The sequence below is a fragment of the Flavobacterium erciyesense genome, assembly GCF_018069925.1.
Lineage (GTDB): Bacteria > Bacteroidota > Bacteroidia > Flavobacteriales > Flavobacteriaceae > Flavobacterium > Flavobacterium erciyesense.
The window spans coordinates 1-57,671 of record NZ_JAGPXB010000013.1 but is presented as its reverse complement, the minus strand read 5'-3'; the positions used below and the strand labels follow the sequence as shown (position 1 = coordinate 57,671).

52 protein-coding genes and 1 tRNA gene (1 of these 53 running past the window's edge) are annotated in these 57,671 nt (G+C 35.9%); 36 read left to right on the top strand and 17 right to left on the bottom strand.

What is annotated here, in order from left to right; genetic code table 11:
• The 17 genes from porW to KBJ98_RS12345 form a co-directional block, all read left to right on the top strand.
• Nucleotides 1-221, top strand: the 3' end of a protein-coding gene (gene porW / locus KBJ98_RS12425) for a type IX secretion system periplasmic lipoprotein PorW/SprE (RefSeq protein ID WP_210791108.1). 2,407 nt of this gene lie to the left of the window's left edge; only the last 221 of its 2,628 coding nucleotides appear in the window; the start codon falls outside the window, past its left edge; the stop codon is at nt 219-221.
• Nucleotides 222-223: 2 nt separating this feature from the next.
• Nucleotides 224-619 (top strand): bactofilin family protein, encoded by a 396-nt coding sequence (locus KBJ98_RS12420; RefSeq protein WP_166132659.1) that lies wholly within the window; start codon nt 224-226, stop codon nt 617-619.
• Complete coding sequence (locus KBJ98_RS12415; RefSeq protein WP_166132660.1) at nt 597-827, top strand: AtpZ/AtpI family protein; 231 nt, start codon at nt 597-599, stop codon at nt 825-827. Before KBJ98_RS12420 ends, KBJ98_RS12415 begins: the two co-directional genes overlap by 23 nt.
• Entirely contained in the window at nt 820-1,203 is a 384-nt protein-coding gene (locus tag KBJ98_RS12410; protein WP_166132661.1) for a hypothetical protein, read from the top strand. Before KBJ98_RS12415 ends, KBJ98_RS12410 begins: the two co-directional genes overlap by 8 nt.
• A gap of 130 nt (nt 1,204-1,333) precedes the next feature.
• Complete coding sequence (atpB, locus tag KBJ98_RS12405) at nt 1,334-2,485, top strand: F0F1 ATP synthase subunit A (RefSeq protein ID WP_210791106.1); 1,152 nt, start codon at nt 1,334-1,336, stop codon at nt 2,483-2,485.
• Between the two features lie 41 nt (nt 2,486-2,526).
• Nucleotides 2,527-2,727 carry an ATP synthase F0 subunit C gene (atpE, locus tag KBJ98_RS12400; RefSeq protein WP_026708812.1) on the top strand — a complete coding sequence of 67 codons (201 nt, stop codon included), beginning with the start codon at nt 2,527-2,529 and terminating at the stop codon, nt 2,725-2,727.
• Nucleotides 2,728-2,804: 77 nt separating this feature from the next.
• Nucleotides 2,805-3,296 carry a F0F1 ATP synthase subunit B gene (locus KBJ98_RS12395; protein ID WP_166132663.1) on the top strand — a complete coding sequence of 164 codons (492 nt, stop codon included), beginning with the start codon at nt 2,805-2,807 and terminating at the stop codon, nt 3,294-3,296.
• Between the two features lie 2 nt (nt 3,297-3,298).
• A complete protein-coding gene (gene atpH, locus KBJ98_RS12390; protein WP_210791104.1) occupies nt 3,299-3,832 on the top strand; it encodes an ATP synthase F1 subunit delta in 534 nt (177 codons plus the stop codon).
• Nucleotides 3,833-3,869: 37 nt separating this feature from the next.
• Nucleotides 3,870-5,447, top strand: coding sequence for a F0F1 ATP synthase subunit alpha (atpA, locus tag KBJ98_RS12385; protein WP_166132665.1), 1,578 nt, complete (start codon nt 3,870-3,872; stop codon nt 5,445-5,447).
• A 70-nt stretch (nt 5,448-5,517) separates the two neighbouring features.
• Complete coding sequence (gene atpG / locus KBJ98_RS12380; RefSeq protein ID WP_210791103.1) at nt 5,518-6,378, top strand: ATP synthase F1 subunit gamma; 861 nt, start codon at nt 5,518-5,520, stop codon at nt 6,376-6,378.
• Nucleotides 6,379-6,601: 223 nt separating this feature from the next.
• A complete protein-coding gene (locus tag KBJ98_RS12375) occupies nt 6,602-7,045 on the top strand; it encodes a GNAT family N-acetyltransferase (protein WP_210791102.1) in 444 nt (147 codons plus the stop codon).
• Between the two features lie 124 nt (nt 7,046-7,169).
• A complete protein-coding gene (locus KBJ98_RS12370; RefSeq protein WP_210791101.1) occupies nt 7,170-8,636 on the top strand; it encodes a lipopolysaccharide biosynthesis protein in 1,467 nt (488 codons plus the stop codon).
• Nucleotides 8,637-8,855: 219 nt separating this feature from the next.
• Nucleotides 8,856-9,290 (top strand): dUTP diphosphatase, encoded by a 435-nt coding sequence (dut, locus tag KBJ98_RS12365; RefSeq protein WP_210791100.1) that lies wholly within the window; start codon nt 8,856-8,858, stop codon nt 9,288-9,290.
• Between the two features lie 273 nt (nt 9,291-9,563).
• Nucleotides 9,564-10,574 (top strand): sugar phosphate nucleotidyltransferase, encoded by a 1,011-nt coding sequence (locus tag KBJ98_RS12360; RefSeq protein ID WP_210791099.1) that lies wholly within the window; start codon nt 9,564-9,566, stop codon nt 10,572-10,574.
• Nucleotides 10,575-11,105: 531 nt separating this feature from the next.
• Entirely contained in the window at nt 11,106-12,455 is a 1,350-nt protein-coding gene (locus KBJ98_RS12355) for a tetratricopeptide repeat protein (protein WP_210791098.1), read from the top strand.
• A 62-nt stretch (nt 12,456-12,517) separates the two neighbouring features.
• Nucleotides 12,518-13,252, top strand: coding sequence for a DUF4292 domain-containing protein (locus KBJ98_RS12350; protein ID WP_317192498.1), 735 nt, complete (start codon nt 12,518-12,520; stop codon nt 13,250-13,252).
• A gap of 59 nt (nt 13,253-13,311) precedes the next feature.
• Nucleotides 13,312-14,529, top strand: a complete 1,218-nt coding sequence (locus KBJ98_RS12345) for a murein hydrolase activator EnvC family protein (protein WP_225899133.1) — start codon at nt 13,312-13,314, stop codon at nt 14,527-14,529.
• A gap of 103 nt (nt 14,530-14,632) precedes the next feature.
• Here the strand turns inward: KBJ98_RS12345 and KBJ98_RS12340 are convergent, their stop codons facing one another.
• A complete protein-coding gene (locus tag KBJ98_RS12340; protein WP_210791092.1) occupies nt 14,633-15,640 on the bottom strand; it encodes a hypothetical protein in 1,008 nt (335 codons plus the stop codon).
• Between the two features lie 189 nt (nt 15,641-15,829).
• Here KBJ98_RS12340 and KBJ98_RS12335 point away from each other — a divergent pair, with 189 nt between their 5' ends.
• Nucleotides 15,830-17,893 (top strand): TonB-dependent receptor family protein, encoded by a 2,064-nt coding sequence (locus KBJ98_RS12335; RefSeq protein WP_210791091.1) that lies wholly within the window; start codon nt 15,830-15,832, stop codon nt 17,891-17,893.
• Between the two features lie 20 nt (nt 17,894-17,913).
• On the opposite strand, the gene KBJ98_RS12330 is transcribed toward KBJ98_RS12335, so the two are convergent.
• The 3 genes from KBJ98_RS12330 to KBJ98_RS12320 all read right to left on the bottom strand — a co-directional run bounded on the left by KBJ98_RS12330 (nt 17,914) and on the right by KBJ98_RS12320 (nt 22,007).
• Nucleotides 17,914-18,354, bottom strand: a complete 441-nt coding sequence (locus KBJ98_RS12330; RefSeq protein WP_210791090.1) for a c-type cytochrome — start codon at nt 18,352-18,354, stop codon at nt 17,914-17,916.
• A 3-nt stretch (nt 18,355-18,357) separates the two neighbouring features.
• Nucleotides 18,358-19,482: a PQQ-dependent sugar dehydrogenase gene (locus KBJ98_RS12325; protein WP_210791089.1), complete on the bottom strand. Its 1,125-nt coding sequence runs from the start codon at nt 19,480-19,482 to the stop codon at nt 18,358-18,360.
• Between the two features lie 194 nt (nt 19,483-19,676).
• Nucleotides 19,677-22,007: a glycoside hydrolase family 3 protein gene (locus KBJ98_RS12320; protein WP_210791088.1), complete on the bottom strand. Its 2,331-nt coding sequence runs from the start codon at nt 22,005-22,007 to the stop codon at nt 19,677-19,679.
• A 203-nt stretch (nt 22,008-22,210) separates the two neighbouring features.
• On the opposite strand from KBJ98_RS12320, the gene KBJ98_RS12315 reads away from it, so the two are divergent.
• Nucleotides 22,211-22,624, top strand: a complete 414-nt coding sequence (locus KBJ98_RS12315; RefSeq protein ID WP_210791086.1) for a DUF2452 domain-containing protein — start codon at nt 22,211-22,213, stop codon at nt 22,622-22,624.
• 106 nt (nt 22,625-22,730) lie between these two features.
• Here the strand turns inward: KBJ98_RS12315 and KBJ98_RS12310 are convergent, their stop codons facing one another.
• The 3 genes from KBJ98_RS12310 to KBJ98_RS12300 all read right to left on the bottom strand — a co-directional run bounded on the left by KBJ98_RS12310 (nt 22,731) and on the right by KBJ98_RS12300 (nt 27,101).
• The gene (locus KBJ98_RS12310; protein WP_210791084.1) at nt 22,731-25,952 is read right to left on the bottom strand and encodes a WD40/YVTN/BNR-like repeat-containing protein; all 3,222 of its coding nucleotides are present in this window, start codon (nt 25,950-25,952) and stop codon (nt 22,731-22,733) included.
• Nucleotides 25,953-26,074: 122 nt separating this feature from the next.
• The gene (locus KBJ98_RS12305) at nt 26,075-26,551 is read right to left on the bottom strand and encodes a cupin domain-containing protein (protein ID WP_210791082.1); all 477 of its coding nucleotides are present in this window, start codon (nt 26,549-26,551) and stop codon (nt 26,075-26,077) included.
• 160 nt (nt 26,552-26,711) lie between these two features.
• Complete coding sequence (locus KBJ98_RS12300; RefSeq protein WP_210791080.1) at nt 26,712-27,101, bottom strand: Dabb family protein; 390 nt, start codon at nt 27,099-27,101, stop codon at nt 26,712-26,714.
• 318 nt (nt 27,102-27,419) lie between these two features.
• Here KBJ98_RS12300 and KBJ98_RS15345 point away from each other — a divergent pair, with 318 nt between their 5' ends.
• Genes KBJ98_RS15345 through KBJ98_RS12285 form a run of 3 tightly spaced genes read left to right on the top strand, consistent with a single transcriptional unit; the run spans nt 27,420 to nt 29,618 of the window.
• Nucleotides 27,420-27,695, top strand: coding sequence for an ATP-dependent helicase (locus KBJ98_RS15345; RefSeq protein ID WP_210791183.1), 276 nt, complete (start codon nt 27,420-27,422; stop codon nt 27,693-27,695).
• A 29-nt stretch (nt 27,696-27,724) separates the two neighbouring features.
• Nucleotides 27,725-28,765: an HNH endonuclease domain-containing protein gene (locus KBJ98_RS12290; protein WP_210791078.1), complete on the top strand. Its 1,041-nt coding sequence runs from the start codon at nt 27,725-27,727 to the stop codon at nt 28,763-28,765.
• Complete coding sequence (locus tag KBJ98_RS12285; protein ID WP_210791076.1) at nt 28,758-29,618, top strand: HIT family protein; 861 nt, start codon at nt 28,758-28,760, stop codon at nt 29,616-29,618. The genes KBJ98_RS12290 and KBJ98_RS12285 overlap by 8 nt, the downstream gene beginning before the upstream one ends.
• Before the next feature lie 364 nt (nt 29,619-29,982).
• On the opposite strand, the gene KBJ98_RS12280 is transcribed toward KBJ98_RS12285, so the two are convergent.
• The gene (locus KBJ98_RS12280) at nt 29,983-30,744 is read right to left on the bottom strand and encodes a LamG domain-containing protein (RefSeq protein WP_166132685.1); all 762 of its coding nucleotides are present in this window, start codon (nt 30,742-30,744) and stop codon (nt 29,983-29,985) included.
• A gap of 86 nt (nt 30,745-30,830) precedes the next feature.
• On the opposite strand from KBJ98_RS12280, the gene KBJ98_RS12275 reads away from it, so the two are divergent.
• Entirely contained in the window at nt 30,831-31,178 is a 348-nt protein-coding gene (locus KBJ98_RS12275; RefSeq protein WP_166132686.1) for a winged helix-turn-helix transcriptional regulator, read from the top strand.
• Nucleotides 31,179-31,338: 160 nt separating this feature from the next.
• On the opposite strand, the gene KBJ98_RS12270 is transcribed toward KBJ98_RS12275, so the two are convergent.
• Both KBJ98_RS12270 and rseP read right to left on the bottom strand, forming a co-directional pair.
• Nucleotides 31,339-31,412, bottom strand: a tRNA-Asn gene (locus tag KBJ98_RS12270).
• Nucleotides 31,413-31,550: 138 nt separating this feature from the next.
• The gene (gene rseP / locus KBJ98_RS12265; protein WP_210791074.1) at nt 31,551-32,894 is read right to left on the bottom strand and encodes an RIP metalloprotease RseP; all 1,344 of its coding nucleotides are present in this window, start codon (nt 32,892-32,894) and stop codon (nt 31,551-31,553) included.
• Nucleotides 32,895-33,086: 192 nt separating this feature from the next.
• Between rseP and KBJ98_RS12260 the strand changes: the two genes are divergently transcribed.
• The 6 genes from KBJ98_RS12260 to KBJ98_RS12235 all read left to right on the top strand — a co-directional run bounded on the left by KBJ98_RS12260 (nt 33,087) and on the right by KBJ98_RS12235 (nt 41,911).
• Nucleotides 33,087-34,154 (top strand): NADH:flavin oxidoreductase/NADH oxidase, encoded by a 1,068-nt coding sequence (locus KBJ98_RS12260; RefSeq protein WP_210791072.1) that lies wholly within the window; start codon nt 33,087-33,089, stop codon nt 34,152-34,154.
• A 152-nt stretch (nt 34,155-34,306) separates the two neighbouring features.
• The gene (locus tag KBJ98_RS12255; RefSeq protein WP_210791070.1) at nt 34,307-35,347 is read left to right on the top strand and encodes a Gfo/Idh/MocA family oxidoreductase; all 1,041 of its coding nucleotides are present in this window, start codon (nt 34,307-34,309) and stop codon (nt 35,345-35,347) included.
• A 136-nt stretch (nt 35,348-35,483) separates the two neighbouring features.
• A complete protein-coding gene (locus tag KBJ98_RS12250) occupies nt 35,484-36,695 on the top strand; it encodes an MFS transporter (RefSeq protein WP_225899131.1) in 1,212 nt (403 codons plus the stop codon).
• Nucleotides 36,696-37,189: 494 nt separating this feature from the next.
• On the top strand, nt 37,190-40,027 hold the full coding sequence (locus KBJ98_RS12245) for a carboxypeptidase-like regulatory domain-containing protein (protein ID WP_210791179.1): 2,838 nt from the start codon (nt 37,190-37,192) through the stop codon (nt 40,025-40,027).
• A 10-nt stretch (nt 40,028-40,037) separates the two neighbouring features.
• Entirely contained in the window at nt 40,038-41,393 is a 1,356-nt protein-coding gene (locus KBJ98_RS12240; RefSeq protein ID WP_210791068.1) for a DUF5689 domain-containing protein, read from the top strand.
• A 59-nt stretch (nt 41,394-41,452) separates the two neighbouring features.
• Nucleotides 41,453-41,911 (top strand): FKBP-type peptidyl-prolyl cis-trans isomerase, encoded by a 459-nt coding sequence (locus KBJ98_RS12235; RefSeq protein WP_210791066.1) that lies wholly within the window; start codon nt 41,453-41,455, stop codon nt 41,909-41,911.
• A gap of 60 nt (nt 41,912-41,971) precedes the next feature.
• On the opposite strand, the gene KBJ98_RS12230 is transcribed toward KBJ98_RS12235, so the two are convergent.
• Nucleotides 41,972-44,086 (bottom strand): glycoside hydrolase family 97 protein, encoded by a 2,115-nt coding sequence (locus tag KBJ98_RS12230; RefSeq protein ID WP_210791063.1) that lies wholly within the window; start codon nt 44,084-44,086, stop codon nt 41,972-41,974.
• A gap of 313 nt (nt 44,087-44,399) precedes the next feature.
• Nucleotides 44,400-46,040 carry a DUF6377 domain-containing protein gene (locus KBJ98_RS12225; protein WP_210791061.1) on the bottom strand — a complete coding sequence of 547 codons (1,641 nt, stop codon included), beginning with the start codon at nt 46,038-46,040 and terminating at the stop codon, nt 44,400-44,402.
• A gap of 299 nt (nt 46,041-46,339) precedes the next feature.
• Between KBJ98_RS12225 and hflX the strand changes: the two genes are divergently transcribed.
• From hflX to omp85, 6 genes are all read left to right on the top strand, one after another.
• Nucleotides 46,340-47,596: a GTPase HflX gene (gene hflX, locus KBJ98_RS12220; protein ID WP_210791059.1), complete on the top strand. Its 1,257-nt coding sequence runs from the start codon at nt 46,340-46,342 to the stop codon at nt 47,594-47,596.
• A gap of 350 nt (nt 47,597-47,946) precedes the next feature.
• Entirely contained in the window at nt 47,947-48,528 is a 582-nt protein-coding gene (locus KBJ98_RS12215; protein ID WP_210791057.1) for a PepSY-associated TM helix domain-containing protein, read from the top strand.
• Between the two features lie 69 nt (nt 48,529-48,597).
• Nucleotides 48,598-49,029: a hypothetical protein gene (locus tag KBJ98_RS12210; protein ID WP_210791055.1), complete on the top strand. Its 432-nt coding sequence runs from the start codon at nt 48,598-48,600 to the stop codon at nt 49,027-49,029.
• 54 nt (nt 49,030-49,083) lie between these two features.
• Entirely contained in the window at nt 49,084-49,686 is a 603-nt protein-coding gene (locus KBJ98_RS12205) for a hypothetical protein (RefSeq protein WP_210791054.1), read from the top strand.
• An 886-nt stretch (nt 49,687-50,572) separates the two neighbouring features.
• Nucleotides 50,573-51,079, top strand: a complete 507-nt coding sequence (locus KBJ98_RS15290; protein ID WP_225899130.1) for a helix-turn-helix domain-containing protein — start codon at nt 50,573-50,575, stop codon at nt 51,077-51,079.
• A 99-nt stretch (nt 51,080-51,178) separates the two neighbouring features.
• Complete coding sequence (omp85, locus tag KBJ98_RS12195) at nt 51,179-52,585, top strand: Omp85 family outer membrane protein (protein ID WP_210791052.1); 1,407 nt, start codon at nt 51,179-51,181, stop codon at nt 52,583-52,585.
• Between the two features lie 701 nt (nt 52,586-53,286).
• On the opposite strand, the gene KBJ98_RS12190 is transcribed toward omp85, so the two are convergent.
• The 5 genes from KBJ98_RS12190 to KBJ98_RS12170 form a co-directional block, all read right to left on the bottom strand.
• A complete protein-coding gene (locus KBJ98_RS12190) occupies nt 53,287-53,793 on the bottom strand; it encodes a DUF2480 family protein (RefSeq protein WP_210791050.1) in 507 nt (168 codons plus the stop codon).
• A 67-nt stretch (nt 53,794-53,860) separates the two neighbouring features.
• Nucleotides 53,861-54,184, bottom strand: a complete 324-nt coding sequence (locus KBJ98_RS12185) for an SUF system Fe-S cluster assembly protein (RefSeq protein WP_086455167.1) — start codon at nt 54,182-54,184, stop codon at nt 53,861-53,863.
• A gap of 124 nt (nt 54,185-54,308) precedes the next feature.
• Nucleotides 54,309-54,728 carry a SufE family protein gene (locus tag KBJ98_RS12180; RefSeq protein WP_210791048.1) on the bottom strand — a complete coding sequence of 140 codons (420 nt, stop codon included), beginning with the start codon at nt 54,726-54,728 and terminating at the stop codon, nt 54,309-54,311.
• A 12-nt stretch (nt 54,729-54,740) separates the two neighbouring features.
• A complete protein-coding gene (locus KBJ98_RS12175) occupies nt 54,741-55,175 on the bottom strand; it encodes a hypothetical protein (protein ID WP_210791046.1) in 435 nt (144 codons plus the stop codon).
• A 17-nt stretch (nt 55,176-55,192) separates the two neighbouring features.
• Nucleotides 55,193-56,407: an aminotransferase class V-fold PLP-dependent enzyme gene (locus KBJ98_RS12170; RefSeq protein ID WP_210791044.1), complete on the bottom strand. Its 1,215-nt coding sequence runs from the start codon at nt 56,405-56,407 to the stop codon at nt 55,193-55,195.
• 181 nt (nt 56,408-56,588) lie between these two features.
• On the opposite strand from KBJ98_RS12170, the gene KBJ98_RS12165 reads away from it, so the two are divergent.
• On the top strand, nt 56,589-57,671 hold a 1,083-nt coding region (locus KBJ98_RS12165), incomplete at its 3' end, for a serine hydrolase domain-containing protein (RefSeq protein WP_210791042.1).

Below are 57,671 nucleotides of genomic sequence, written 5' to 3'. Positions count from 1 at the left end.
AAAAGCTATACCTATCTTATGACTTATATACCGATAACAATGCGTTTATAACAATTCACGGCATACCTACACAAAACTACGCTGCAGATATTTTAACAGTTTTAGCAGAAAATAAAAAATACAATCTCACAACACCTGCTATAATTATCGCATCAGAGAATTATAGGATTGTGCAAATCAAGAAAAATTTAGAGAGTTACCTAGCCCTCGAAAAAAAATAACTATGTTCGATAAAAAACAAAAATCATACACCGATCTTTTGGGTAAAACCAATAGGATTGTTGAAGGGACCACTATTAAAGGAGATATTATTTCGCAAGCTGATTTTAGATTAGACGGTCACTTGGTGGGTAATTTTCAAACTGCTGGTAAAATTGTAATTGGCCCCGCCGGAAGTGTTACCGGAGATATTATTTGTAAAAACGCAGATATTGAGGGGAAATTTGAAGGCAACATCAAAGTTCAGGAACTTTTGAGTGTAAAAGCAAAGGCGAGTATTCAAGGGCAAGTAACTGTTGGAAAATTAGCAGTAGAGCCAGGTGCAACTTTCTCTGCGGCTTGTTCGATGCAAATTCAATCTAAAAATCCAGAGGTACATGAAAAAGAAAGCAGAAAATAATGCCAAATGGTTGGTCTTTCTAGCAATACCTTTTCAAATGGGTACTATTATTTTTGCATTTACCTATCTTGGAATCTGGCTAGATGATAATTACAGCCAAGCTGATTCTTCTGTTTATACTATCGTACTTTCACTAATTTCTGTTTTTATTGCCTTGTATAATGTAATACGGCAAGTAAAAAATTTAAACAATTCTAAAAATGAATAAAATTTTACCTTTTCTTAAGGCTTTAATTCCTTTTACCTTATTACTTTTTGTCGTACAGTATTATGCAGTACAAACTTTTGGTTATCAAAAAGACCTGTTTTACAGCACAGAGAGCGTTTATGGATTTTTACTAATCACCACTATACTTATATATGTATTACTGCTTTTTGTGAATCAAAATTTTCCTGATTTTACTGGCTTTGCATTTTTAGGAACAACATTTATAAAGATGATGGCAGCGGTGGTTTTTTTGTGGCCATTAATTAAAGCCGAAAACGTTGCAACTAATCTTAATATCGGAGCTTTTTTCATTCCATATTTCCTATTTTTACTTTTTGAAACCGTTTTTGCGGTTCGATTGATAAATAAAAGATAGGTTGACTGCAAATAATGCAATAGCACTCAAAATTGATTTTTTAAAAACATGATTATAATTTTCAATTTTGAATTAAATATGTACCTTTGCAAAAAATTTTAAAAACGTAAAATCAGATACACAATTAATAATGGTAATTTCAAAAAAATCACTTCAATTCCTGTTAGTTACTTTTGTAGCGTGTATGCCGTTGGTAAATTTCGCAAACCCAGCCGCGGATAGTCTTCAAAATCATACCGAAAGCGTGGCAACTGTTGCTGATGCGCATGCTGAAGCGGGTCATTCTGCTGAAAAAGAATTCAATGCTACGGAATTGATCAATGAGCACATTGGTGATTCGCATGAGTTCCATATTGCTGATTGGGCGGGTCACCCGATTTCGTTTTACTTACCTGTTATTTTATGGACAAACTCTGGTTTAGAAATTTTTTCAGCAGAGCAATTTCACCACGATAACGAAGGACATCATGTTGTAGATGTAAACGGTCAAAAATTGGTTCGTTTTAATGAAGTTATTTTTTATGCAGATAAATTTGAAACATTAACTGAAGATCAAAAAAAGGATGCTGCATTTCAATTTCAAGCAAGACCTCTTGATTTTTCTATAACTAAGAATGTATTCTCTATGTTAATGTCGGCTTTAGTGTTGTTCTTCTTGTTTTTTGCAGTAGCAAGATCGTACAAGAAAAACCCAAAAGCACCAAAAGGAATCGCTGGTTTCTTAGAGCCATTGGTTATTTTTGTTAGAGACGAAATTGCTATCCCAAATATCGGAATCAAAAAATACGCGAAATACATGCCGTATTTGTTAACGATCTTTTTCTTTATCTGGATCAACAACCTTATTGGTTTAATTCCGTTTTTCCCATTTAGTGCCAACCTTACTGGTAACATCTTCTTTACATTTGTATTGGCTTTGTTTACTTTTATCGTAACTACTTTCAGCGGAAGCAAAGATTACTGGAAACACATTTTGTTGCCACCAGTTCCAAAAGCATTATATCCTATTATGATACCAGTAGAAATTATTGGTATGTTGACAAAACCTTTCGCATTGATGATTCGTTTATTCGCTAACATCACTGCAGGGCATATTATCATCTTGAGTTTAGTCTCATTGATTTTTATATTCAAAACAGTAGCGGTTGCGCCAATTTCTGGAGCGTTCGTATTGTTCATGAGTGTACTTGAAATGTTGGTTGCTGCGTTGCAAGCTTATGTGTTTACGTTGTTAACTGCATTATTTATTGGTCAGGCTGTTGAAGAGCACGACCACCATTAATTTGTGTTTTATTAATTATTAACTATATTAAATTTAGTATTATGGTATTAGCTGGAATCGGAGCTGGATTAGCTGTTATTGGTGCAGGTCTAGGTATTGGAAAAATTGGTGGTTCTGCAATGGACGCTATTGCTCGTCAACCTGAGGCTGCTGGAAAAATCCAGACTGCTATGATTATTGCTGCTGCACTTATTGAAGGTGTTGCACTTTTCGCAGTAGTTGTTGCGTTAATCGCACAATAATTAAAGCTTAAAACTTCTTGATACGGTTGGTATCAAGAAGTTTTTATTTCTAAAACAAACTTTTTAAATATAAAAATATGAATTTAACAGCACCAGAGAGTTTAATATTTTGGACCTCTATCATCTTTATAGTTTTCTTTATCTTGCTTGGTAAATTTGCTTGGAAACCAATTTTAAGCGCCGTAAAAGGAAGAGAAGACTCTATCAACTCTGCTTTGGCTGCAGCCGAAACAGCACGTTTAGAAATGCAAAATTTAACTGCAGAAAATGAGCGTATTTTACAAGAAGCACGTTTAGAGCGTGATGCTTTGTTGAAAGAAGCTCGTGATATGAGAGAAAAAATGATCGCTGATTCAAAAGCGGATGCGCAAGCAGAAGGAGCACGTATGATCGAGCAAGCTAAAACAGCTATTGCTGCTGAGAAAAATGCTGCTATGGCTGAATTGAAATCACAAGTATCTACTTTGTCTTTGAGTATTGCTGAAAAAGTATTAAGAGAAGAACTATCTAACAAAGAGTCTCAAACTAAATTGATTGAGAACATGTTGGGTGACGTTAAATTGAACTAATTATGGCAAGTACTAGAGCAGCAAGTCGTTATGCAAAAGCAATTTTAGACCTAGCTAATGCTAAAGGTGTGGCTACTGAAGTGAATAGTGATATGAATAGTATTGCTACAGCTATCAATGGCAACCTAGAATTGAGTACTTTTATTCAAAACCCAACTATCAAAGTTACGGTAAAACAAAATGCTTTATTAGAAGTTTTTGCTGATAGCAATGCGGTTACTAAAGGTTTGTTTCAATTGTTATTTGAAAACAAGAGATTCGAAATCTTAGAATCTATTGCAGTTGAGTACGGGAAATTATTTGACTTTGCTAACGGAATGGAGCAAGCGCAAGTAACTACTGCTGTGCCAATGGATGCTGCATTAGAAGAAAAAGTTTTGGCTAAAATAGCATTGTTATCTGATAAAAAGGTAAGCATACAAAATATAGTAGATCCAGCAATTATTGGAGGATTTATTTTAAGAATAGGTGACAAGCAGTACAATGCTTCTGTTGCTAACAGATTACAAGTATTAAAAAGAGAGTTAAGTAATTAGTTTATTGCACATTTAAGTGTTTAAATCATAAAGTAAGATGGCGGAAATTAAACCTGCTGAAATTTCAGCAATATTAAGAAAGCAAGTAGAAGGTTTTGAATCTGGTGCTACACTAGAAGAAGTAGGAACCGTACTTCAAGTTGGAGATGGTATTGCTCGTATCTACGGGCTTTCTAATGTTCAATATGGAGAGTTAGTGGAGTTTGACAATGGTTTAGAGGCTATTGTATTGAACCTTGAAGAAGATAACGTGGGTGTGGTACTTTTAGGACCATCTACTGGTATCAAAGAAGGTTCTACTGCAAAAAGAACACAACGTATTGCTTCTCTTAAAGTAGGAGAACAAATGGTAGGACGTGTAGTAAACACACTTGGTTTTCCAATTGATGGAAAAGGACCAATTGGTGGAGACTTATATGAAATGCCATTAGAAAGAAAAGCTCCTGGAGTTATCTTCCGTCAGCCAGTTACTGAGCCATTACAAACAGGTATCAAAGCAGTTGATGCAATGATTCCAGTAGGTCGTGGACAACGTGAGCTAGTTATTGGTGACCGTCAAACAGGTAAATCAACTGTTTGTATCGATACTATCTTAAATCAAAAAGAATTTTACGATGCTGGAAAACCAGTATTTTGTATCTACGTAGCTATTGGACAAAAAGCTTCTACTGTAGCAGGAATTGCTAAAATGTTAGAAGAAAAAGGTGCTATGGCGTATACTGTGATTGTTGCAGCTAATGCATCTGATCCAGCTCCAATGCAAGTTTATGCTCCTTTTGCAGGTGCTGCAATTGGTGAATATTTTAGAGATTCAGGTCGTCCTGCTTTAATTGTTTATGATGATTTATCTAAACAAGCGGTTGCTTACCGTGAGGTTTCTCTTTTATTAAGAAGACCACCGGGACGTGAGGCTTATCCTGGAGACGTTTTTTACTTACACAGCCGTTTATTAGAGCGTGCTTGTAAAGTAATTGCTGATGACGGAATTGCTAAAAACATGAACGATTTACCAGATTCATTGAAATCTATTGTAAAAGGTGGTGGTTCATTAACAGCTTTGCCAATCATTGAAACACAAGCTGGTGACGTTTCTGCATACATCCCAACTAACGTAATTTCGATCACTGATGGTCAGATTTTCTTAGATGGTGATTTGTTTAATTCAGGAGTTCGTCCAGCGATCAACGTAGGTATTTCGGTATCACGTGTTGGAGGTAACGCTCAAATTAAATCAATGAAAAAAGTATCAGGAACTTTAAAACTAGATCAAGCACAATTCCGTGAATTGGAAGCGTTTGCTAAATTTGGTTCTGATTTGGACGCTGTTACTTTAAACGTTATTGAAAAAGGAAAAAGAAACGTTGAAATCTTGAAACAAGGTTTGAATGATCCTTATACTGTTGAAGATCAAGTAGCAATTATTTACGCAGGTTCTAAAAACTTGTTGAAAAATGTTCCTGTGAACAAAGTAAGAGAGTTCGAGAAAGATTTCTTAGAATTCTTAAATGCTAAGCACAGACCTACACTTGATGCTTTGAAAGCAGGAAAGTTAACAGATGAAATTACAGATGTAATTGAAACTGTAGCTAAAGAATTATCAGCAAAATATAACTAATTTAGTGAAAAGTGAAAAGTGAATAGTATAATTGTTCACTTTTTACGATTCACATTTCACTATACAAAAAATGGCAAACTTAAAGGAAATCCGTAATAGAATTACTTCCGTTTCATCGACGATGCAAATTACATCGGCTATGAAAATGGTTTCTGCAGCAAAGCTAAAGAAAGCACAAGATGCAATCACAGCAATGCGCCCTTATGCCGAAAAATTAACGGAATTATTGCAAAATCTTTCTGCTACTTTAGAAGGTGATGCCGGTGGTGAGTACACTACACAACGCGAAGTTAAAAAAGTGTTGTTGGTGGTTATTACTTCTAACAGAGGTTTAGCAGGTGCGTTTAACACCAATGCGATCAAAGAAGCAAAAAACCGTGCCGATTATTACACAGGAAAACAAGTTGATGTTTTTGCCATTGGTAAAAAAGGAAACGACGTATTGAGCAAAACTTTGAACGTTGTTGGTAATCAAAGTACTGTTTTTGATGATTTGACTTTTGATAATGTTGCTAAAATAGCGGATACTTTAATGGAGAAATTCGTTGGAGGTGAGTATGACAAAATTGAGTTGATTTACAACCAATTTAAAAATGCTGCTACGCAAATTGTTCAAACAGAGCAATTTTTACCTTTAGCATCTTTAAAAGCTAATGCTGCTGAAACTGCTGGTGATTATATTTTTGAACCATCAAAAGAAGAAATCGTGTTGACTTTGATTCCTAAATCATTGAAAACACAATTGTATAAAGGTATTCATGATTCTTTTGCCTCTGAGCACGGAGCACGTATGACAGCAATGCACAAAGCAACTGATAATGCAACTGAATTGAGAAATCAATTGAAATTAACTTATAACAAGGCGCGTCAAGCTGCAATTACTAACGAAATCTTAGAGATTGTTGGTGGAGCAGAGGCTTTGAAAGGATAAGAAAAACGTAGTTTTTCAAATCTTCAAAACGTTAGGATTTGAAAGTATAAAAATATTATTGTTTTATAATACAAAGAGTCAACTTCGGTTGGCTCTTTTTTTTATACTTTGGTTTGCGATAAATTAAATATCATCGTTAAGCTCATGAACTTAATCCTTTTCCTTGTTTTTTCTTGTTCTATTCCTCTGATTTTTTCTCTAATTTTACATTTTTAAAACGAACATGGAATTACACCTTATAGAACTTACTACCAAAGAAGAAATGCTGGCGCAATACGATGTCATGCTACATTTGTACACCAACTTCACTTACGAAAAATACGATGCGTATCTTACGGATATGATTCCGCACAACTACAAACAAATTGCTGTTTTTGAAAGGGATGTTTGTGTAGGACTTTCAGGTTTGTGGTCTGGAACCAAACTTTGGTCGGGCAAGTACCTCGAAATTGATAATTTTATCGTTCACCCTGATCACCGTAAAAAAGGAATTGGTAAAATGATGACCGATTATGTAGATGCGAAAGCCAAAGAACTTGGCTGCACTATGATTGTATTAGATGCTTTTACAGGAAACTTCAATGCACATCGTTTTTACTATAACCAAGGATACGCGCCCAAAGGTTTTCATTTCTTAAAAATTATCAACGAAGACGGTTTATCTTAAGAATGCTATTTTTAATAGAAAACAGTTTTCACAAATCAAGTAGGATTTCTACTTCATCAATGGTTAAAATCACCATACAATTGTCTATTTTTGTTCCTATTGACCCCTTTAAAAGAAAATAATTTTGGGATTATATAAAAATCTTTTTAAACAAACAGCCATTTACGGACTCGCTACGGTTGTCCCACGAATGTTCAGTTTTATTCTGGTTCCATTATACACTGATTTACTTCCTAAAGCTGAATACGGTAAGGTTTCTGTCATTTTTGCTTACATGATTTTCTTTAATGTACTTCTTGCCTATGGGTTTGAAACTGCTTTTTTTAGGTTTTATAATAAAGAGAATGATAAAAAATCGGTTGTTGAAACAGCATCCGTTTCACTTTTTTGGTCCTCAATTGTATTTTTAGTCATAGCCTTACTTTTCCGCAATAAATTAGGCATTTGGTCTGGTCTTGATGAGCAATATATCACCTACACCATTTGGATTTTAGTGCTTGATGCCTTGGTAATTATTCCTTTTTCAAAATTAAGAGTCAACCAGCAACCTATAAAATACGCTATAATCAAAATAGGAAATGTTGTAGTTAATTTGGTTCTAAACTTATTCTTTTTGAGTTATTTACCCGCAATTGCAAAGTCAAATCCTGATGGTTTTTTAGGTTCATTGTACATAGCTGATTTTCAGGTAGGTTATATTTTCGTATCCAACATTGTTGCTAGTTTGCTCACATTTTTAGTATTGTCACCATCCTATTTAAAACTAAAATGGAATTTTGATTATCAACTTTGGAAACGCATGATGCAATACGGAATGCCCATTATGGTAGCCGGAATTGCATTTGCCATCAACGAACAGTTTGATAAAATTTTATTGGCAGAACTTTTGCCAGCCAATATTGCCGATGCAGAGGTGGGCGTTTACTCCGCTTGTTACAAACTCGGTTTGTTTATGGTCTTGTACCGTACTGCCTACACTTTAGGTATCGAACCTTTCTTTTTCAGCCATGCTGATAGTAAAGATGCACCACAAACCTATGCCACAATAACCAAATATTTTGTCATTTTTGGGTCGTTCATATTACTCTCCGTTATCGTTTTTGCCGATGTTTTAAAACTAATTATGATTCAGGACGAGTCCTATTGGGAAGCTATGAAAGTAGTGCCCTTAATTATTCTAGCTAATTTTTTCTTGGGCATTTACACCAACCTTTCCGTATGGTACAAACTCATTGATAAAACGTATGTAGGTGCTTACATCTCAATCGTAGGAGCCATCATCACACTAGCGCTCAATTACCTGCTAATCCCAACCATGAGTTATTACGGTTCGGCCATAGCCACCATAGCCGCTTATGGTAGCATGATGACCATCTCTTATTATTTCGGAAACAAATACTATCCCATACCGTATGACAGCCGTAAAATTTTTATGTATCTCATTATTTCAATCGGATTTTCAGCGATTTCATTTTACGGATTCCGGGAGAATTATTTCATAGGAATCCCGTTATTGCTCGTGTTCCTTTATTTTATATACCACAACGAAAAAGAATTATTAACCCAAATACTCAAACGTAAAGCAAAGTAGTATCAATTTTTTTAGAAGCTTATCGCGCCCTTCGTTTCAAGCTTTTTCCTAAAATTGTTTTTTTCTACGGCTCAAAAGGAGCTTCTTGCAGTCGCTCTTTTCACCCTCGAAAAAAATACAATTTTATAAAAAAAGGCTTTCCACTTCGGTCACGGCTAAAAAAGCGCACTTTCTAAATAAGACAATCTGATCCTGAAGACTAGCTCAAACAAATACATTATGAATATCAACATCATCAACAAATCACAACACGACTTGCCTAGTTATGAAACCATCGCCTCGGCAGGAATGGATTTACGAGCCAATATAACCGACCCAATTATCTTAAAACCATTAGAAAGAATAATCGTAAAAACAGGTCTTTTTATTGAACTACCTATTGGTTACGAAGCACAAGTAAGACCACGCAGCGGACTAGCTGCAAAAAATGGTGTAACCGTACTTAATGCACCTGGAACTGTAGATGCGGATTATCGCGGAGAAATTGGAGTAATTTTAGTAAATTTATCCAATGAAGATTTTACCATTCAAAACGGAGAACGCATAGCGCAATTAGTTGTCGCAAAGCACGAACGCGCCGAGTGGACTGTAGTTCAAGAACTATCTGAAACTTCAAGAGGTGAAGGTGGTTTTGGTAGTACGGGAGTAAAGTAATCAGTCGCAGTATTCAGTCACAGTAATCAGTCGCAGTTAACAGTTTTAGAAAATTATTAAACGAGAGGTTTCAAATATAAAGTTTCAAAAATCTGTTTAATCTTTTAAATCTGTGGGTCAATAAAATAAAAAAACTTTGCGAGCTTTGCGAAATCCATCGTGAACTTTGCGTTTAAAAAGTAAAATAAATTTAATAACTCAAAGATTGAAAAATTTAAAGATTTGTGACAATCATTAAATTTTTCAATCATTTAATCTTTCAATAAAAACAGCATGAAAATAATCGTTCCTATGGCTGGTCGTGGATCACGCCTTCGCCCACATACATTAACCATTCCTAAACCATTAATTCCTGTTGCGGGTAAACCTATTGTACACCGTTTGGTTGAAGATATCGCGGGAGTTTTAAATCAAGATATTGACGAAGTAGCTTTTATCATTCATGAAAGTTTTGGTCAAAAAGTGGAAGAAGAACTTTTGGCTATAGCCCAAAAACTGGGTGCTAAAGGAACCATTTATTACCAAAACGAAGCCTTAGGAACGGGTCACGCCATTATGTGTGCCAAAGAATCCTTGAGCGGACCAGCGGTAATTGCTTACGCAGATACCTTAATTCGTGCCGATTTTGACTTAGACAAGGAGGCCGATAGCGTAATTTGGGTAAAACAAGTAGACCAACCAGAAGCTTTTGGTGTGGTAAAATTAAATGCGAACAATGAAATCGTTGAGTTGGTTGAAAAACCAGCTACTTTTGTTTCAGACTTAGCGGTTATTGGGATTTACTATTTCAAAGATATTGCAGTACTTAAAAACGAATTACAGTTGGTACTTGACAATAACATCATTCACGGTGGCGAATACCAAATCAATGACGGAATCAAACAAATGATGGCCAAAGGCATGAAATTTGTCCCTGGCAAAGTGGAGGAGTGGATGGATTGTGGTAACAAAAACGTGACTGTAGAAACCAATTCTAGAATGTTAGGATTTTTACATACTGATGGTGAATCCTTAGTTGATGAAAGTGTAAAACTAGAAAACGCAACTATTATACCGCCTTGCTATATTGGTAAAAACGTAGTGTTGATTAATGCTACTGTTGGTCCAAATGTTTCCCTTGGTGATGGTTGCCATGTGGTAAATAGTACTGTAAAAAACAGTTTAGTACAAACGCATTCGCATATCAAAAATGCCGTTTTAGACAATGCCATGATTGGTAATCACGCTAGTTTTGATGGTAATTTTACCAGCATCAGCATAGGTGATTATTCTGTTTTAGAGTAAAAAAGTTCAATTCATTTCAAGTGGTAAGAATAAAAAAACCTTTTTTCACCATATAAGTCATGTAAGGTTTAGTTTCAATTGTGCTAGCCTTATATGACTTATATGTTTTCAAAAGAATTCTTGAAATAGATTTTTAAACCATTAAGAGATTTAAGAAAATTAAGTTTTTTGAGAATAAATTTTAAAAAACTTATATGACCTTATGTGTCTTATATGGTTATAAAAATAATTAGCTAAAAATGTTTACTATTTTTGAAGTATAAATTTTAGAAAACTTAAATTCCTTGTATGTTTCACAAGAACTCATAAAACAGTTTTTTAAACCATCAAGAGATTTAATAAAATTAAGTTTTTTGAGAATAAATTTTACAAAACTTATATGACCTTATATGTCTTATATGGTAATAAAAATAATTAGCTAACAATGTTTGCAAACCTTTAGAAAACTTAGATGTTAAAATAAATATACGGCAAGGATGCTAGTATTTGTAAATGGTATTAAACAACAAGATTAGTATTAAAAAAAACAGCATGAAAAAGAGCGCTTTTTTATTTTTATTTCTGGTTTTGCAGTGCAATTCAGCTTTGCTATACGCACAAATAGAACCCGAAGAAATCAAAGTTGATACGGATCAATTTCAAGAACTATTCTACGAATCCTTGCTACAAAAAGGAATCGAAAATCACGATAAAGCCATTGTCGCTCTTGAAAAGGCCGATAAAATCAGCCCTAACAACGCTACCGTTTTTTATGAGTTAGGGAAAAATTATTTAGCCTTAAAAAACTATCCCGAAGCCTTTACTTTTTTTGAAAAAGCCAGCACCATCGATCCTAAGAATAAGTGGAATTACATTGGCATGTACGATGTGAGTTATGAAACCAAAAACTATGCGCAGGGAATCACAGTTTTAAACAAACTAATCCCAATCGATTCGAAGTATAAAGAGGATTTGACTTCGCTTTACATGGCTACCAATCAATACGACAAAGCTTTAACTTTGATACAAGAACTCAACGAAACCGTTGGAAAAACAGATAGAAGAGAATTATACAAAAGTCAAATTCTATCAGTGGGAAAATATCAAAATTCGGAAATTGCAAACCTCGAACAACTCATCTCAAAGAATCCAAAGGAAGAATCGAATTATTTAAATTTGATTTTTTTATACTCTAAAAATAACGACGAGAAAAAAGCTTTTGAAGTTGTTCAAAAATTAGAAAAAGCCATACCTACTTCAGAGTGGGCCCAAGTGAGTTTATTCAAAAATTATTTAGATAATAATGACGCCGTAAAAGCCATCAGTGCTATGAATACTGTTTTGGGTAGTAGCAAAATCGACTCAAAAATTAAACACCGTATTTTAAACGAATTTTTAATTTATGTCAATAAAAATCCACAGTACAGCGCTGATTTAGAAAAAGCGGTTTCTTATTTTGATAATGATCCAAACATCAATGTCGCTAAAGAAATTGGTTTGTTTTTTCAAAATAAAAAGCTGTACCAAAAAGCGATTCCTTTTTACGAAAAGGCTCTGAAAACCAATGCTGACAGCGATATTGCAACGCATTTATTGCTTTTGCAAGCACTTACGGAAGTGCAGCAATTTGACCAAATAGATAAAAAAGCAACTACTTTGGTAGAGAGTTTTCCAACACAGGCTACCTTTTATTATTATGCAGGTTTGGCCAACAATCAATTAAAACAATTCAAGAAAGCAAAGGATTATCTCGAAATGGGCATGGATTATGTAGTAGAACAATTGGATTTAGAAGTGAATTTCAACATCCAATTAGGAGAAGCCTATAACGGTTTGGGCGATTTCAAGAAAAAAGACTTGTATTTTGCCAAAGCCAATCAATTACTTAAAGCAAAAAAATAATGAAAAAATGTGTCCTACTCTTTATACTTTCAGTCTCGTTGTTGTCCTGCAAGTCCAAATCAATGGCGGTTGGAACAACTCCTGAAGCTCCTGCAGTTCCCGCAGTTGCTAGCGCTGAAATGTCTGCTAAAAAAATTATTGAGCAGCATTACAACAATAAAATCGATTTTTCTACATTGTACATTAAGTCGAGCGCACGTTACGCAGATGATAAATTAACACAAAACGTAACGGCTGAAATTAAAATCAAAAATAATGAACAAATTTTGGTAAGCGTCCGTTTTCTGGGTATTACAATGGCCAAAGCCTTAATTACACCAAAAGCAGTAAGTTATTACGAAAAACTAAATGGAACTTATTTTGAAGGCGATTTTAGTAGTTTGAGCCAATGGTTAGGCACCGATTTAGATTATGAAAAAGTGCAAAATTTATTGTTAGGCAAGGCTATCGATAATTTAAGCAAAGGCAAATATCAAGTTAAACTTGAGGAGCAAAGTTATCAACTAGTAGATCAAGATAGTGGGAGTACCTCAAAATCTTATTTTTTAGATGCGTTGCGTTATTTAGTTCAAAAACAAGAAGTGGCTCAAGCTACTGAAGAACGTAACATTAAAGTAGAGTATGGCGCACACCAAGATTATGCACAAGGAACCTTGCCTACGCAAATTGCAATTCAAACTCAACAAAAAAAAGGAACTACGGATATAAAATTGGAGTATAACGGAATTTCTTTTAACGAAGAACTTTCTTTTCCTTATAGTGTGCCAAATGGCTACAAAAGAATTTTAATTAAGTAAATTTGCCAAAACATTTTTTTCACATGCCAAAATTGATCCTAAGCCTAATTTGTATTTGTATGACTTCCTTACTTTGGAGTCAAGAGTCACAACAAGAAAAATTAGAACAACGCAAAGAGCAAATTCAAAAAGAAATTCGCGAAAACGAAAAACTTTTACAATCCGTTAAGAAAAAAGAAAAAACGGTCGTGAACGTTATCGCGATTCAAAGCAATAAAATTAAGCTAAAGGAAAAATTAATTAACACTACCGAAAAGCAAACCAAATTGCTTAAGAACGACATGTATATTAATCAAGTACAGATTAATAAACTGAAAAAAGAACTAAAGATTTTAAAAGAAGATTATGCTAAAATGATTGTGAAATCATACAAGAGCAGGTCTAGTGAGAGTAGAGCCATGTTTTTACTGTCGTCTGAAAATTTCTTGCAAGCTTACAAACGTGCGCAGTACATGAAGCAATACACGAGCTACAGAAAAATGCAAGGAGAAGAAATCAAAACTAAAACAGATAAATTAGCCGATTTCAATCAAAAGCTAGACGTTCAAAAAACGGCCAAACAAAAATTGATTGCCGAGAACGAAAAAGAACGTTTGTCTCTCGAAAAAGAAAAGCAAGAGCAACTTAAGTTGGTGAATTCTATCAAGAAGGACAAAAACAAGATTGCGCAAGAAATTAAAAAACGCCAGCAAGAATACAGAACAATTGACAGGCAAATCAATAGGTTAATTAGAGAAGCCATTGCTGAAGCCAACAGAAAAGCAGCACTAGAAAAAGCAAAAGCAAACCCAAGCGCGCCAGTATCTAAAGCGGCAGTTTCATCATCAAAAATTGAATTGACGCCAGAGGCCAAATTAATTGCAGATAATTTTAGAGCCAACAGAGGTCGTTTGCCTTATCCAGTTGAAAAAGGATTTATCTCTCTAGGCTACGGAAACCAAACGCACCCGCTTTTTAATACGATTACCATTCACAACAGTGGTGTTGAAATAACTACCGAAAAAGGGGCTAGTGCTCGTGCGGTTTTTGGCGGTGAGGTTACAAGTGTAATGGTAATTTCGCCAGTGAACAAAGCCGTTACCATCTTGCATGGTGATTATTTTACGGTGTATCAAAACTTAAGTTCGGTATCAGTAAGTAAAGGCGATAAAGTAAGCATTAAACAAAGTATTGGTAAAGTAAGAACCAATGGCGACACCGGAAAGACAGTTTTAAAATTTATGATTTCTCAAAACTCAACGTTGATCAATCCTGAAGGTTGGTTGTCAGGAAGGTAATTTATAACGAGCCTTAACATAAAAAAGCACTATCGTTTCACAAGAAATGATAGTGCTTTTTTAGTTTTTAAAGGTGATTTTTCAACCAGTAATTCACTCCAATTTATTGGTACTGAATGTAAATTGGCTTTGGCGTAAGCTGAACCAATTGTTCTGGCGTATACATACTCCAGTTGTTCCAATTGTCATTTTTGTAAAATAATTTGAAACCCGTAAACTGTACAGGCTCTCTATAAATGTAACGTAAGTAAGTTGATTTTTTTAAAATTTGGCTTCCAAAACCATCCATGTGCATTACGATTTGTACTTCGGGAACTTTTTTAATATTTTGGTAATTGGTAACCATTCCTTGTGTAAAACGGTGAACTACTAGAACTTTTGGCGGAAGCTTTTTCTCGCGTACAAGTCGAGCCAAAATTTCAATTGCATCGTTGATATCGGATGCGTCAAGTGTACCAATTTTTTTGCCAGGCACGTGACCTCCTTTCATCGAAAATTCAGGATCAATACCCAAATGTACATTGGGTTTTGCCAAATACGATTCTAGTTGCGTTACTTCTTCTTTTACAGTACTATGGCCAATTTGCACATCCAAAAACACCAATGCTTTAATTGGTTTTGCCCAAGCTAGCAAAGTGTCAATTTGTTTAAACGGCATGCGCATGTTGTATCTGTTGGCTTTTCCGGGTTTGCTTTGCGCCGAAACTGCGATGTAATGTAGCGCAGGTATTGCTTGAACTGTTGAATCAGCGGCTTGCCATTTGGCTACTTCTGATTGCAGTTTTTGGAGCATTTCGTCTTTTGGATATTCACCTAAAATGCCCATTCTTTTAGAGTATAAATTACCATAAAATGCAATGATGCGTTGGTATGGCAAAACAGCACCCACTAACGGATACGGACTTTCTGCAGGCCATCTTCCTGTAGTGTCTTGGTTGCTTAAAGCGAGCATGCGCATGTTATAATCTACTGTGTCAAGCTGTGGTTTTTGACTTTGAATTTTTTTTGTAATAGGAGTAGTGGCTGGTTTTTTTGCAGCCTTTTCATCTTGACAAGAAAAAAATAGAGGTGAAAATGCTAAAGCGAAAAATAGATTTAAAATGGGTTTCATTGTTAAGGAATTACTGCATCAAAAAGCTGCTAATTATGACAGCAAGGTATTCATTATTGGTTGAAATAAAGTTTGAAACCGTTACATAATTTACGGTTTTTGACAATATGAAATCGTGTTTGGACTTGGTGCCAAACGGAAGAAAAGAGTATCTTTAAGCACCAATTTAAACCGCTAAATAGTAGTCTCTTGTTAAAAAAAATAACTCTTTGTTTCCTTCTAGTTCAATGTGCCAGCGTAACTTTTGCGCAAGCCAAAAAAGACACCATCTCTTTGCCAGAAGTAGTTTTGAAAGGCGCACCGATACAAAAAAGCGTTCAAAAAACTGCTGCGGCTGTTGCAGTACTTACTGCTGCTGAAATCAATAAAAGCGATGGTTTGATTTTAACTCCGCTTTTAAATACAATTCCGGGAGTGAGTATGCAGCAAGGTGCGTTGAACACCAACCGAATTATGATTCGTGGTATTGGTGCACGCGCACAATTTGGCACTACCAAAATCAAAGCTTATTTTGACGGGATTCCGCTAACTACCGGCGAAGGTGAAACCACAATTGACGATTTAAATTTAAGTGCAATTGAAAAAATAGAAATCACAAAAGGTCCCAATGCCACGAGTTTTGGATCGGGTTTGGGCGGTGTTATCCAACTGTTTTCAAAAGAGACGCCTGCGGGAGAGAATTTTGCAAAAGCGGCTACCACTTTAGGAAGTTTTGGTTTGCTACACCAACAATATACTGCCGGGTTTGCTAATGCAAAAAGCAATTTGTACAGCAGTTATGCCAATGTACAGCAAGACGGATTTAGAGTGAACAGTGACTACAGTCGAAAGACATTCAACTTGCACGGCAAGCACCAGCTGGGAACGAAAGGGAAATTGTCTTTTCTGGGAACCTTTACACGATTGAAAGCGTTTATCCCGAGTTCGATTAATGAAAATGATTTTATTAACGATCCCGAGAAAGCCGCTCCTACTTGGGCTGCCGCAAAAGGATTTGAATCTTACGATAAAGTACTTTTAGGAATTGCACATCAACATCAATTTACAAATAAATGGTCGTTACAAACGAGTGTTTTTGGTAGTTTTAAAAACGCTTACGAACCACGACCTTTTGATATTTTAGAAGATAACACCAATACAGTGGGTTTGCGAGCGCATGCCAACTTCAAAGACCAACTTTTATCAGTACCCATGGAATTGAGTTTTGGAACTGAATTACTCAAAGAACGATACAACAATACTTTGTATCGCAATTTGTATCAGTCGCAGCCGGGTCAAGGAAGTGTGCAAGGAGAAGCTTTTAGTACCGTAAATCAAAATAGAAATTACAGTACTTTTTTTGTTCAAATGGAGTTGCAACTAAATTCAAAACTGCAATTAGAAACCGGTTTGGCTTTCAATGAAACTTCCTATTCATTAGAAAACGAAACAAATCAAGGTGATCCATATTCCTTTGGCGCTGTGTGGTCGCCACGAGTAGGATTGTCATATCAAGTAAGTAAAGGAAAACATCTTTATACGGCAGTTAGTAATGGTTTTTCGGTGCCATCGGTTTCAGAAACCTTAACTCCTCAAGGCCAAATTAACAACAGTTTGAAACCAGAATTGGGTTGGAATTATGAAGTTGGTTTCAAAGGAAAGTGGTTGGGTCAAAAGTTATACACCGAAGTAGCTTTGTACACTACTCAAATCAAAAATTTGTTGGTAGCACGTCGCACTGCCGAAGATCAATTTGTGGGTATCAATGCGGGTAGTAGCTCACATTCAGGTTTTGAGTTTGTATTGCGTTATGAAGTTTTAAATAGCGAACAAGTGCAAATTAAAACCCAAGCTTCGGGAACTTTGAATAATTTTAAGTTCAACGAATTTATAGATGGCGATGCTGATTATTCTGGAAATCAACTCACGGGCGCACCGCAATCGCAATTTAATTTCGGGATTGATGTACAAACAAAAATGGGAATAAGTTGGAACACCTCTTTGCAAACCGTAGGTAAAATCCCTATGAACGATAGCAACACCAAATACAGTGATCGTTATGCGCTTTTAGATAGTAAATTGACTTATTTATTTACCTTGTTTAATTGTTTGAAAACAGAAGTAAATGTTGGAGTGAACAATGCTTTAAATCAAAAATATGCTGCTAATATTTTACCTAATGCAGTAGGATTTGGTACTGCTGCGCCACGTTATTTTTATCCGGGAAATCCAATCAATTATTACGGAGGTTTTTCGGTAGCCTATTACTTTTAAATCTAAACTCTAAAAAAACTTTATTTTTTAATAGCGGCAACCTCTGTTACAGTCACAACTTTGGTTTGTTTGTTGCTCCACGAAGTCATAATGTAGTTCATTACATCAGCTACTTCTTGATCAGTGAGGCCCATGGCAGGCATGTTACCATTGTACCATTTACCATTAACTATCATCATTCCATTTTTTCCGTATTTTACAGCTGCGATACTTGCTTTTCGTTTGTTTTTTAACCAGCTAGATCCATCCAAAGGCGGAAAATTAGTGCCATCTCCTTTGCCTGCAGCGCCATGACATTGTATGCAAAAATCGGCATAGATTTCTTTACCCGGATTTTGAGTAGTTTCAAAGTTGTTGTTTTTATCAATGCGGCTGTATGTAGCTGTTTCAATAGAGCTCTTCGTAGCGATGCTTCCAAGCAATGCCATACCCAATCTCAAAATTAGTTTTGTGTTGATCATGATTTAGTTAGGTATAATTTTTACAATTCCTTTTCCTTCTACACCCATGTAAATGTAACCGTCTGGACCTTGCGCTACATTGCGGACACGACCTACACCTGTGGCAATTTTTTGACGACCTACAATTTCATCTCCTTTTAATTGAACCAATTCGAGGTATTGAAATTTTAATGATCCTACTAACAAATGTCCTTTCCAATCTGGATATTTATCACTGGTTACAAATGTCATTCCGCTTGGCGCGATAGAAGGCAACCAGTAATAAATTGGTTTTTCAATTCCTGGTTTTTCGTTTTGTGTACTAATTGTAGTGCCATCATAATCGATGCCGTAGGTCACTACTGGCCAACCATAATTCACTCCTTTTTGAATGATATTGATTTCATCGCCGCCTTGAGGTCCGTGTTCAGTTTCCCAAATGGCGCCAGTAACTGGATTTTTTGCCATTCCTTGTGGGTTGCGATTTCCATAAGTATAAATGGCTTCTTTAGCTCCTGATTTACCCACAAAAGGATTGTCTTTTGGAATACTTCCATCATCATTTAGGCGATATATTTTTCCGCCATCGCGAGTTATATCTTGTGGATTGACAAAGTGTTCCCCACGTTCTCCCACTGAGAAAAATAAATAACCATCATTATCAAAAACAATTCGGGAACCAAAATGCTGTCCTTTGGTTGTATTTGGAGTTGCTTTGTACAGCGATTCAATTTGGGTTAAACCGCCATCAACTAATTTAGCGCGAATTAATTTGGTATTTCCGCCGGTGCCTTCACCTTCTTCGGAGGCGAAAGTCATGTAAATCCAACCGTTTTTAGCGTATTCCGGATGTAGAGCGATATCCAACAAACCACCTTGTCCGCGAGTATAAACTTTTGGAACATTTTTAACGGCTGTTTTTTGTCCGTTTTTAATGTGAAATAAAGTCCCACTTTTTTCTGTAACCAATAGCGCACCGTCTGGCAACCAAGTCATTCCCCATGGAATGGCAATGTCCGAAGCCACGGTTTCTAAAGTATAATTTTTAACTTCGTCTTTGACAACTACATCATTTGGTTTGGTTTGTGCCTCACAATTTAGTGCAAGCATGGAGAATATAGAAAGGGAAACTAGTGATATTTTTTTCATGATAGAAGTTTTAACAAAATTGTTTTTAAAGGTACTAAATGCCCAATAAAAATTGATGATTGGATTTAATTTTTGCTTCGAATTAACACAATCAAGTCGTTGCGTTTAATTAGTGTTTTTTTGAAAAAAGAAAAATCTAAAGTTTCCCCATAAAAAAACCACCTTTTGAGTAGGTGGTTTTGAGAGATTGTGCTTTATTTTTTAACACTGTATTTTGCTGTTCGGGCATCTTTGATGGTTCCTTTCCAATTTAATCCGAAACCAAAATCATATACATTTCCGGTGGTGTCTTGGTACGGAATCATATCGTGTGGTACATCTTCGAGTTGTTTTTCAACCGTAGACATGTTGGCGGGCATTTGCAAAGGTAACAAGCCAGACGGTTCTGTTTTACCAGAAACAATATCTAACAAAGCTTCTACTTGTACGCCAAAATCTCCCAGTATTGCATCTACATTTTTTTCGAAATCACTAAAAACCATCGGATTTGAAATGGATACAGCTACTAAAACTGGTTTGTCTTTCATGGCTTTTTTTGTATCTAAAATGGTATTTAAATCAGGATACGAATTGGATTTACTCGTTTTATTCACATACGAACGGTTGTTGATAGTAGGATCAATCACGGGATCACCAGCAGCAATACTTTGCGCTCTTGCATCAACAGCGGTGTAGTCACTCAATTGCAAACTAATGGGTACATATCCGTTTCCGCCAGCTTCTCTATCCGTTCGGCTGTAGCCGTTGCTGATCGGACTTTTGATAAAAACCATTGCAAAGTCAGCTTTTTTCGGATCATCGGTTACGGTGTAGTATCTTTTAATCAATTCTAAATTAACTGGATATTCTATTTTTTCTGGCGAAGGTTGTCCAAAAAAATTAATTCCCGCAGGTGTGGTGCGCTTTGGTACATAAACCGTTTTTCCTTTGGCAATTGGTAGCGTTTTGTTTTGATTTTTAAGCAATACTACTGATTTTAATTGCGCATCGTAACCCGCTTTCATAAACTCGGGTTTTCCAACAATAGCTTTGGTTTCGTTCGGGTCTAAATAGGCATTTTCGAACAATCCCACTCTAAAAATATTTAAAAGTAGCCGAACTGCTGATTGCTCAAAACGCTTTCGCATAAAGGATTCGCCTTGCTCTTTTACACCCATTTGATAGGCTTCCAGAACAGGTTTGATATCGTTGTTTCCTCCAAATTGATCTACGCCAGCAATCAGCACTTTGTAATGTCTTTCGGCCACGGTTAATGATTCAACTCCCCAAGATTTTCCAGCAAATACATCTGGTTTTGGACCTTCATCAGCAGTAATGAGCCAATCGGTACAAACTACGCCATCGTAATTGTATTTATCTCGCAACAAATCAGTGATGATGTATTTGCTAAAACCGTTCCCTACGTTCTCGCCATATTTTTTATCTTGACCAAATGAGATGGTGTAGTACGGCATCACCGCCGATGCTTTTTTAGTAGAACCATTCAGTTGAAAAGCGCCTTCGGTAAATGGTTTTAAGTGCGTTTCGAAATTGTTTCCAGGATATACTGCAAATTTTCCGTAGGCAAAATGTCCATCGCGTCCGGCTTCTTCAGGACCGCCACTTGGCCAATGTTTCACCATGGCATTCACACTTTGATGTCCCCAACCGTTGTAGTTGGCAATTGGTTTTTTCGGGGTTTGAAAACCATCTACATAGGCTCTTGCCATGTCGGTAGCAAGTTTTGGGTCTTCGCCAAAAGTACCCACAAAGCGATTCCATCTTGGTTCTGTTGCCAAATCAATTTGAGGTGAAAGCGCCGTTGCGATTCCCATGGCACGGTATTCTTGTGCAGCAATACTACCAAATTGTTGCGTAATGGTTGCATCAAAAGTGGCAGCAAGACCTAATTCTTCGGGCCATTGTGAGATAGCACCTCCGGAACCCGCATTGTATTCGGCATCTTTATTGGCTCCATTTCTAGGATCGGAACTGTTGTTGGCTGGAATTCCCATCCCGATACCTTCGACTAAAGTTTGAATATTGTTGTTCCACTGTGCTGCAATTTCTGGCGACGCTACCGAGGTCATTAATATATGTCGCAGGTTGTCTTTGGTTAAAAAAGCAATTTGCTGATCGGATAAAGCAGAAGCTTGCGCTCCACTTTTGGAAAAAGGTTTTCCGTTATAGGTTCCTGTAAACATGCCTGCTTCTTGCGCCGGAATGGCTTGGTGCCTGCTGTACAACATTAAACCTGCGATTTGTTCTACGGTCATTTGTGCGGCTAGGTCTTTGGCTCTTTCGTTTACGGGTTTGCGCCAATCTTCATAGAGATCTAATTTTCCGTTTTTATTCAAGTCTTTAAACGCAAAGCCATCTACTTGAATGATTTTGATACCCGATTGCGGTGAATAACCTAAGGTTTCACCACCTTTGTTGGCTACTAGTTTATAGGTTTTTTTGTTGGTTTCGGTCCATTTGGTTTGTGCCTGCAAGCCTACAGCAAGTAGGAGCAAAGAGGGTAGTATTACAATTTTTGATTTCATACGGGTTTGTTTTCAGGTCAATAGCTTAAATTGAAGCGTTTCAAATGTAACAAAAAATAATATGTGTTGTATAGACGCAATGAAACTATTTTTATTTTTGAAATCAAAGTAACAAGGAATATCGACTAGAAAACTATTTTTTGTTTAACTTTGCGGAATTAAAATTAAACAAAATAATTATTCTTTGCATAAGCTGAAAATAAATGGAAGAAAAAAAACCAGATAATGTTGTTTATACTGCCGAGGCGGGATACAATGCCAATATATTGCCCTACGCAACAGGTGTTGGTGCACCAGTTATTCGTGTTGATGATGTAGTTTCTTGGAAAAGCAGAGGAATTGACAATGTGAATAAAGAATTGGGAAATAAGTTCAATGAACTCAAATTACAATACGAAAAATTGATGCAAGAATACGAATGGAACGAACTCGTGTATAGTGCCAAATTTTCGTTTGAGCCAGTTATTGGCGAGATTTATCATTTGTATCGCGATGCACAAGGCGTTCATTTTTTATCCTTGATAGGCCCACACGAGTGGAATAAAGAACATATTGGTACTTTTAAACTCAACAGCGATAAAAAGTGGATACATTTAGACGGCTATTCCAACTTTTAACAATTGCTTTTACTTTTCAAAAAGAAATATTTTTAAAAGAAGAAAGGGACCGTTCACAATGAGCGGTCCCTTTCTTGGTTTTGTAATGCTTTATATTCGCTACAACTTATTTTTTATCCTCATCTAAAATAATAGCGGGAACCTTTTGTTGCATCACATAGCTGTTAAAAGCTTTGACATCTTTATCCATCAGTTCTTGCAATTTACTGATTTGAGCGTCTATTTTTTGAGCTAAATCTTGGTAAACTACATAGGCATTGCGCGTAGGTTTTGACTCTGATGAAGAAATGTTTGATCCCAAACCAGCCATTTTATCATTCAATTGAATAGGGAAGGCCAATACATCTTGTGGTGCTTTGGCTTTGGGTTGCATTAAAGTTCCTTCGATAGCGTCAAGACTTTCTAAAGTAGTTTTTGTCATTTTTTTCATTTCTTCTATCAGCACAGCATCTTTTACGCTACCGATATAAGAATTGATTTGCGATCTAATTTTGCGTAATTTGTTGATCGCTTTATGTGCTTCGTCCACTTTTTTGTTCACCTTTTGATGCAAATCAAATTGTTCTTGCAAGTCGGCTGCACTTGTATTTACTCTTGGGTCTAATTTAATTTCGAAGGCTGCTTCGCCAATTACATTTTTTCCCTCTAAAAGTTTAACAGTATAAGTGCCAGGAACTACTTTGGCGCCAGCTCCAGAACCAGCCCACATTACATTAGTACCTTCTACTTCAGTCACATTAGGATATCTCATGTTCCACACAAAAGAATTCATACCAGCTTGCGCTGAAATTGTTCCTGGTTGTGCTTTATTGGTATCAGTATAAAACTCTTTTGAAGGTGCCATTTCTTTGCCTTTCAAGTTTTTAGTAGACGAGTAGGTGATAATAGTATCTCCTTTTGGAGTAGCAAATTGCAGTTTTATCTCGTTCGTAGGTTTCTTTTTAAAATAGTAACGCACAATTACACCATTTGGTGCATTGGTCCCTGTGCTTGTGTCATCACTTTGACCACCTGACATACGGTAGGCATGACGTGGTTTAAATAAGTGTTTGTCCGCTTTTACTGCTTGGTCTTTGATTTCGTACAATGGAGTAATGTCATCTAAAACCCAGAACGCACGACCATGTGTAGCTACTACTAAATCTTTCTCTCTTTTGTGAACACGCAAATCACGAATTGGTGTCAAGGGAAGGTTTAAGTTGAGTTTTTGCCACGAATCGCCATCATTGAATGAAACATAAATACCGCGTTCTGTACCAGCATAAAGCAATCCTGCTTTGTTTGGGTCTTCGCGCATTACACGACAATATTCGTCACTCGGGATTCCGTTCGTTATCTTGGTCCATGTTTTTCCGTAATCAGACGTTTTAAATAAATATGGATTGCGATCGCCGTACATGTATTTGTTCGCCGCTACGTAAGCTTTTCCTTTTTGATGCTCAGAAGTATGAATCATACTAATCAATGAAAAATCAGGTAAAAGCGTTGTTGGTAATGAAATATTATCCCATTTGGCACCATTGTTTTTCGTGATGTGAATCAAACCATCGTCAGATCCTGTCCAGATAACACCTTCTTCAAGAGGCGATTCTGATAAGGTGAAAATAGTAGCATAGGCTTCGGCACCGGTTTGGTCTAAAGTTATTGGACCACCTGTTTCGCCAGTAGTTTTAGGATCATTACGCGATAAATCAGGACTTATGATTTGAAAAGAATTTCCTTGATCTTCGGTAACGTGCACTACTTGTGAGGTCACGTACATTTTCTTAGGATTGTGAGGCGAAAAAACAATCGGGTACGTCCATTGAAAACGGTATTTTTTGGCATTAGATGGCGCTCCAATATTCGACTCCGGATAAGGAGAGATGTCTTTTGACTGTCCTGTTTTTTTGTTGAAAGTACTTAACTGTCCGTCGTATTCACCGCCAAAAGTAATGTCAGAATTGGTTGGATCAGCTTCGATATAACCGGCTTCGCCACCCGCAACCGGATACCAAGATTCTGTACCGATACCATAACCATTGGTTCTGGAAGCGATACGAACAGATGAGTTGTCTTGTTGTGCACCGTAGATGTTATACGGAAATTCATTGTCTACCGAAACGTGGTAAAATTGGCTCGTAGGTACATCAAGGGCAGTAAAAGTTTCTCCGCCATTATAGGTAACTTCTCCGCCACCATCATCACCAATGATAAAATTATCAGGGTTGTTTGGGTTAATCCAAACATCATGTGTATCACCGTGACCCACATTTATTTTTTTGAAACTTTTGCCGCCATCGCTGGTTTTCCGGGCATCAACATTCAACACAATTAATCCATTTTCGTTTTTAGGATCGGTTTGTAAATTCATGTAATACCATGGGCGTTGCCACAAATTTTTGTCTTCGTTAATCAATTGCCAGTGTTCACCAGCATCATCAGAGCGGTACAAACCACCTTTGTTGTTTTCGATTAAAGCATACAAACGGTTTGAGTTTACAGGCGAAACGGCTATTCCTATTTTTCCAAGCAAACCAACAGGCATTCCTGGTTTTTCATTTAAAGAAACCCAAGTATCGCCACCATCGGTAGATTTGTAAAGTCCAGAACCTTTTCCGCCAGACGACATCGAGTGTCCGTTGCGATAAGCTTCCCATAAGGTAGCATACACAATTCGCGGATTAGAAGGATCAATGCGTACGCACATCGCTCCGGTTTTAGCATCTTTAGAAAGGACTAATTGCCATGTTTTTCCACCATCTTTTGATCGGTAGACACCACGCTCCGGGTTCGATTGAAAAGGATTTCCCATTGCTGCTGCAAAAACGATATTGGCATCAGTAGGATGTACCTCAATATTACCAATAGCATCAGCCTTATCTAGTCCTGCTTTTGCCCAGCTTTTTCCGCCGTTTACTGATTTATAAACGCCGTCGCCAAACGAAATGTTAGACCGCATATCGGCCTCGCCCATTCCTACATAAATCACATTAGCATCAGAAGGCGCCACGGTAATAGCACCAACAGAAGACGATTTAAACACACTGTCAGAGATAGGAAACCATTCGTTTCCGCCGTCAATGGTTTTCCAGACACCGCCACCGGTTGCCCCAAAGTAGTAGGTGAGCGGTTGACTGGCGTGACCTGCAACTGCCAAGGACCTACCGGCTCTAAACGGCCCGATGTTGCGCCATTTGAGCGCGTTAAAAACACTATCTGTAGCAATGGCTGCCGTGTTTTTGTTTTTTACATTCTTTTTTTGAGCGAATCCGCTTGGCGCGTTACTCACTAATGCTGCTGCAATGATAAGGCCATGAAAGACTTTTTTACAATGCGTTCGATTCATATGGTTTGGTTTTTAGTTAGTTTATAGTTTTAAAATGAAAACACAATTTAGAACTTTATTTTTATGAGAAGTTATTTTTGCATATTTTGACTTCTAAAATTCATAATGTTGCACGGATTGTGTTATTTATTTTTAAGTTTTTCAGCTACATTGTCGTAGTACTCCTGTGTTAGGACTTCCGTCCAAATCGTAGGTAGTTTTCCACCATATAGAGCAAGATAAGTTATATTATTTTCTTTGCTAGAGGCGTGCCAATGTTCGATATCTTTATCGCAAACTAAAATATCACCTTGCTTAATAACAATAGGGTCTTTGCCTTTTTCTTGATAATATCCTCGACCTTCAACTACAATCAATGTTTGTGGAGTTGCATGTTTGTGCCAATCCAAGGTGGAGTTGGCTTTAAAAGTAGCTTTGGTAATGTTGTATGGAAGAGAATTATTCTCTTGCATCATAGTGTTTAACCATGCTGTTCCCAAGTAGTGTGTATTAGGAGCTTTAGTTCCTTCAACATTATAGGAAGTTATTTGATATGATGCAACTTGTGCAAAAGTCAAAAGTGGCTGTACTAGTAAAAGGAAAATGATGTATTTTTTCATAGGATATGTGTTTTGATTCAAATATAGTGAATAATCAAATGGTTTGGTTATGAACTGTTTGCAGATGAGGTGTTTTTGAAATTCTGTTTTTTTTAAATTAGAAATCACTAGTAAATAACATATTATCAACGACTTATTGTTGCAATTATTTCTGAAAAAGCTACTGTGTAATGCTATCGAAAACGCGGACTTTTTCCCAAAGGTATTGGTGTTTTTTTACGAATTCTAAGTGAATGGGATGGTCTTGATATATTTTTTGGTCGGATTCATTGTCAAAAAACAACAATTCTGATACTTGCCAAGAGGTATCAACCACTTCGCGTTTTTCCGTTGATGCTAAGGTGCCTATGTGAATTTGTCGCACTGTTGGTATTGATTCTAGTGTTTTTAAGCCTGAGATAAGTTGTTTTTTGTCAGCTTCAGAATCTGGATTTTTTAACCAAAAGTAAACTTGGTGTAGCACAGATTGCGATGCTGCTTTGGTTTTTAATCCCATCAAACTTGCCAAACCAATTGCTGTAGTAGCTCCAATAAATTTTCGTCGTAACATGTTGCTGTAGTTTTAGTACGGGAAAATAAGAAAAATATTGGGAATAATAATGTAAATTACTCAATTTGAAGGTGTAGTAAAAGCAATTGTGAACAACATTAAGATCGTTATCAAAAAGGCACTCCATTTTAGGCTTAAGATTTTACAGGTTTTAATTTTTTAGCTTTCTTAATTATGTTCCTTTTTAATATTTTTCTTATCTTTCAGAATCGCTTTTTAATTGCTGTTTTAACTTAAGATTATCTTTTAGTGGGGCTATGTTTTTTATTATCGGTTAACGATAAAAGTTGATAAACGATAGGTAATTGAAATGATGCTATTTTTAGAGTTGTTAAGGATATAAAATATGATGTTTTACTTGAAGAAGAAAGACGATTGTTTTATGTTGCAATAACGAGAGCCAAGGACGAATTATTTCTGATTACAGAATTAGGAAACGAGTCGTCATTTGTCGATGAAATTCCTCAACATTTCTACAATGTTAATAAGCCGATAATTAAAAACATAGATTCACAAATTATTAATTGTAGCGATTGCAGAGCAACTATTAATATGTCAGACAAGTTTTGTCGAAATTGTGGAAAAAAACTTTAACGGAATAAATTATTAATAATCTAAGCTTGATGAACCTTCCAACTTCAAATAATTTACCTATTCAAAAATTAGCTTCTGTTTTCGGAAGTACAGTTGCAACCTATAAATATTATTGGTTAATTGCTATAATTGAATTAATTGAAGAAGGAAATTCAGTTATTCTTAAGAAAAACATTTTTTCTAGAATGATTAGTAATGCATGGTATACCATAAATTATTTTAAACTGTCATTCGGAAAATCCGATAATTTACAAATCGCTGTTAAATCTATTTTGAATTCTGAGAAACTACATGAAGATGAAAATAAAATTAATCTTATTGATCGATTACAAAATTCTAATTTAAAAGAAACTATAAATCAATTATTACATTTTGACAATAATGTCCCGCATTGGTTTCTTTCACCATGGTTTCCTAAAAAAAGTAAAACGGAGATTTATAAATTATCCAAAACTTTTAATAATGATTGTTTATACGCTCTACATAATGATTTTATAGAGATAAATCCACTATGGATTGAGTATCTAAAATCGAATACAAAAATTATTAAAGATTTCTGTTATTGGAATTTAACTTTATTTCTTCAGACAAGAAATCCTAGCGTTCCTGATATTGCAAATAAATTAATAAAACCAGCAACAAGAAATGGTTTAAGCAAACAAACTAAAGATTATTGGAAATTAGTTTTTGAAAAGGAAAATGGGATAGAATGTATTTTTACGGGTAAAAAATTGATATTTGATGAAAAGAATTTTGCATTAGATCATTTTATACCTCATAATTTTGTTATGCATGATCTTATTTGGAATTTAGTTCCTATTGAAAAAAAGTTTAATAGTTCTAAAAGTGATAAACTTCCGTTGTTTGAAAAGCATTTTGAAAAGTTTTATAAATTGCAAAAAACAGCTTTTGAAATTAATAAACAAAATGATTGCAAAAGCATTTATATGGATGAATACTTAGCAATATTTCCAAATTTAGATGCTTTTGACAAAGAAAAGTTTTCAAACACGATTCAACCATTGATTACCATTGCTAGTAATAACGGATTTTTATTTATGAATGAGTAGCCAAAACCCAAATAGTCACTTAACAGCAATTGAAAGAACATCACTTTCTTATCCTGCTAGGATTTTACTAAATCAAAAAGAGATTAAGGGTAAAGTTTTAGATTTTGGCTGTGGTATTGGTAAAGATGTAGAATTATTGAAAAATGAAGGTTTTGATATTACTGGATACGATCCCTTTTATTTTCCAACATTTCCAACCGAAAAATATGATACAATCTTGTGCTTTTATGTTCTAAATGTTTTGCTTCCTGAAGAACAAGCTGAGGTTTTAATGAATGTATCGAGTCTCTTAAAGCCAAACGGAAAAGCCTTTTTTGCTGTTCGTAGAGATATTCAACACGAGGGTTTTAGAATTCACAAAATCCATAAAAAAGAAACTTATCAATGTTTAATCAGATTAGGTTATTTGTCTATTTATAAAAACGAAAACTGCGAAATATACGAGTACCAACATTATACTGTTTTAAACAAAGGAAACGTAGATTTAAGCCCTTTTTTAATTGGAGAAGATACACGAGAATTAATTGTTGAAACAGCAACAGTTTTTTCATTTTATGATAAGTTTCCAGTTTCAGAGGGCCATGCTTTAATTGTCCCTAAAAGATTAGTCTCAAATTATTTTGATTTGACTTTAAAAGAACAAACCGCTTGTTGGATTGTCGTGAATAAATTAAAAAATATACTTCAAGAAAAATTTCGACCAGATGGTTTTAATATTGGTATAAACATCAATGAGGATGCTGGACAAACTATATCGCATTGTCATATACACATTATTCCACGATATAAAAATGATATTGAAAATCCGAGAGGTGGAATTCGAGCAGTGATTCCAAGCAAAAAGGATTATTAGCTTATAAAATTATTTTCCCCGTAATCTCTTAGTTTAAGTCTGATATAAGATTCGGGTTGAAAAAAAGCGTTACCTTTTCTGGAGAGAGTACTCCCTTTTAACTCAAAATAAAAGGTCAACATTCAAAAGTGACTTTCTAATTTAAAATTAAAAAGAAATTCTATTAGTTTCTAAGAGCTCCTCCGCCGCGGCGGACTCGAACCAAGGCCCGAAAAAGTTTAAACCAAAAAAAAAGACCATCCTTGCTGATAGTCTTTTTAAAAAAGCTCCCCTTATTGACAGAAGCTGCAACTATAATGCGATTATTGAATATGTAACTATCAGAAAAATAAAAAGTTAAACTTCTTGCAAATCGACAGGGAGTTTAAATACCTTCCTGTTTTTCTTCTTTCTTGATTGGAGCTTTATAGGGTCTTTTTATTATTTTCAAGTCCTTAAAGTATCCAACTGTAGCTATATCAACATAAAGTCCAACTCCTCCTTTTTTAACTTTACCTAACATTTTATCAACGATAAAAGAAGAGTATTTCATATTGTTAATAAACATTTCGGCCGTTTCTCCATTTACCTCAATTCTCATTGTTATCCATTCATTTAAAGCAACTGGTGCTGAGCCCTCATACGATCCAGGAGGATAATTTTTTCTAAGTGTTTCAAATTTTGCATCCGGATAAGAAAAATATTGAACAGCGTGGTTTCTAAACATTTGATTTGAGGCTCTTCCAACTTTAGGTCGCAAATAAATTGACTCAAACGCAGAATCGTTTGCAGCAATTCGATAATACAAGCCAATAAAACCGGCAGCTCCTGCAAAAGGGGATGGATCTTGAATTTGACTATACATCTTAATCTCTATAGTTCCATTTTCAAAATCATTTAATCCAACTAATTTTGCATAATGTTTTTCATCTACAGTCGCCTCTAATCTATTTGGGTCAAATGGCAAAGTGGTTAAATCTCTTTCAATTTTAAGCACGGGTTCACCTTGAAACTTAATGATTGATCCTGTCACGTTATGTAATTCAAAAACTTGTTTCCCTAAAGTCAATTTTGTTTGAGCAAAAACAGAGGAAACAAAAAAGAACTTAATTAATAAAAAACTGATAATCTGTATGTAATTTTTCATTTTATATTTTTTTTACAAATCTATTTCAAATTTTATACATTCGTAACTAAGTTAGTAAATACAAGTAACCAAAAGGTAACCAGATTATGAGCAGCAAATTCATCGACAACCCATTAAATTGCCCCGTAACCCGCACAATAAGTATCATAGGAGGTAAATGGAAGCCCATCATACTAAACTGTATTGGAGATAGGACAATTCGATTTGGGAAACTAAACCAAATCATACCATCGATTTCAAATAAAGTATTATCTGGTGAATTGAAAGAATTAGAGCAATATGGATTGATTCATAGAATTGAATTCACTGAAATACCGCCAAGAGTAGAATATTCTTTAACTAACACTGGCAAGTCGTTACTTCCATTATTACACGAACTTGCTAATTGGGGTAGTACTCATACTGCTAAAAAGATCATTAAAGAATTTACTTGATTTTTAGAAAGATACAGCCAAAACCCACTGATAACCAAAAAAGCCACTCAATTTCTTGAATGGCTTTCTAAAAGTTTCTCCGCCGCGGCGGACTCGAACCAAGGTTCGCAATGATGTAAAACAAAAAAGCCACTCAATTTCTTGAATGGCTTTCTAAAAGCTCCCCCTCTTGGGCTCGAACCAAGGACCCTCTGATTAACAGTCAGATGCTCTAACCAACTGAGCTAAGGAGGAAACTGTATATTTTTATTTTTTTTAAAGAACGTCTTTTTTATTTGCTTTTGAACAACTCTGTTTGTTTGTCTAAGCGGTTGCAAAGATAGGCTATCATTTGGTTTCTGCAAATAAATTTCAAACTTTTTTTCATTTTTTTTACTTGCCGATGATCGCTTTGTAAATGTCGTTTCCGTTAGCAAATAGTAAGAGTGTGATAAGTAAAACAAAACCAACCATTTGTGCATTCTCTAGGAATTTATCGCTAGGTTTTTTGCCTGAAACAATTTCGTATAATAAAAACATCACATGACCTCCATCAAGTGCCGGAATTGGCAAAAGGTTCATTACTCCGAGCATTATTGACAATAAAGCGGTGATATTCCAGAATACCTCCCAGCTCCAAGTTTTAGGAAAAATATCAAAAATAGCCTTGAATCCGCCTACTTGTTTGTATGCGCCCGTGCTTGGACTGAAAATCATTTTTAATTGCTTACCATAGCCAACAAGCTGGTCTTTTCCTTTGGTAATTCCTACCGGGATAGATTCGGCAAAACTAAATTGTTGCTTACTTACTTTATAGTAGCCCAGTTTTTCTAGCGATTCCATACCCAAACGACCAATTCCAATACCAAGTTTTCCATCAGCTGATATTACAATCGGTAATTTAATTTCTTTCTCCTCACGAAGTATCGTAGCGGTTACGGTTTTATTTTTATTGTTTTCAAGAACGGTTTTGGCTTGATCAAAGTATTTAGTAGGCGTACCGTTAATAGCAAGAACAATATCTTTTGGCTGCAAGTTGGTGTTTTTTGATCCTTCAGAAATTGCACCAACAACAAACGGCATTCTGATATCTAATAAAACTCCTTTTTCAACTTTGTCAAGTTGATCTACAAAATCAATAGGAAGTTTTACAGTAGTATCAGCACCATTGCGGTGTAAAACAACTTCTTTTGCGGTAAGTACTTTTAGGGTTAATTCTTTATCAAATTTCTCGATAGTTTCTCCATCAACAGCTTTTATTTGATCTCCGGTACGGAAACCAATTTTTTGCAGGATCGTGTTTTCTACGAGCATTCCATCCTTCAAGTCTTTGTTAGCAATATAAACGTCGCCGTAAACATACGCCATTCCTATATATATAATGAAAGCCAAAATAAAATTGACCGTAACACCACCCAACATGATGATCAAACGTTGCCAAGCTGGTTTCGATCTAAATTCCCAAGGCTGTGGAGGCAAAGCCATTTGTTCTTTGTCCATGCTTTCATCAATCATCCCCGAAATTTTAACATAACCGCCTAGTGGCAACCACCCGATTCCGTATTCGGTTTCGCCAATTTTCTTTTTGATAAGAGAATATTTTACATCAAAAAACAAATAGAATTTTTCGACTCTGGTTTTAAATAATTTGGCAGGAATGAAATGTCCTAATTCGTGAAGTACAATCAGTAATGATAGGCTCAATAAAAATTGAGAAAGCTTGATAACTATGTCCATTTTAAATTTTTAGTTCTTTTATAACTCACAAAAGTAAGGTTTTCTGTTTGTATATTTTACAATATTTATACCATCGCTTTTTAAAAGTTTGTTAATTATCAAAAATTCAATTCCTACTTTGGTAATGGAGCCTTAACTTTACTTTTTTGGAAACTTATTACAGTGTTTCTTTCATTTTAAATTTAACTCAACATGGCATCAGCATTATTTTCTCCATTAACAATAAAAAGTATAACATTAAAAAACCGTTTGGCTATTTCACCGATGTGCCAATATTCTGCCGTAGATGGCTTTGCCAACGATTGGCATTTGGTACATTTAGGAAGCCGTGCCAGTGGTGGCGCAGGTTTGATTATTCAAGAAGCTACTTCGGTATCGCCAGAAGGACGTATTTCGCCAGAAGATTTAGGACTTTGGAAAGACGAGCAAATCGAGAAAATGCAGCAAATCAACCGTTTTATTATCAGTCAAAATTCAGTTCCTGGCATTCAGTTAGCTCATGCCGGACGTAAAGCCAGTGCTGCTTCGCCATGGAACGGTGGTCGAAAAGTAGCTATCGAAAAGGGTGGTTGGAATACCGTGGCGCCAAGTGCAATTCCGTTCTACGATACGGATCCTGCGCCTTTAGCACTTGATTTGGATGGGATTCAAAAAGTAATTGCTGACTTCAAGTCGGCTACCAAAAGAGCAGTTCAAGCGGGTTTTCAGGTAATGGAAATTCATGCTGCGCACGGTTATTTAATGCATCAATTTTTATCGCCTTTGTCAAATACCAGAACAGATGCTTACGGTGGTAGTTTCGAAAATCGAATCCGATTCACACTCGAAATAGTAGCAGCAGTGCAAGCGGAATGGCCTGAAAATTTGCCTTTGTTTGTTCGAATTTCAGCTACTGATTGGGCTGAAGGTGGTTGGAATTTACAAGAGTCGATTGCTTTATCAAGAATTTTAAAAGAAAAAGGAGTCGATTTAATTGACGCTTCTTCTGGCGGAGCAGTAACGCAGCAGCAAATTCCTGTTGGTCCGAATTACCAAGTTCCTTTTGCGGAAAGCATAAAAATGGAAGTAGGCATTTTAACAGGAGCAGTTGGTTTAATTACTGAAGCAGCTCAAGCGGAGGAAATTGTAGCCTCTGGAAAAGCCGATTTGGTTTTGGTAGCGCGTGAATCATTGAGAGATCCTAATTTGGGATTGACATTTGCACACGAGTTAAAAGCAGAAATTGCTTGGCCTAAACAATACGAGCGAGCTAAACTTTAGGTTTTGTAAACATATAAGTCACGTAAGTTTTCTTTTTTTTAAACTATTTAGGCATTAGTTAAAATCAAGGCTGTTGCTACCTTTACAAATCTTAAAAACTCATATGACTTATATGTTAAAAATGAAAATGTCACAAATTTGAAACTTATTTTATGCAAAAAATAAAAACCGCATTACTCTCCTACGGAATGTCAGGAAAAGTATTTCATGCTCCTTTTATAACCAATCATCCCGGATTTGAATTACTTGGCTCGTGGGAACGCAGTAAAAAGTTGATTCAATTGGATTTTCCAGCGGTAAAAAGTTATCCTTCGATCGAAGCTGTTTTACAAGATGAAGTTGATTTAGTAATTGTCAACACACCCGTTGCCACGCATTACGAGTATGCCAAACAAGTTTTATTAGCCGGAAAACATGCCATTGTCGAGAAAGCTTTTACCACAACAGTTGCGCAAGCACAAGAATTGGCCCAAATTGCCCAAGAAAAAGGGGTGAAATTGGCCGTTTTTCAAAACCGCCGTTGGGATAGCGATTTCAAAACGGTTCAAAAAGTAGTTCAGGAAGGACTTTTGGGCGAAATTGTAGAAGCCGAATTCCATTTTGATCGTTACAATCCTTTGTTAAGTCCTAAGCAACACAAAGAAACAACTAATGATGGTGCCGGAATTCTAAAAGATTTGGGGCCACACTTAATAGACCAAGCATTGTGTTTGTTCGGAATGCCAACAGCTGTTTTTGCTGATGTTCGTATTACAAGAGCAAATTCATTGGTTGATGATTGTATTGATATTCTCTTGTATTACAATTCATTTAGAGTACGTTTGAAAGCTGGTTTTTTTGTTCGCGAAGCCGTTCCGTCGTTTGTTGTTCATGGTAAAAAAGGATCGTTCTTAAAAACCCGCGCCGATGTGCAAGAAGACAATTTGAAACTTGGCATGCAGCCCAACACAGTAACTTGGGGTACAGAGCCGGAATCGCAACAAGGTTTTTTACATACTGAAGTTGATGGAATATTGAAAAAAGAATTCGTACCCACGCAACAAGGCAATTACATGGCGTTTTTTGATGGTGTTTATCATTCAATTACAAACAATACCGTTGAGCCTGTAACGGGCCAAGATGGTGTCCGCGTAATGCAAATTATTGAGTCAGCTTTGCAAAGTAGCGCTGCGCAGAAAGTAATTTCACTTTAAAGTAGCCTTCAAAATAATGGTTTGCAAATAGCTATTTATAAACAATAACGTTGTATTTATTGGTATTAGTGTTGTATTGACGCAATCAATAGTTGGTTTTTGTAATTTTGTACCTCTAATTACTAAATTCATTATTTTGATAGTGCTCAACTTTTTAAACAGGTCTCGTACCAAAGCCAAATTCAAAAAATCATATAAAGATGTCAAAATCTCGTATTTAAACCGCATTCGTTGGGCGGTTTCTATGTTTTATTTTGGTATGGGTTTGTCTTTTGCTACTTGGGCAAGCCGTATTCCGGACATTAAAACTGCCTTGCACCTTAGCGAAGGCGATTTGGGGAGTATTCTTTTTGCCTTACCTATGGGGCAATTGGTAATCATGCCGTTCTCAGGCCAATTGGTTACTCGTTTTGGTAGTCACAAAGTTTTGGTATTTTCTCTTTTTATGTATGTGCTGAGCTTAACCAATTTGGGTTTGGCTACCGCGGCCTGGCAATTATCGCTTGGCTTGTTTGTGTTTGGTATCTTCGGAAATCTCTCTAACATTGCTGTAAATACACAAGGTGTGTACACCGAAGTTTTATTCAAAAAAACCATCATGAGCTCCTTTCATGGTATGTGGAGTTTTGCCGGTTTTACAGGTGCTTTGGTAGGTTTAGGCATGCTCGCTTTTAAACTATCTCCTTATGCTCATTTTCTTATCGTAGGTGCTTTAGTGCTTTTATTAATGGTTTTCAATTACAAATTTTTAATCAAAGCCAAAGAAACTACCAAAGCCGCTAAGAAAAAATTATTTTCTAAACCTGACCCTACTTTAATATGGCTCGGAGTAATTGGTTTTTGCTGTATGGCCAGCGAGGGAGTCATGTTTGACTGGAGCGGAGTCTACTTTAAAGATGTCATAAAAGCACCAGGCGCATTAGTAATTTTGGGTTACACCTCGTTTATGATCATGATGGCCAGCGGACGCTTTGTTGGTGATAGTTTGATACATAAATTCGGTCGTAAAAAAGTATTACAAATTAGCGGAGTCATGATTTCTGCAGGGCTTTTTACAGCCGTATTTTTCCCTTTTGTTATTCCTTCAACTATTGCATTCATGTTTGTTGGTTTAGGAGTTTCAACCATTGTCCCTACCGTGTATAGCGTAGCGGGCAAAACGCCTAATGTAGCGCCAAGTGTCGCCTTAACCACTGTTTCGAGCGTTAGTTTCTTGGGTTTTTTAATGGGTCCTCCTATTATTGGTTACATCGCTGAGCTGTCAAGTCTGCGTTTTTCTTTCGCTTTTATTGGTGTTTTCGGACTGCTAATTACACTTATGGTTTCCAGAATCAAAGCCATTGCATAATTTTTTAGGAGTAGTCATGCTGTTTTCAGCAGCTATCTATTCCCGTTCTTAGCTGTATCTTTTTTATAAACGCACTCGAGTAGTGCTAAAACGCCAGAAATACTAGCGTTTATAAAAAAGGATACCTGCTGCGATCGGGGCTATGCTAGTCGTATTGCTTTTTCTCACACTTCCCATTTTTTTAAAAAGAAAAATACTGCTATTTTTTTTAAAAAATGAAACAACTAACAAAATTTTTTATTATTTTTAACATAATAATTCGTTCGAATAGTTTTTAAGTGCTTGAAATTCAAATACCATTCATCAGCCTTGAGCTTTAAGATTTATACCACTTTTCCAAAATTTATTTTTTAATTCTAACACGAAGTATCCACAAGAAAGTGGGTATAAAGCCTGCTTGCTGTTCAACCTTAAGTCATAACTTTTGGTTGAACTTTGGGCATGCTGGTTTCAAAAAATATTTTTTGTTGATGTAAAAATCTTATGCATTGGATATGGTAAAACTCGGAATTTGTTTGTGCTTTGGCTTGTTATTCAATAGTGTTTGGTCGCAAAATAATGCTGCTGTTCGCGGTACAGTTGTAAATGCCAAAACTCAAATTCCTATTGCAGGTGTCGTAGTGAATATTCAAAACACGTCACAAATGCAAATTACCAATCCTGATGGTAGCTTTCAAATTCAAGAAATTCCAGCCGGAAAATGGTTTCTTTTGGTGCGCAATCAAGGTTATCAAGATGCGTTATTTCCTATTGAACTCACCGCAAATCAAATCCTAGATTTAGGTACAATTCCACTTCAAGAAGACCAATCCTTCGAACAACAATCTAGTATTATAGCTTTATCTGAAAGTGATTTTAGTGATGATAATTCCAGTTCCGAAAACACGGCGGGCCTGCTACAATCTACCCGAGATGCTTTTTTACAAGCGGCTGCTTTTCATTGGGGACAAGCCCGTTTTCGAACCCGCGGATTAGATAGTGAACAGGCCATAATGATGATTAATGGCGTAAGCATGAATAAAATAATTGATGGCCGACCGCAGTGGGGCGATTGGGGCGGACTCAATGATGCGCTCCGTAATCAAGAGTTTACTATTGGCACAACTCCTTCTGATTATACCTTTGGAGCACTTTTGGGTACTCAGGAAATAAATACTAGAGCATCTATTTATCGGCCGGGAACGCGTCTCACTTTTTCAGGAACCAACAGCAATTATAATTGGCGCACTATGGCTACTCATGCATCAGGCATGAGTTCATCGGGTTGGGCATATGTTATTTCGGCTAGTAAAAGATGGGCGCAAGAAGCCTATTTTGACGGCACTTCGTATGATGCGAATTCTTTTTTCGTGAGTATCGAAAAGAACCTCAGTCAACGGCATGCCCTAAATCTGACCGCTTTTTATACACCCAACACCCGAGCAAAAAATTCACCGAATACAGATGAGGTTACGCAACTCACCTCCGAAAATTACAATTCGTATTGGGGTTTCCAAAACGGAAAAAAACGAAATGCGCGCTTAAAAACGGTCGAAGAACCTATAGTGATGCTCCAGCATTTTTTTAAAATTAAAGAGCAAATCCAATTGAACACCACTTTAATGTATCAAATGGGAACTATAACCAATAGCAATATCGATTTTCAAAATGCCAACAGTCCGGATCCAGCTTATTACCGCAAATTACCTAGTTTTTACAGTTCGCTTTACGCTCCTGATGATGGTGAGTTTTCTGGGGCTTTTACGCCAGATGAAGATAATGCCGCCAAAAATAAAGCTGCTTTTTTAGCACAACCACAGTTAGATTGGAAGGTATTGTACCTGACGAATCAAACCGCTGTAACCAATAGCAATGGCGTCATCACCGGTTATGAACCCGCTCAAAGCAAGTATGTGCTTTATGATGATGTAGTAGATGATCAGGTGGCAGCGGCGACAACCAATTTGAATGCGCAACTGTCCGATAATATTAGTCTGAACGCTGCTGCTTCGTACAAGAAACTTTTTTCACGCAATTACCAAAAGTTAACTGATTTATTAGGAGGCAAGTTTTATGATGATATTGATGCTTTTTACAACGGCGACGAATCACAATCTGATTTAAATAATCCGAACCGTCAGGTTGTGGTGGGAGATATTTATGGCTATAATTTTAACTACACAGCTCAAACAATTGATGCCTTTACACAGTTTAAATTCAATTACAACGATGTCGATTTTTATTTAGCTCAAACCTATTCCAATACGGTATATCAAAGAGAAGGCTTGTACAAAAATGGTTTGTATCCCAACAGTTCCTTTGGAAAAAGCGAAACGGTGCATTTTGAGAATTTTGGGTTTAAAGCGGGTTTGATTTACAAAATTTCTGGGAAGCAACTCCTCAGTTTTCATGCGGCACACTTGAGTAAAGCGCCAGCGCTACGAAATGTATTTTCAAACGCTAGACTCAATAATGTGGTGGTTCCAAATGTAAAAAGTGAACGCAATAGTAGTTTAGAGTTGAGTTACACCTATCGGTCTCCATTGCTTAAGGCTCGTGCTACGGCGTACCATACCTTACAACGCGATATCACTCAAGTATCTTTTTTCTATGCCGAAGGAATTTTTGACGATGGTGCCGGATATGAGAGTACCGATGCTTTTGTGAGTCAGACTTTAACAGGTTTAAACAAAAAAAATACAGGTGCCGAGTTGAGTTTAGAGTACCAATGGTCGGCAACATTTAAGACCACTTTGGCGGCAGCTTTTGGTTTGCATACGTATGCGAGTAATCCAAATGTAACTTTGGTTAATGATGCGCAAGCAGCAACAATCAATGAAAATCCTCAATTCGATTTCGGCAAAGCTGCATTGACCAACTATAGACAATCGGGGACACCGCAGCGCGCTTACTCCTTTGGTTGCGAGTATCGTGATCCTAAATATTGGTGGTTGGGTAGCACCATAAATTATTTGTCTCATAGTTTTCTGGATGTATCGCCAATAGCACGCACTGATATTTTTTACAGAAACCCAAGTAGCGGACTTACTTTTCCGGAGGCTACTTTTGAACGTGGCAAAGAGTTGTTGCAGCAAGAACAACTCGATCCTATTGTGCTTTTGAATCTTGTAGGTGGCAAATCATGGATTGTGAAAGGTAAAAATCTGGGAGTCTTCTTTAGTGTGAATAATGTGCTGAATCAACGCTTCAAAACAGGCGGTTTTGAGCAAGCTCGTAATGCAAATTTTCGAGAGCGAAACCAAGACATTTCAAGCGGCACACCTTCTTTTGGGCCAAAGTATTTTTATGGTTATGGCCGTACTTATTTTGTCAATTTTTATATCAACTTGTAATATGATAGCTATGAATATAATGTTTAAAAATACGATAGTTGTGTTAAGTTTTTTATTGATTTTTGTGGGTTGCGTTCCCGAGGAAACGGCAACGCCTGAATTAAAATGTTCACAACCTGATATAGCTGTAACGACATCGGTTGCTAAGGTATTAACTCAAACAACTGCTACCGCAACGCAATTCCAATATGATGATGTGGTTGAGGCTTATGTGGTATCGAGTGATGAAGGAGGGAATTTTTTCAAATCGATTTCCTTTCAAACTTTGGCTACAGCCAACACAGCACCGCAAGGTTTTAGTATTCCTATTGATGTGAGCAACTTGTATATTGAGTATCGTGTGGGTACAAAAGTGTATGTTAAACTAAAAGATTTATACACCGATTTGTATTTTGGAGGTTTACGAATTGGTGGTCTCTATGTAAATGCTTTTAATCAAGGTGGAGTGGGGCGACTTTCGCAAAATGATTATAAAAAAATAGTAAATGCTTCGTGTACACAGATTCAGGAGGAGGCGTTGGTGCGAAAAATGAGTTTACAAGAGGTGTTTAATGATGCCAATTTAAATACACTTATTGAAATTAAAGAAGTTCAATTTGCAGAAGAAGCCATTGGACGTAGTTTTTTTGAAGAAACTAACAATGTAGGAGGAGCGAGTAATTGGAACATAGTAGATAAAAGTGGCAATCAATTGTATGTGCGAACGAGTAGTTTTGCCGACTTTGCCGCTCAAAAAATACCTGAAGGAAACGGGACTATTCGAGGGATTTTGACCAAATTTGGAGACGATTACCAACTCCTTCCGCGATCGGTTAAAGATATAGTGATGACAGGCAAAAGAGCGATTCCTTTTTTTAATCAAGATTTTAAAACTGTTGTAGATCGTTCTGTTATTAGTTTGCCAGGCTGGGCTAATATTGTACAAAACGGATCTTTGGCTTGGCGTGGTGGAGTTTCGTCAGGAAACGGATATGCGGAGTTTTACTTTTCAGGCACTCGTGTGTTGAACAATACTGCGTGGTTAATTTCGCCAAAAATTGATATGGACGTTTACACCAAGGAAATCCTCACTTTTAGAGCGGCACAACATCACTTGGATGTTGATTCGCCTTTGAACGCGTTAGAGGTATACTTGTCCTCTGATTTTAATGGGGTGAATGTAACTACTGCCACTTGGACTAAATTAAACCCTAAATTACCAACTCAAGCAACGCCTTGGAATCTATTCATAGGAAGTGGCCCCATTGATTTATCTGCTTATCAAGGTAAAATTAATATAGCATTCAAGTTTGTAGGATCAGGTCGGAACTTGGCTCTTGACGGTTCGTTTATGGTGGATGATGTACAACTTTATGGAGAAAAATAATTTTAACTAACTCATTAGTTGAAATTAGTATATTTGCCAGCAAACTAAAAAATTACATTATGAAATATACAGTATTAGCTTTGATTTCGTTCTTATTTGTTTCTTGTTTGCCGGAAAATGATAAAGAACCAATTGATTTTACAGCGCAAAACGAAAAAGAAATTACAGATTATATCGCTGCAAAAAACTTAACTGCAACCAAAACCGGAACCGGATTGTATTATGTAGTGACCGAACAAGGGACGGGAGCACAGCCAACTGCAAACTCTAATGTGACAGTGGCGTACAAAGGATATTACACCAACGGTAATGTGTTTGATCAAAGTAAACCAGAAGGAATTACTTTTGGATTACAACAAGTAATCAAAGGTTGGACCGAAGGGATTCCATTTTTTAAAGAAGGCGGAAGCGGAATGTTATTAATTCCAGCGCACCTAGGTTACGGTAGTTTTGATTACAGCGGTATTCCTGGAGGTTCTGTTTTAATTTTTGATATTAAAGTTATCAAAGTCAATTAAGACTAAAGGTTATTTCTATTTATAAAAAAGGCTGTCAAATCAATGACAGCCTTTTTAGTATTATTTAATTTCTATTAAACTAATGGCGTAACCACCACCAGGAGCGCTAGATAATTTAATTTTTGAAGTACTACTTACCTCCTTTTTTTGAATGGTGTAAGCTTGCGGATTAGTTTTAAAATGGGCATCTTTTGCATCAGCGTAAATTACAGCATTGTATTTTTTACCTTTCTCTAAAAAATCAAATGTGATTGTTGCCGTTCTCGGTGTTTCACCATTTACGTTACCTACAAACCAGTTGTTTGTTCCTTTGGCTTTACGTGCAACGGTTACGTATTGCCCAGGTTCTGCTTCAAGGTATTTGCTATCAGACCAATCTACAGCTACATCTTTGATAAACTGAAAAGCATCTGGAAAACGATTGTAATTCTCTGGTGTATCAGCAGCCATTTGCAACGGGCTGTACATAGTCACATACAAAGCTAACTGATTGGCAAGTGTACTGTTGACATGAGAGTTGTTGTCCTTGTTCATTTTACTCAAGTCCATTTCAAATATTCCTGGAGTGTAATCCATTGGTCCACCAACTAAACGTGTAAAAGGTAAAACGGTTACGTGATTGGGTTTTGACCCACCAAAAGATTGGTATTCTGTTCCTCTTGCCGCTTCGTTACCTATTAAATTAGGATAGGTTCTCGCAATTCCTGTTGGTCGAACGGCTTCGTGAGCATTCACCATAATTTTATAATCGGCTGCTTTTTCAATAGCGTATTGGTAATGATTGATCATGAATTGGTTGTAATGATTCCCACCGTTTTCAATAATGTCACCAACATAGCCGCTTTTTACAGCATCGTATCCGTTGTCTTTCATGAATCGATAGGCTTTTTCTAAGTGACGTTCATAATTGCGCACTGATCCTGAAGTTTCGTGGTGCATGATCATTTTTACGCCTTTTTCTTTAGCATACGCTTGCAAACCTTTTACATCAAAATCAGGATAAGGCGTCACAAAATCAAAAACATAATCTTTTAAATGACCAAACCAGTCTTCCCAGCCTTCGTTCCAGCCTTCAACTAAAACGCCATCAAAACCATGTTTAGCAGCAAAATCAATATACTTTTTTACGTTGGCATTGGTAGCTCCGTGTTTGCCGTTTGGTTTTACTTTTGAGAAATCAGTAACTCCCAATTGTACAGTCGGCAATTCATCGGTGTAAGCCCAAGAACTTTTTCCAGTAATCATTTCCCACCAAACACCCACGTATTTCACAGGCTTAATCCAAGAAGTATCTTCAATTTTGTTGGGCTCGTTGAGGTTCAATGTCATTTTAGAGGCTAGTATTTCTCTTGCATCATCACTCACAATGATGGTACGCCATGGCGAATGTTGAGGTGCTTGCATGTAGCCTTTATCACCTTTTGCATCAGGAGTTAACCATGATTCAAAAACCATGTTTTTATCGTCAAGGTTCAAGTGCATACAAGAATAATTGATTAATGCTGCCTCATGTAGGTTAATGTATAATCCGTCAGTTGTTTTTAGCATTAATGAAGTTTGAACTCCAGTGTTCGAAAATGATTTTTGAGATACATTGGCCGTAGTAGCTTTTTCTGCCAACCCTCTTATTTCAGATAATTTAGAGGTGGTATAATCGTATTCTTGTGTATCATAATCGCCCGGGATCCAGAATGCAGTATGATCGCCAGTCATGGCAAACTGGCTTCTTTCTTCTTTGATTACAAAGTAAGTCAAGTTTTTTTGCGAAGGAAATTCATAGCGAAAACCCAAACCGTCATTGAACAAACGAAAACGAATAATCATTTTACGTTCCGTTTCTTTCTGTTCTAAAGTAACGGCTAGTTCGTTATAATTATTTGTTATGGTGGCAACTTCGCCCCAAACAGGTTGCCAATTTTCGTTAACAGTACTTGTTTTTTGGTCAACAACCGTGAAATCATTTAGTAATGATTTCTTGTCATTTTTCAATTCAAGACCCAATTTACTGGTTTTAATAACCGCTTTGTTTTTGTAATTCAGCTGGTAGCTTGGTGTTCCGTCGTTTTGTAATGTAAACTCCATTACAAATTTTCCATTTGGTGATTTTAGCTGCTGCGATTGTGCAGGGCTAAAAAACGCGAGCCACATTAGGGCTGTGAAAAGAAATTGCTTCATTTTTTAAATAGAATTTGATAAATTAATTTTTCCGGTTTAGTAATAGATTGTGATCAACATGACCTTCACGAAATCGATTTATTGAAAAATCCATAGTTTTCCAAATTTCGAAAAGGTAAAAGTAAACGCTTTATACACTACATATTTTTGTCATCATAAAAAAGTAGATTGCTTTACTTATTTTTAAACGCAAGACACTGAATAACTGTCTATTATGTAAATTTGGTATTTAAAAAAAGTGGTAGATTTATAATAAAAAAGACGTCCTTGAGATTTTTTTAATCCCAAAGACCTTCTAGAAAAACAGTATTTTCTATTTTAAATTGGTTCCAATCCGCATTACATTAGCTTCAAAATCTTCTCGTGGACCTGCTGCTTTGTTTTTGATTTGCGAACGGTAATTGTAAATTGTGGATACAGAATACCGAAGAAAAGTAGAAATTTTTGCGCTGTCTTTAATGCCCAAACGAATCAGTGCAAAAATCCGTAGTTCCGTATTCAACAGTTCGCCTTCCTTTAATTGTATGGCTTCTTCATCAATCAATAAAACTCTGAATTCTGCTATGAAATTAGGAAAGAGTTGCAGGAATGTCTTGTCGAAATTCGTGAGAAATACAGCAAGTTCATTTTCAACAAATTGTTTTGATTTTACGGCACTGATCAGTTCGTTCATTTTTCCTGTTGTTGCCATCACATTCAATTTTCGACGGTATTCGTCTAATTTTCCGATGTAGTCTGAACACTGATCCATGTAACGGCCAATGTATATTTCTTTCAAAAGATTGGCCTCGGTCAGCGTGTAATTGGTTTCGTTCAATTTCTCATTGAAAGCATTTAGTTCAGTATTTAATTCCGAAAGCTTGTTGTTGGCTAAACTTAAATCCTGCTTTGCTTTGGATAATTTTTTCATTTGCTTAAAAAGTAAAAAAAGCAACACCAAAAGGAATACGGATAATATACTCACACTTATTAAAAACAGTATCAACTGAAATCTATTGGTTTCATTTTGTTTTTGATACGCTTCGTTGATAATAGGCAACATCTTCGATATTTCGTAGGTTCGTAAGCGCGCATTACAAAAAAGGGCATCTTCAAGCGAGCGTTTTATGTATGTGTAAGCGCGGTCAAAATCCCCGTTTTCATACATCAGAAAAGCCAACGAACGCAACGAAATATATTCTTTTTTGGCCAATTGCAAATCGGAAATAGCCGAAATGGTCAACCATTTTTTCTCCTGCTCAGCATCTTTTTTTTGGCGATAGGCCTGCGAAACAATGTATGCAATAACCGCTCGATCATCACTGTTGTGAGCAATTTTCGGAAAATAGTTCAGCAATAAAGTCAATGTTTCCTTGTGTTTTCCGGCATCAAGAAGCGTACTGGATTGCGCCATAATATAGGCGCTTGATTGCGGTTTGTAATAATTTAAAGAGGAATCACGGTGCTTTTTTGTTAAAATAATATACTTCTTTTTTTCCTGAAGAGAGGCCGCATAATCGGACATATAGCCATAAACGACGCTATTTACGGTAAAATAATAACCCTTTAATTTGGGTGTAATATTGATTCGATTAAGAATATCGGTCGCTTCCTTGTACATTCCTAATGTTCCCATTATGGAAGCTAGATTTAATCGGGCATGATTTAGCTTTTCAATATCATTTAGTTTTTCGGCTATTTGAAAACTTTTTCGAGCATAAATCAATGCGGAATCGGACTGATATGACTTATATTCTGCATACAATTTTCCGTAAACATCATATTTTTCAATATCAGCAGTAGTATAGGAAAGTAATTCCTTTAGTTTGTTTATTTTTAGCTCTTTTTTATGTGAATAAACAGCGTAATCAGTTACCGTTTGATCCAATTCATTTAGTAATTCCACAGAATTATTTTGTGAAAAAATAAAAACAGGAAACAAGAATGCAATAAGTACTGGCAAAAAACGATTCATTCAAATTGGATTAGATAGGTGTAAAAATAATTAAAAATCCAATGAAACCTCTAACGCATACTTTGCAAACCCACAAGATTTTCAAATTAAAGGTCATGAGTTGCTATTTTTTTATTTTTAAAACAAATTGCATTTAATGTCCGTAAGCCTGCTTTTGATTTTTTTTTTAGATTCATATTCGAGTTAAAACTTTCCTTTGGCTTGACCGAAGTTACATTCTGTTTAAACGTTCTTTTTTTATAATCAGATAGCTTCATAAGTCGCTGACAAATCCGTAAATTTGTAGCTTATTCAAAGACATGTTAGAAACAGAAGTAATCAATTTCGAAAAAACCGCTTTAGTAGGTATCGTAACTCAAAATCAAAGTGAAGAAAAGTTAAACGAATACCTAGACGAATTAGAGTTTTTAACCTACACCGCTGGTGGAGAGGTAATCAAGCGCTTTTCGCAAAAAATGGAGCGCCCTAATCCCAAAACGTTTGTTGGTACCGGAAAAATAGAAGAAATTCACCTTTTTGTAAAAGAAAATGGAATTTCGACCCTGGTTTTTGATGACGAATTATCGCCGTCACAGCAAAAAAATATATCCAAGATTATCACCGAATGTAAAATTCTAGATCGTACCCACCTTATTCTAGACATTTTTGCGCAACGTGCCGAAACTTCTTATGCCCGAACCCAAGTGGAACTGGCACAATGTATTTATATGTTGCCTCGTTTATCAGGACTTTGGACACACTTAGAGCGACAAAAAGGGGGAATTGGAATGCGCGGACCCGGTGAAACAGAGATTGAAACCGACCGTCGTATTGTGCGTGATCGCATCTCGTTACTCAAAGACAAAATCAAAACTATTGATAAACAAATGGGCATACAACGCAGCAACCGCGGTGCTATGGTTCGTGTGGCGCTTGTTGGGTATACCAATGTTGGGAAATCTACTTTGATGAATGCCGTGGGTAAAAGTGACGTTTTTGTAGAGAATAAACTCTTTGCAACGCTAGACACTACCGTGCGTAAAGTGGTTATCAAAAACTTGCCTTTCCTGCTTTCTGATACCGTAGGATTCATCAGAAAATTGCCTACGCAGTTGGTTGATTCCTTTAAAAGTACTCTTGATGAGGTACGCGAGGCCGATTTATTGCTGCACGTAGTAGATATTTCGCACCCAGATTTTGAAGACCATATCGAGTCGGTAAATCAAACCTTGCAGGACATCAAGGCGCATGACAAACCGGTGATCATGGTGTTCAATAAAATTGATGCTTACAAACCGCTAGTCATTGACGAAGACGATTTGATGACCGAAAAAACACCAAGACACTTCACGCTAGAGGAATGGAAAGCCACTTGGATGAGTAGAGTAGGAGAGCAAAACGCTTTGTTTATCTCGGCCACACACAAAGAAAATTTCGAAGAATTCAGAGAACGCGTGTACGAGTCTGTGCGCCAGATACACATAACCCGTTTCCCGTACAACAAGTTTTTGTATCCAGATTACAATGACGCCATCGAGAAAGACGACGAACAAGACGATGAATCCGAAATAGATTAATAGTTTCACAACCTTATACCATATCCCTTTTGAATTTCAAGAGGGATTTTTTTGGGCATGCCCCAGCTTTCACTAGCGTTGCAGCTGCGTCAGGCTGTTCGCTATATCTTTTTATACATTTTAGGCTACTAGCCTAAAATGTATAAAAAGGATGCCGCTTCCATCCTTCATGCATTTGGGTAGCATTTTAAAGTGCTACTTACAATAATTAACACGTTTCAGTTGGATAGTTGGGTACGAAATGTCTTGTATAAGTTCCTTTTTTCAGTATATTTGAAAACAAACGCAGAGCCTAAAAAGCTACATATATTTTCAACTATGGTACTATTTTCAATCTTTTTAACAATCAAATGACCTCATCAAATAAACGACAAAATCAAGCAAAGTTGCTTCGAACTTTCAGAGAAATTCACCGCAAAACGGGTGCCTTACTCTTTGTGTTTTTCTTTGTCATTGCATTAAGTGGTTTGTTTTTGGGATGGAAAAAACACAGTAACGGATTACTATTACCACAATCAATTAAAGGAACATCAACTAATTTGAAAGAGTGGTTGCCACTAGATAAGTTGCATCAAAAGGCGTGTAAAATTGCACACGATTCAATTGATCCTCAGCTCTCGCTTGAATTAGACCGAATCGATATTCGTAAAGATAAAGGAATGGTCAAATTTGTATTTACCGATAGTTTCTGGGAAGTACAATTGGATGGCGCTACCGGTAATTTGCTACAAGTAGCACGCCGTCGTTCTGATTTTATAGAAACCATTCACGACGGGTCGTTTTTAGATCAAATATTTGGTACCACGGGCGGAGAATTAAAGGTGGTGTACAGTTCGGTCATGGGTTCGGCATTGCTCATTTTTACCGTAACCGGATTTTGGCTTTGGTACGGACCGAAGCGCATGCGCAGGCAATCAAAAAATGTTGATTAAACCTCATTTTAAAAATAATTAGTAAAAAACACAGCCCAAATTAGGCGTATTAAAGTAAAATAAAATAATATGAAAAAATTAATGCTAGCCTCAGCGGCTTTCTTTTGTCACTTTTTAATTATGGGTCAAGATTTGAAATCAAATGTAGTACCTGACGAAAAGGAACACGATCCAAGTTTAGTAGGCTGTTGGAAAGGCTCTGAAGTAAATCAACAAATAAAGGGTGTGAGTAAGTATTGGGTGTCTTGCAGAATGGCCGATGGTACGAGTACACTTTTATTTATAGCTATTGATAAAAAAGGGAAAGTTACTCAAGAAACAGAAAATGGCAGGTGGTGGACCGAAAACGGAAAATACTACGAGCTACACAATTACGATGGCGTAATCGATACCTATATTTATGAAATGACTCCTGAGGGTGTAAAGTTTAAGTCGGTAGAATTAATGGGAAAAATGGACAGTAGTTACAAATTTGTTGACTATAAAATCGAGGAAGATTAATACAAAATTTTAAAACCAAAGCACAGCCAAATAAGTGCACAACCAAACAAGTTTATGAAAAAAATCATTTTAGCAGGTTTACTTTTATTCAGTCTCAACTCATTTTCACAAAAAAATGCAGACTACGTTTCCTTTGTACAACAAATTAAAAAGGATGCTAAGATTGATACCAAAGACCAAACGGTACTTAACTTATTAACTGATTTTTACGAACAAATTTTACAGTCGGAAACAGGTGAATTACAAGCTAGTATGTCAGAGCGAATCCAGAAATTGTATGCTGATAAAGATGCTAAAAACCTCCATATCTTGAATCTGTTTTTGGCGTATCAAGAACATATCAGCCAAATGGCAGTTAAGGGAAAAGTACCGGATGCTACGTTTCAGAATAATTTGTTAGACGATTTGCAAACTGAATTGCAAAGCACCTTTGGTGTTGTGCCGGTTATTATCAAAATTTACAAAGTAGAAGCTTTACAATCGGCTGGTAAGTTCAGTGAATCAAGTGCGTTATTAGCAAAAAGTTTGCAGGAGTTTCCCAAGTCTATTCCGTTAAAAGTATATTCGTACTTAGATACGAGGAACGAAAGTTTAAAGAAAGAATTGATATCGCAACATGCTTCGCACTGGATGGTCCAACAGTTTCAAATTAAATAAGATTAGAAATCAGTTGTTAAAACAAATAAACGTGTTTGAGTAGTCCTAAATATTTGCAACACATCAATTATGAAAAAAATTGTAGCAATTAGGGTATAACTTGTAGCGCTATTTTTTAAGTAGGGAAAGAGGTAGTGGTATTGCTTCATTCGGGTCTGTTGGTTCGTATTAGTACGGAGCAAACCTCAGAAATTTTAATAATGTCTTGCTAAAGTTAGATTACAAGTAAGATGGCAGAAACCCTCGAGCTTCAAAAATCGCAAAAAAACTTCCATAAAAAGATAACATTACCTAAAATAATGTAAAGATATTTCGCAATATTAAATACTTTTCAAATTTTGTAACTTGCGAGCATTAAATTTCAATGATGCTTAAAACAATTCAAATTATTGCATTACTTCAAGGACTTTTCGTTCTTTTTGTTTTATATAACAATCGCAAAAGTTATAAGAACACAACTTTTTGGTTATTATTCGGAAGTTTATTTTCCATCGTTCTATATATTATTGGAGATGACAAGAATAATTTATTTGTTAATAACACCGATTGGTTTCTTTTCGATAACACACTTTTTATAACATTTCTATTTTTGTTTTTTAGGTATTTCAAAAGCAATAAAGAAAAGTTCATAAAATCAGATTACTGTTTTTTCATACCAAATATCATTTATCTAATTCTTGAAGCAATTGAAATAAAATTAAATCAAAATTTTGTAGTTATCGAAGTTTTAGAAGTATTCTGCGAATTAACTTTTATCATCTACCTATCACTAATTTTATTTTCCATAATTTCAAGTCAAAGAAAAAATTGGATTATATATTTTATTATTCCAATCATTATTTTATTCGTTTTTTCACTCATTAATGATATTCTGAAAATCGTTGGATTGTCAGAATTACCGTTTTTATCCGACCAAAATTTCAATTCATACCTTTTATTAGTTGTTGCGTTTTTATTCTATTTTATAGCTTTTAAGTTGTTTAATGGTAATAAAGAAATTTTACCTAAAGTAGAAATCGGTAAATACAAAAACTCAAATCTGAACGATGAAACAATTAATAAATATAAAACGGCTTTAATCAATGCAATGCAAATTGATAAAATATACCTTGATGGAAAATTATCCATACAAGATGTTTCAGATAAATTAAATATTCCGCGTCAATACATTTCTGAAGTTTTAAACGAACATATGAATACTAATTTTCAAGATTTCATAAATGAATATAGAGTGGAAGAATTTGTAAACCGACTAAAAAACGACCAAAACAATAATCTTACACTTTTAGGAATCGCTACAGATGTAGGTTTTAATTCTAAATCTTCTTTTAATGCTACATTCAAGAAATTCAAAGGGGTAACACCAACACAATTCAAGAAAAATCTTTTGTAAAAAAATAATTGGTACAAATCAATCATTTTGCACTTATTTCATTTTTAGGAGAACACAATCACTTACGATATTTGCGAAATAATTAAAGAACCTTAAATTATGTCGCAACTTAAATTAATTAAAAAGATTCTCTTTTGCTTAGTTTTAACTATTTCAACGTACTCTATTAACGCACAAGTAAACGATACACTTTCATTTGTGAAATCAAAACGAATGTCAGATGACGACCTTGCAAAAAAACGAGAAGGAACTTTCATAACTGGTTTGCCTGACTTTTCATCAGATCCTGTTACCGGTTTTGGTTTTGGTCTTAGAAGTAATGTTTATTGGAACGGCGAAAGAACGAATCCACTTTTTGCCTATACTCCTTACTTAGCAAAACTAAAAGCTAATGCAGCATATTACACTTCAAACGCAAGAGAATTAATTTTATCTTTAGATGTACCCTATTATAAAGGGACACGTTGGAGATTTAAAATTGATTTTAAAGCACAACAAAATCCAGCAAATTTATATTTTGGCTCAACAGAATCAACGTTGGGTAATCTCCGATTGCCATCCAATGAAAACATTACTTTTTCAACATATGATGCATTTGACAAAGCAAGAAAAACACTAAGACCTGGTGGAATTGGAGAAGGAAGTTTTGTAACAGATGCTTTGTCTAACCGGTTTAGGGAAACAGAATATATGCTTAATTTAAAAGGTGATTACGCAATAGGAAACGGAAAATGGAGAGTAATGGGCGGTTATGAAATTCAAAATTTGAGTTATAAAACTTTTGAAGGAGAATCAGCCGAGGCTATTAATCCAACAACTGGTGCAGAAACAACAGCTCCAAATGGACTATCACTTTTAAGAAGAGATTTTAATCAAGGCTTAATATCTGGCTTAAATGGTGGATGGATTTCAATTTTACAAACTGCATTAATTTATGATACGAGAGATTTTGAACCCGACCCAACCAAAGGTTACTATTTTGAAATAGCAAACGAATATTCTAGTAAATATATTGGGTCACAATTTAATTTTAATAAACTTTTTATTCAAGCGAGAGCATATCAAAAGTTACCTTTTGGAAAAAGAACTGTTGTGGCTGGAAGATTTGGAGTTGGTAACAATTTTGGATCGAATGCCCCATTTTTTGAATTTCAAGATCAATGGAGTCCAGAAGGTAGTATCAACGCACTTGGAGGAAAGCAATCTTTAAGAGGTTATCGAGCAAATCGGTTTTTAGCACGTTCAATGTGGTTCACAAATATTGAATTAAGATATAGAATTGCAGAAACAAAATTTGGAAAACAAAGATTTGCTTTCGGTGTCGCTCCATTTTTTGATGCAGGAACAGTAAGAGACGCATGGCAAAATCTAAACTTTAAAAACGTTCGTTACTCGCATGGTTTAGGTGCAAGAATTGCTTGGAATCAGTCTACAATTTTATCATTTGATTACGGAATATCAAAAGAAGATAAACTATTCTACATCGGCATCGGCCAAGCTTTTTAACAAATTAATTAGGTAATATTTGTGCAGATTTTGGAAAGATAGTAACATTGTATTTTAAAAACAGAAATATAAAACTACCTAGCTGATTTATATTTATTGCTATTGCAATTATATTTATACGCTTCGCGGTTATATAAATTTGTTTCGCACTTATATTTTTGTTTATCCTATTTATAATTATTGTAATCCGATTTGTATTTATAACTCTCCGGCTTTCATTTATTGAAACCCGCAACATAATTATTAAAGGATTGCAAAAACATAATGGAAACAGAAAGAATAAAGGGCATCTACCAACAGTCGTTTCTCGCAATTACTTCGTCTGTTCGCTACGCTCGAGTGCGAATCTTGTGGTAAGTTCACGTTTGCGTTTCACATTAATTTTTATCTCTAACACAAAATAATCAGTTCCGAAGCTCGCAACTGTCGAGAAGCGCCAGAACGAAGAAGGTTACTTGATTATTTATGGGTAAAATAATATTTCTTTTGTGCAATATTTATTTAATAGTAATCTGTTTTTTGGGTTTTAGATATTCAAAATTTTGCAACTAAATAAAATAAGCAGTAAAACCCTAAGCTTTATTTATGGTGGTTTTACTGCTTTATAATTTTATTTCGAGTGGAATTAATTTTTCATTTGTAATAATATCACAGATGAAATTTTTGAATGCAATCACTTCTCGGAACCAAAAAATTCTTTTTTATTTTTGAATCTTGAACAGCGGTACTGCGGAGCACGCTTCGCCATACATAATACTGCGGGCCACTTGTTGTAAATGTTGTACTGCTACGATATAAGCACGAGTTGGAACTGGTTTTTTGGAACATCCTTTCAAGATAACAGGTTTATCTTGATACACTGAATAGTCGATTTTTGGCAGTAATTCTTCATATAAAGACGCTTCAAGATCTTCTAAATTCCCATTGACTATTTTTTTTGCAAAAGGAACAAGTTGAATAGCCACCAATATAGATGCCCAAGCCGGAACTATGGCATCAGTACTGCAATTAATAGCTACGTAGTGATCTTGGTAATGCGACCAATCGTGATTTTTGAGACTTTCTCTAAAGTCTTTTTCTCTTAATAAAAATCCTTCAGCAAGCCATTGTGAGATGTCAATTTGCGTACGAATCCCTTTTGGATAATAATCCTCAAGATCGAAAACTTCGAGTACACTATTGGCTACTTTATTGATTATTTCTTCCATTTCGAAAAGTTTAAAAGGTTTAAAGTTTAAAGTTGCTCAACCTTAAACTTTAAACCTGAAACAAATTTTACAACATTCCCAATTCTAATTTGGCTTCTTCACTCATTAAATCTTTGCTCCATGGCGGGTCAAAAGTAATTTCAACTTCAGCATCTTTTACATGCTCGATAGATTTAATTTTATCTTCTACTTCTTTTGGTAAACTTTCAGCAACCGGACAATTTGGAGAGGTAAGTGTCATAAGAACTTTTACTTCATAATCTGTGTTTACCATTACGTCATAAATCAAGCCTAATTCGTAAATATCTACAGGAATCTCTGGATCGTAAATAGTTTTTAATTTTTTTACGATTGCTTCTCCTAATTCGTTAGTGTCTATTTCTTGTGTCATGTTTCAACAATTTATTTTCTTATTTTTTACTGTTATCTTAGTAATATCAGGTTGTTTAAGTTTTATTGTAAATTTTTAATTTTAACTTATGTGCCCTTATATGTCTTATATGGTTTAAAGAAATTTAGTTTTTCGCCTCAAAAGCCAAAGCATACATTTTGATGTTTTTTATCATCGAAACTAGTCCATTAGCGCGAGTGGGCGATAAGTGTTCTTTCAGGCCAATTTCATCAATAAAATCCATATCGGCAGATAGAATGTCGGCGGCTTTTTGATTGCTAAAAGCGCGAATCAAAATGGCAATAATTCCTTTGGTTAAAATAGCATCGCTATCGGCAGTGAACACAATTTTATCGTCGGCTTGCTCTCCTTGTAGCCAAACTTTTGATTGACAACCTTTGATGATGTTATCTTCTGTTTTGAATTCTTCTTTGATAAGGGGTAGTTTTTTCCCCAGTTCAATGATGTATTCGTAACGATCCATCCAATCATCAAACATCGAGAATTCCTCTACTATTTCTTCTTGTATATCTTTTATAGTCATGTTTGTTCGTGTTTAATTTGCCTCAGCTAAAGCATTGATTTTTTTTACTAACTTTTCAATTTCTTTTGGAGGAGTACCATGATCAAATGATGTGCTTTGATAGGTTTTATCTTGATGTACTATTTTCAGATTTGCAATAGCAGCTCCGTCGTGAAATCGTTTTTCAGAAGGTGCTTTTAATGTTTCCACTTTCTCAAGTTCAATAGTTTGAAAATCCGTTACAAGTTCCTTCCAATCTGCATCAGAAATTGGAGTTGTGGTAGGTTTCTCAGTCTCATTTCTGTCTTTACTTACACTCAATTCTTGGTTGACAACGGTGATTTTTTGATAAAAACCTCTTGTATTAGCCGTATACTCGATCACTGTGTTTTCTAGATCAGATTGTTTCTTGTTGCTGCATGTAGATCCAAGAATCACGGTGGCAACTAAAGCTAGTACTGTTTTCATAAGGTTGTGTTTAAGTGTTAAGCAAGCATGTTTTGAGCTCTTTTTACAGCGGCAACTAGGCTATCAATTTCTTCTTTGGTGTTATAAAACGCAAACGAAGCTCTTATGGTACCCGGAATCTCAAAGAAATTCATGATAGGTTGCGCACAATGGTGTCCTGTGCGCACCGCTATTCCTAATTTGTCAATTATGGTGCCAATATCGTACGGGTGAATTCCATCAATATTAAATGAAATCACAGAAGTTTTTTCTTTGGCTGTACCGTAAATTTTCAAACCTTCAATGGTTAACAATTGTTGGGTTCCATACTCCAGTAATTCTTTTTCTTGCTGCTGAATGTTCTCAAAACCTACTTCGTTCATATAATCAACAGCGGTTCCTAATGCAATTCCTCCAGCAATATTAGGCGTTCCTGCTTCAAATTTATGAGGAAGCTCTGCATAAGTTGTTTTCTCGAAAGACACTTCTTTGATCATTTCGCCACCACCTTGATAAGGCGGTAATTTATTCAACCATTCTTCTTTACCATATAAAATTCCTGTACCTGTTGGTCCGCACAATTTATGTCCTGAAAACACATAAAAATCGCAATCTAATTCTTGTACATCAGGTTTTAAATGTGGAACGGCTTGTGCACCATCAATCAAAACTGCAGCGCCAACTTCATGCGCTTTGTCAATCATGTATTTAACAGGATTGATCGTTCCTAGCGCATTCGAAATATGATTTACCGTTACAACCTTAGTTTTATCCGACAATAATTTGTCGTATTCTGCCATAATCAACTCGCCATCCGTATTCATAGGAATGACACGTAAAATAGCTCCTGTACGTTCGCACAACATTTGCCAAGGCACAATATTACTGTGGTGCTCCAATGCCGAAACTAAAATTTCATCACCCGGTTTTAAAATCGAAGCAAATCCATTAGTTACTGCATTAATACCATGTGTAGTTCCGGAGGTAAAAAGTACTTCGTGAGCAAATTTTGCATTGATGTGATTTTGAATTTTCTTTCGGGATTCTTCGTAAGCATCCGTTGCTAATTGGCTCAAGGTATGTACACCACGATGAATATTAGCATTGATTTCTTGGTAGTATTTCGCTATCGCATCAATCACCACTTGCGGTTTTTGAGTGGTAGCTCCGTTATCGAAATAGACTAATGGTTTACCGTTTACTTTTTGTGTAAGTATCGGAAAATCGGCTCTTATTTTTTGAATGTCTAGCATAGTTATCGTAGAAAAAATCTAGATACAAAAGTACTGAAATTAAAACGTTTTGAAATTAAGAAACCCAAGTTTTTCATACTTTCTTGTTATGCTTTGATAGCCAAATTATTTGCCAAACAGTCCTTTTTTAAACCAACGTAATTCAAATGTTTTTAATAAATTGCAGTCAAAAGAATGGTTTATGAAAAAAATATTTAAAATTGCTGCGGTTGTTCTATTAATCGGAATTGTGTATATGGGTTTTACAACTTATCCAAAACTCGATTTAATTTCTGGTTTTTCAGCCAAAAGCATTGCTTCGGGACATTTTCTAGATGGTAGATCACAAGCTATGATTGAAGCGGGCGATAATGATATTGATTTGATCGATTTGGCAACAAATCAAATTGATGAGGCCGGAAAGTTTGCTACTGCTTCAGTTTATGGATTAAAGGAGCGAAAAGCCATTTACCGCGAAGGTTTGGGAGTTACTTTAATCAACGATGACTTTGATGTTTCAAAACCGTATTTGGTTCCCAAAAGAACAAAATTGAACAATATTTTACCTTTTCCATACGGAAATAACGAACCTAAAGATACCATTTTTGCTAACGTTGATTATGCTAAATTGAATTTGGCCGTAGCCAATGCTTTTGATGTGAAAGGAGAATTGAAAAAAAGAACGCGTTCCCTATTAGTAATTTATAAAGACAAAATTATTGCCGAAAAATACGATACGGGATTTACTAAAAACAGTAGAATATTAGGTTGGTCCATGACCAAAAGTATCACGAGCGCCATGTTTGGCGTTTTAGAAAAGCAAAGAAAATTTGACATTGATGCTCCAGCTCCTATTGCAGAATGGGCAAATGACGAACGTAAAAAAATTACAACAAGTGACTTGCTCCACATGAATTCTGGTTTAAAATGGGTAGAAGATTATGCTTCTATTTGTGATGCTACCAAAATGCTTTTTCAAGCCGAAGATATGACCCGAACGCAACTCGAGAAGCCAGCGGAGCGTAAGCCAAACACGCGATGGAATTACTCCTCTGGAACTACGAATTTACTTTCGGGAATTCTCCGAAAGCAGTTCAAAACTCATCAGGAATATTTAGATTTTTGGTACACCGATTTAATTGATAAAATAGGAATGAATTCTATGGTTATCGAAACTGATATGGCTGGGAATTATGTAGGCTCGTCCTACGGTTGGGCAACAACACGCGACTGGGCTAAGTTTGGCCTACTCTATTTACACAACGGCAATTGGAACGGGGAGCAA

Bases quoted from the DNA above. Each gene is read 5' to 3' on its own strand.
- KBJ98_RS12345 (WP_225899133.1), top strand. From the start codon at position 13,312: ATGACTTCCTTACTTTGGAGTCAAGAGTCACAACAAGAAAAATTAGAA.
- KBJ98_RS12230 (WP_210791063.1), bottom strand. From the start codon at position 44,086: ATGAAGCAATTTCTTTTCACAGCCCTAATGTGGCTCGCGTTTTTTAGC.
- atpH (WP_210791104.1), top strand. From the start codon at position 3,299: ATGGCAAGTACTAGAGCAGCAAGTCGTTATGCAAAAGCAATTTTAGAC.
- KBJ98_RS12235 (WP_210791066.1), top strand. From the start codon at position 41,453: ATGAAATATACAGTATTAGCTTTGATTTCGTTCTTATTTGTTTCTTGT.
- KBJ98_RS12245 (WP_210791179.1), top strand. From the start codon at position 37,190: ATGGTAAAACTCGGAATTTGTTTGTGCTTTGGCTTGTTATTCAATAGT.
- KBJ98_RS12305 (WP_210791082.1), bottom strand. From the start codon at position 26,551: ATGAAAAAATACATCATTTTCCTTTTACTAGTACAGCCACTTTTGACT.
- KBJ98_RS12330 (WP_210791090.1), bottom strand. From the start codon at position 18,354: ATGATCAACACAAAACTAATTTTGAGATTGGGTATGGCATTGCTTGGA.
- KBJ98_RS12175 (WP_210791046.1), bottom strand. From the start codon at position 55,175: ATGAAAACAGTACTAGCTTTAGTTGCCACCGTGATTCTTGGATCTACA.
- KBJ98_RS12340 (WP_210791092.1), bottom strand. From the start codon at position 15,640: ATGAAACCCATTTTAAATCTATTTTTCGCTTTAGCATTTTCACCTCTA.
- KBJ98_RS12315 (WP_210791086.1), top strand. From the start codon at position 22,211: ATGGAAGAAAAAAAACCAGATAATGTTGTTTATACTGCCGAGGCGGGA.
- KBJ98_RS12190 (WP_210791050.1), bottom strand. From the start codon at position 53,793: ATGGAAGAAATAATCAATAAAGTAGCCAATAGTGTACTCGAAGTTTTC.
- atpE (WP_026708812.1), top strand. From the start codon at position 2,527: ATGGTATTAGCTGGAATCGGAGCTGGATTAGCTGTTATTGGTGCAGGT.
- KBJ98_RS12320 (WP_210791088.1), bottom strand. From the start codon at position 22,007: ATGAAATCAAAAATTGTAATACTACCCTCTTTGCTCCTACTTGCTGTA.
- KBJ98_RS12325 (WP_210791089.1), bottom strand. From the start codon at position 19,482: ATGAAAAAAATATCACTAGTTTCCCTTTCTATATTCTCCATGCTTGCA.
- KBJ98_RS12170 (WP_210791044.1), bottom strand. From the start codon at position 56,407: ATGCTAGACATTCAAAAAATAAGAGCCGATTTTCCGATACTTACACAA.
- KBJ98_RS12280 (WP_166132685.1), bottom strand. From the start codon at position 30,744: ATGAAAAATTACATACAGATTATCAGTTTTTTATTAATTAAGTTCTTT.
- KBJ98_RS12255 (WP_210791070.1), top strand. From the start codon at position 34,307: ATGCAAAAAATAAAAACCGCATTACTCTCCTACGGAATGTCAGGAAAA.
- KBJ98_RS12180 (WP_210791048.1), bottom strand. From the start codon at position 54,728: ATGACTATAAAAGATATACAAGAAGAAATAGTAGAGGAATTCTCGATG.
- KBJ98_RS12185 (WP_086455167.1), bottom strand. From the start codon at position 54,184: ATGACACAAGAAATAGACACTAACGAATTAGGAGAAGCAATCGTAAAA.
- KBJ98_RS12410 (WP_166132661.1), top strand. From the start codon at position 820: ATGAATAAAATTTTACCTTTTCTTAAGGCTTTAATTCCTTTTACCTTA.
- KBJ98_RS12360 (WP_210791099.1), top strand. From the start codon at position 9,564: ATGAAAATAATCGTTCCTATGGCTGGTCGTGGATCACGCCTTCGCCCA.
- rseP (WP_210791074.1), bottom strand. From the start codon at position 32,894: ATGGACATAGTTATCAAGCTTTCTCAATTTTTATTGAGCCTATCATTA.
- KBJ98_RS12415 (WP_166132660.1), top strand. From the start codon at position 597: ATGAAAAAGAAAGCAGAAAATAATGCCAAATGGTTGGTCTTTCTAGCA.
- KBJ98_RS12275 (WP_166132686.1), top strand. From the start codon at position 30,831: ATGAGCAGCAAATTCATCGACAACCCATTAAATTGCCCCGTAACCCGC.
- KBJ98_RS12420 (WP_166132659.1), top strand. From the start codon at position 224: ATGTTCGATAAAAAACAAAAATCATACACCGATCTTTTGGGTAAAACC.
- KBJ98_RS12240 (WP_210791068.1), top strand. From the start codon at position 40,038: ATGAATATAATGTTTAAAAATACGATAGTTGTGTTAAGTTTTTTATTG.
- KBJ98_RS12215 (WP_210791057.1), top strand. From the start codon at position 47,947: ATGACCTCATCAAATAAACGACAAAATCAAGCAAAGTTGCTTCGAACT.
- KBJ98_RS12210 (WP_210791055.1), top strand. From the start codon at position 48,598: ATGAAAAAATTAATGCTAGCCTCAGCGGCTTTCTTTTGTCACTTTTTA.
- KBJ98_RS12290 (WP_210791078.1), top strand. From the start codon at position 27,725: ATGAACCTTCCAACTTCAAATAATTTACCTATTCAAAAATTAGCTTCT.
- dut (WP_210791100.1), top strand. From the start codon at position 8,856: ATGAATATCAACATCATCAACAAATCACAACACGACTTGCCTAGTTAT.
- KBJ98_RS12260 (WP_210791072.1), top strand. From the start codon at position 33,087: ATGGCATCAGCATTATTTTCTCCATTAACAATAAAAAGTATAACATTA.
- KBJ98_RS12205 (WP_210791054.1), top strand. From the start codon at position 49,084: ATGAAAAAAATCATTTTAGCAGGTTTACTTTTATTCAGTCTCAACTCA.
- omp85 (WP_210791052.1), top strand. From the start codon at position 51,179: ATGTCGCAACTTAAATTAATTAAAAAGATTCTCTTTTGCTTAGTTTTA.
- KBJ98_RS12355 (WP_210791098.1), top strand. From the start codon at position 11,106: ATGAAAAAGAGCGCTTTTTTATTTTTATTTCTGGTTTTGCAGTGCAAT.
- KBJ98_RS12300 (WP_210791080.1), bottom strand. From the start codon at position 27,101: ATGTTACGACGAAAATTTATTGGAGCTACTACAGCAATTGGTTTGGCA.
- atpA (WP_166132665.1), top strand. From the start codon at position 3,870: ATGGCGGAAATTAAACCTGCTGAAATTTCAGCAATATTAAGAAAGCAA.
- KBJ98_RS12310 (WP_210791084.1), bottom strand. From the start codon at position 25,952: ATGAATCGAACGCATTGTAAAAAAGTCTTTCATGGCCTTATCATTGCA.
- KBJ98_RS12350 (WP_317192498.1), top strand. From the start codon at position 12,518: ATGGCGGTTGGAACAACTCCTGAAGCTCCTGCAGTTCCCGCAGTTGCT.
- KBJ98_RS12225 (WP_210791061.1), bottom strand. From the start codon at position 46,040: ATGAATCGTTTTTTGCCAGTACTTATTGCATTCTTGTTTCCTGTTTTT.
- KBJ98_RS12395 (WP_166132663.1), top strand. From the start codon at position 2,805: ATGAATTTAACAGCACCAGAGAGTTTAATATTTTGGACCTCTATCATC.
- KBJ98_RS12375 (WP_210791102.1), top strand. From the start codon at position 6,602: ATGGAATTACACCTTATAGAACTTACTACCAAAGAAGAAATGCTGGCG.
- hflX (WP_210791059.1), top strand. From the start codon at position 46,340: ATGTTAGAAACAGAAGTAATCAATTTCGAAAAAACCGCTTTAGTAGGT.
- atpG (WP_210791103.1), top strand. From the start codon at position 5,518: ATGGCAAACTTAAAGGAAATCCGTAATAGAATTACTTCCGTTTCATCG.
- KBJ98_RS12285 (WP_210791076.1), top strand. From the start codon at position 28,758: ATGAGTAGCCAAAACCCAAATAGTCACTTAACAGCAATTGAAAGAACA.
- atpB (WP_210791106.1), top strand. From the start codon at position 1,334: ATGGTAATTTCAAAAAAATCACTTCAATTCCTGTTAGTTACTTTTGTA.